The organism is Ruegeria sp. CK3, assembly GCF_056536565.1.
The window spans coordinates 1-55,338 of record NZ_JBQFPV010000018.1 but is presented as its reverse complement, the minus strand read 5'-3'; the positions used below and the strand labels follow the sequence as shown (position 1 = coordinate 55,338).

62 protein-coding genes, 1 tRNA gene and 1 pseudogene (1 of these 64 only partly in view) are annotated in these 55,338 nt (G+C 58.5%); 11 read left to right on the top strand and 53 right to left on the bottom strand.

Annotated features, from left to right (window positions below):
• On the top strand, positions 1–433 hold the 3' portion of the coding sequence (gene speB, locus ACR0C3_RS22395) for an agmatinase (protein ID WP_480760596.1). 410 nt of this gene lie to the left of the window's left edge; 433 of the gene's 843 nt are visible here — the last part of the coding sequence; its start codon lies beyond the left edge, outside the window; it ends in the stop codon at positions 431–433.
• On the opposite strand, the gene ACR0C3_RS22390 is transcribed toward speB, so the two are convergent.
• Positions 430–1,020, bottom strand: coding sequence for an HD domain-containing protein (locus ACR0C3_RS22390; protein WP_170556449.1), 591 nt, complete (start codon positions 1,018–1,020; stop codon positions 430–432). The two genes, speB and ACR0C3_RS22390, sit on opposite strands and share 4 nt — an antisense overlap.
• 97 nt (positions 1,021–1,117) lie before the next feature.
• Here ACR0C3_RS22390 and ACR0C3_RS22385 point away from each other — a divergent pair, with 97 nt between their 5' ends.
• On the top strand, positions 1,118–1,951 hold the full coding sequence (locus tag ACR0C3_RS22385; RefSeq protein ID WP_480760595.1) for a LysR family transcriptional regulator: 834 nt from the start codon (positions 1,118–1,120) through the stop codon (positions 1,949–1,951).
• Here ACR0C3_RS22385 and lptF read toward each other — a convergent pair.
• From lptF to ACR0C3_RS22370, 3 genes are all read right to left on the bottom strand, one after another.
• A complete protein-coding gene (lptF, locus tag ACR0C3_RS22380; RefSeq protein WP_480760594.1) occupies positions 1,948–3,072 on the bottom strand; it encodes an LPS export ABC transporter permease LptF in 1,125 nt (374 codons plus the stop codon). The genes ACR0C3_RS22385 and lptF overlap by 4 nt on opposite strands.
• A 99-nt stretch (positions 3,073–3,171) precedes the next feature.
• A complete protein-coding gene (locus ACR0C3_RS22375; RefSeq protein WP_480760593.1) occupies positions 3,172–4,017 on the bottom strand; it encodes an FkbM family methyltransferase in 846 nt (281 codons plus the stop codon).
• Between the two features lie 745 nt (positions 4,018–4,762).
• Positions 4,763–4,838, bottom strand: a tRNA-Trp gene (locus ACR0C3_RS22370).
• A gap of 142 nt (positions 4,839–4,980) precedes the next feature.
• Between ACR0C3_RS22370 and ACR0C3_RS22365 the strand changes: the two genes are divergently transcribed.
• Positions 4,981–5,688 (top strand): DUF374 domain-containing protein, encoded by a 708-nt coding sequence (locus ACR0C3_RS22365; protein WP_170693089.1) that lies wholly within the window; start codon positions 4,981–4,983, stop codon positions 5,686–5,688.
• Here the strand turns inward: ACR0C3_RS22365 and ACR0C3_RS22360 are convergent.
• The 5 genes from ACR0C3_RS22360 to ACR0C3_RS22340 form a co-directional block, all read right to left on the bottom strand.
• On the bottom strand, positions 5,685–5,930 hold the full coding sequence (locus ACR0C3_RS22360; protein ID WP_170380552.1) for a MoaD/ThiS family protein: 246 nt from the start codon (positions 5,928–5,930) through the stop codon (positions 5,685–5,687). The two genes, ACR0C3_RS22365 and ACR0C3_RS22360, sit on opposite strands and share 4 nt — an antisense overlap.
• Positions 5,923–8,178 (bottom strand): xanthine dehydrogenase family protein molybdopterin-binding subunit, encoded by a 2,256-nt coding sequence (locus ACR0C3_RS22355; protein WP_480760592.1) that lies wholly within the window; start codon positions 8,176–8,178, stop codon positions 5,923–5,925. Before ACR0C3_RS22355 ends, ACR0C3_RS22360 begins: the two co-directional genes overlap by 8 nt.
• Entirely contained in the window at positions 8,178–8,657 is a 480-nt protein-coding gene (locus ACR0C3_RS22350) for a (2Fe-2S)-binding protein (RefSeq protein WP_480760591.1), read from the bottom strand. Before ACR0C3_RS22350 ends, ACR0C3_RS22355 begins: the two co-directional genes overlap by 1 nt.
• Positions 8,654–9,520 carry an FAD binding domain-containing protein gene (locus ACR0C3_RS22345; RefSeq protein ID WP_480760590.1) on the bottom strand — a complete coding sequence of 289 codons (867 nt, stop codon included), beginning with the start codon at positions 9,518–9,520 and terminating at the stop codon, positions 8,654–8,656. Before ACR0C3_RS22345 ends, ACR0C3_RS22350 begins: the two co-directional genes overlap by 4 nt.
• Before the next feature lie 127 nt (positions 9,521–9,647).
• On the bottom strand, positions 9,648–12,860 hold the full coding sequence (locus ACR0C3_RS22340; RefSeq protein WP_480760588.1) for a 2Fe-2S iron-sulfur cluster-binding protein: 3,213 nt from the start codon (positions 12,858–12,860) through the stop codon (positions 9,648–9,650).
• A gap of 74 nt (positions 12,861–12,934) precedes the next feature.
• Here ACR0C3_RS22340 and ACR0C3_RS22335 point away from each other — a divergent pair, with 74 nt between their 5' ends.
• Positions 12,935–13,843 (top strand): LysR family transcriptional regulator, encoded by a 909-nt coding sequence (locus ACR0C3_RS22335; protein WP_480760587.1) that lies wholly within the window; start codon positions 12,935–12,937, stop codon positions 13,841–13,843.
• A gap of 8 nt (positions 13,844–13,851) precedes the next feature.
• Here ACR0C3_RS22335 and ACR0C3_RS22330 read toward each other — a convergent pair whose 3' ends face one another.
• Complete coding sequence (locus tag ACR0C3_RS22330) at positions 13,852–14,886, bottom strand: ACP S-malonyltransferase (RefSeq protein WP_480760586.1); 1,035 nt, start codon at positions 14,884–14,886, stop codon at positions 13,852–13,854.
• Complete coding sequence (locus tag ACR0C3_RS22325; protein WP_480760585.1) at positions 14,883–17,075, bottom strand: dehydrogenase E1 component subunit alpha/beta; 2,193 nt, start codon at positions 17,073–17,075, stop codon at positions 14,883–14,885. Before ACR0C3_RS22325 ends, ACR0C3_RS22330 begins: the two co-directional genes overlap by 4 nt.
• 144 nt (positions 17,076–17,219) lie before the next feature.
• Between ACR0C3_RS22325 and ACR0C3_RS22320 the strand changes: the two genes are divergently transcribed.
• Positions 17,220–18,116, top strand: coding sequence for a LysR substrate-binding domain-containing protein (locus ACR0C3_RS22320; RefSeq protein WP_170468547.1), 897 nt, complete (start codon positions 17,220–17,222; stop codon positions 18,114–18,116).
• A 156-nt stretch (positions 18,117–18,272) separates the two neighbouring features.
• On the opposite strand, the gene ACR0C3_RS22315 is transcribed toward ACR0C3_RS22320, so the two are convergent.
• The 3 genes from ACR0C3_RS22315 to ACR0C3_RS22305 form a co-directional block, all read right to left on the bottom strand.
• Complete coding sequence (locus ACR0C3_RS22315; RefSeq protein WP_480760584.1) at positions 18,273–19,430, bottom strand: acyl-CoA dehydrogenase family protein; 1,158 nt, start codon at positions 19,428–19,430, stop codon at positions 18,273–18,275.
• An 80-nt stretch (positions 19,431–19,510) separates the two neighbouring features.
• Positions 19,511–20,095 carry a TetR/AcrR family transcriptional regulator gene (locus ACR0C3_RS22310; protein ID WP_480760583.1) on the bottom strand — a complete coding sequence of 195 codons (585 nt, stop codon included), beginning with the start codon at positions 20,093–20,095 and terminating at the stop codon, positions 19,511–19,513.
• Between the two features lie 64 nt (positions 20,096–20,159).
• The gene (locus tag ACR0C3_RS22305; RefSeq protein ID WP_480760582.1) at positions 20,160–20,426 is read right to left on the bottom strand and encodes a hypothetical protein; all 267 of its coding nucleotides are present in this window, start codon (positions 20,424–20,426) and stop codon (positions 20,160–20,162) included.
• 208 nt (positions 20,427–20,634) lie between these two features.
• Here ACR0C3_RS22305 and ACR0C3_RS22300 point away from each other — a divergent pair, with 208 nt between their 5' ends.
• The 4 genes and pseudogenes from ACR0C3_RS22300 to ACR0C3_RS22285 all read left to right on the top strand — a co-directional run bounded on the left by ACR0C3_RS22300 (position 20,635) and on the right by ACR0C3_RS22285 (position 27,622).
• Positions 20,635–23,106 (top strand): heavy metal translocating P-type ATPase, encoded by a 2,472-nt coding sequence (locus ACR0C3_RS22300; RefSeq protein ID WP_480760581.1) that lies wholly within the window; start codon positions 20,635–20,637, stop codon positions 23,104–23,106.
• Entirely contained in the window at positions 23,103–23,492 is a 390-nt protein-coding gene (gene cueR / locus ACR0C3_RS22295) for a Cu(I)-responsive transcriptional regulator (RefSeq protein ID WP_480760580.1), read from the top strand. Before ACR0C3_RS22300 ends, cueR begins: the two co-directional genes overlap by 4 nt.
• Before the next feature lie 21 nt (positions 23,493–23,513).
• Positions 23,514–24,455, top strand: a pseudogene (locus ACR0C3_RS22290) (NAD(P)-dependent oxidoreductase); the annotation flags it as partial.
• Positions 24,456–24,556: 101 nt separating this feature from the next.
• Positions 24,557–27,622: an aminotransferase class III-fold pyridoxal phosphate-dependent enzyme gene (locus tag ACR0C3_RS22285; RefSeq protein WP_480760579.1), complete on the top strand. Its 3,066-nt coding sequence runs from the start codon at positions 24,557–24,559 to the stop codon at positions 27,620–27,622.
• A 40-nt stretch (positions 27,623–27,662) separates the two neighbouring features.
• On the opposite strand, the gene ACR0C3_RS22280 is transcribed toward ACR0C3_RS22285, so the two are convergent.
• Complete coding sequence (locus ACR0C3_RS22280) at positions 27,663–28,139, bottom strand: hypothetical protein (protein ID WP_480760578.1); 477 nt, start codon at positions 28,137–28,139, stop codon at positions 27,663–27,665.
• Positions 28,136–28,303, bottom strand: a complete 168-nt coding sequence (gene hemP, locus ACR0C3_RS22275; RefSeq protein WP_170484503.1) for a hemin uptake protein HemP — start codon at positions 28,301–28,303, stop codon at positions 28,136–28,138. The genes ACR0C3_RS22280 and hemP overlap by 4 nt, the downstream gene beginning before the upstream one ends.
• A 192-nt stretch (positions 28,304–28,495) precedes the next feature.
• Between hemP and gph the strand changes: the two genes are divergently transcribed.
• Entirely contained in the window at positions 28,496–29,197 is a 702-nt protein-coding gene (gene gph / locus ACR0C3_RS22270; protein ID WP_480760577.1) for a phosphoglycolate phosphatase, read from the top strand.
• Positions 29,198–29,448: 251 nt separating this feature from the next.
• Here gph and dld read toward each other — a convergent pair whose 3' ends face one another.
• The 4 genes from dld to ACR0C3_RS22250 form a co-directional block, all read right to left on the bottom strand.
• Complete coding sequence (gene dld, locus ACR0C3_RS22265) at positions 29,449–31,137, bottom strand: D-lactate dehydrogenase (protein WP_480760576.1); 1,689 nt, start codon at positions 31,135–31,137, stop codon at positions 29,449–29,451.
• Between the two features lie 16 nt (positions 31,138–31,153).
• The gene (locus ACR0C3_RS22260; RefSeq protein ID WP_480760574.1) at positions 31,154–32,305 is read right to left on the bottom strand and encodes an alpha-hydroxy acid oxidase; all 1,152 of its coding nucleotides are present in this window, start codon (positions 32,303–32,305) and stop codon (positions 31,154–31,156) included.
• Between the two features lie 12 nt (positions 32,306–32,317).
• Positions 32,318–34,381, bottom strand: coding sequence for a TRAP transporter large permease subunit (locus ACR0C3_RS22255; protein WP_170693127.1), 2,064 nt, complete (start codon positions 34,379–34,381; stop codon positions 32,318–32,320).
• 115 nt (positions 34,382–34,496) lie between these two features.
• On the bottom strand, positions 34,497–35,546 hold the full coding sequence (locus ACR0C3_RS22250; protein WP_170380531.1) for a TRAP transporter substrate-binding protein: 1,050 nt from the start codon (positions 35,544–35,546) through the stop codon (positions 34,497–34,499).
• Between the two features lie 313 nt (positions 35,547–35,859).
• Here ACR0C3_RS22250 and ACR0C3_RS22245 point away from each other — a divergent pair, with 313 nt between their 5' ends.
• Positions 35,860–36,633: a FadR/GntR family transcriptional regulator gene (locus tag ACR0C3_RS22245; protein WP_480760573.1), complete on the top strand. Its 774-nt coding sequence runs from the start codon at positions 35,860–35,862 to the stop codon at positions 36,631–36,633.
• Positions 36,634–36,702: 69 nt separating this feature from the next.
• Here the strand turns inward: ACR0C3_RS22245 and comE are convergent, their stop codons facing one another.
• The 33 genes from comE to ACR0C3_RS22080 all read right to left on the bottom strand — a co-directional run.
• The gene (gene comE, locus ACR0C3_RS22240; RefSeq protein WP_170468580.1) at positions 36,703–37,257 is read right to left on the bottom strand and encodes a sulfopyruvate decarboxylase subunit beta; all 555 of its coding nucleotides are present in this window, start codon (positions 37,255–37,257) and stop codon (positions 36,703–36,705) included.
• A complete protein-coding gene (locus ACR0C3_RS22235; protein WP_170468582.1) occupies positions 37,254–37,760 on the bottom strand; it encodes a sulfopyruvate decarboxylase subunit alpha in 507 nt (168 codons plus the stop codon). Before ACR0C3_RS22235 ends, comE begins: the two co-directional genes overlap by 4 nt.
• A 51-nt stretch (positions 37,761–37,811) precedes the next feature.
• Positions 37,812–38,219 (bottom strand): universal stress protein, encoded by a 408-nt coding sequence (locus ACR0C3_RS22230; protein ID WP_170380527.1) that lies wholly within the window; start codon positions 38,217–38,219, stop codon positions 37,812–37,814.
• Between the two features lie 100 nt (positions 38,220–38,319).
• Positions 38,320–39,627 (bottom strand): histidinol dehydrogenase, encoded by a 1,308-nt coding sequence (gene hisD / locus ACR0C3_RS22225; protein ID WP_480760571.1) that lies wholly within the window; start codon positions 39,625–39,627, stop codon positions 38,320–38,322.
• 325 nt (positions 39,628–39,952) lie between these two features.
• Entirely contained in the window at positions 39,953–40,141 is a 189-nt protein-coding gene (gene rpmD, locus ACR0C3_RS22220) for a 50S ribosomal protein L30 (protein ID WP_074736195.1), read from the bottom strand.
• A gap of 13 nt (positions 40,142–40,154) precedes the next feature.
• Positions 40,155–40,718, bottom strand: a complete 564-nt coding sequence (gene rpsE / locus ACR0C3_RS22215; RefSeq protein WP_170356677.1) for a 30S ribosomal protein S5 — start codon at positions 40,716–40,718, stop codon at positions 40,155–40,157.
• A 174-nt stretch (positions 40,719–40,892) separates the two neighbouring features.
• Positions 40,893–41,252: a 50S ribosomal protein L18 gene (rplR, locus tag ACR0C3_RS22210; RefSeq protein ID WP_039523386.1), complete on the bottom strand. Its 360-nt coding sequence runs from the start codon at positions 41,250–41,252 to the stop codon at positions 40,893–40,895.
• A gap of 11 nt (positions 41,253–41,263) precedes the next feature.
• A complete protein-coding gene (rplF, locus tag ACR0C3_RS22205; protein WP_170373361.1) occupies positions 41,264–41,797 on the bottom strand; it encodes a 50S ribosomal protein L6 in 534 nt (177 codons plus the stop codon).
• An 11-nt stretch (positions 41,798–41,808) separates the two neighbouring features.
• A complete protein-coding gene (gene rpsH, locus ACR0C3_RS22200) occupies positions 41,809–42,201 on the bottom strand; it encodes a 30S ribosomal protein S8 (protein WP_170373360.1) in 393 nt (130 codons plus the stop codon).
• Between the two features lie 13 nt (positions 42,202–42,214).
• Positions 42,215–42,520, bottom strand: coding sequence for a 30S ribosomal protein S14 (gene rpsN / locus ACR0C3_RS22195; protein ID WP_068340744.1), 306 nt, complete (start codon positions 42,518–42,520; stop codon positions 42,215–42,217).
• 19 nt (positions 42,521–42,539) lie between these two features.
• Positions 42,540–43,100 carry a 50S ribosomal protein L5 gene (rplE, locus tag ACR0C3_RS22190; protein WP_170356680.1) on the bottom strand — a complete coding sequence of 187 codons (561 nt, stop codon included), beginning with the start codon at positions 43,098–43,100 and terminating at the stop codon, positions 42,540–42,542.
• Entirely contained in the window at positions 43,093–43,404 is a 312-nt protein-coding gene (gene rplX / locus ACR0C3_RS22185) for a 50S ribosomal protein L24 (RefSeq protein ID WP_068340764.1), read from the bottom strand. The genes rplE and rplX overlap by 8 nt, the downstream gene beginning before the upstream one ends.
• A gap of 2 nt (positions 43,405–43,406) precedes the next feature.
• Positions 43,407–43,775 (bottom strand): 50S ribosomal protein L14, encoded by a 369-nt coding sequence (rplN, locus tag ACR0C3_RS22180; protein WP_008757934.1) that lies wholly within the window; start codon positions 43,773–43,775, stop codon positions 43,407–43,409.
• Between the two features lie 76 nt (positions 43,776–43,851).
• The gene (gene rpsQ / locus ACR0C3_RS22175) at positions 43,852–44,082 is read right to left on the bottom strand and encodes a 30S ribosomal protein S17 (RefSeq protein WP_152459158.1); all 231 of its coding nucleotides are present in this window, start codon (positions 44,080–44,082) and stop codon (positions 43,852–43,854) included.
• Between the two features lie 4 nt (positions 44,083–44,086).
• Positions 44,087–44,293, bottom strand: a complete 207-nt coding sequence (rpmC, locus tag ACR0C3_RS22170; protein ID WP_010437082.1) for a 50S ribosomal protein L29 — start codon at positions 44,291–44,293, stop codon at positions 44,087–44,089.
• A gap of 215 nt (positions 44,294–44,508) precedes the next feature.
• A complete protein-coding gene (locus ACR0C3_RS22165; RefSeq protein ID WP_480760569.1) occupies positions 44,509–45,117 on the bottom strand; it encodes a hypothetical protein in 609 nt (202 codons plus the stop codon).
• Between the two features lie 15 nt (positions 45,118–45,132).
• Positions 45,133–45,753 carry a 2OG-Fe(II) oxygenase family protein gene (locus ACR0C3_RS22160; protein WP_480760567.1) on the bottom strand — a complete coding sequence of 207 codons (621 nt, stop codon included), beginning with the start codon at positions 45,751–45,753 and terminating at the stop codon, positions 45,133–45,135.
• An 88-nt stretch (positions 45,754–45,841) separates the two neighbouring features.
• Positions 45,842–47,209 (bottom strand): ArsB/NhaD family transporter, encoded by a 1,368-nt coding sequence (locus ACR0C3_RS22155; RefSeq protein ID WP_170380523.1) that lies wholly within the window; start codon positions 47,207–47,209, stop codon positions 45,842–45,844.
• A 23-nt stretch (positions 47,210–47,232) separates the two neighbouring features.
• Positions 47,233–47,697 carry a CBS domain-containing protein gene (locus ACR0C3_RS22150; RefSeq protein ID WP_170380522.1) on the bottom strand — a complete coding sequence of 155 codons (465 nt, stop codon included), beginning with the start codon at positions 47,695–47,697 and terminating at the stop codon, positions 47,233–47,235.
• Positions 47,698–47,999: 302 nt separating this feature from the next.
• Entirely contained in the window at positions 48,000–48,413 is a 414-nt protein-coding gene (gene rplP / locus ACR0C3_RS22145; RefSeq protein ID WP_058283513.1) for a 50S ribosomal protein L16, read from the bottom strand.
• Positions 48,414–48,425: 12 nt separating this feature from the next.
• Complete coding sequence (rpsC, locus tag ACR0C3_RS22140; RefSeq protein WP_008758042.1) at positions 48,426–49,136, bottom strand: 30S ribosomal protein S3; 711 nt, start codon at positions 49,134–49,136, stop codon at positions 48,426–48,428.
• The gene (rplV, locus tag ACR0C3_RS22135) at positions 49,136–49,516 is read right to left on the bottom strand and encodes a 50S ribosomal protein L22 (protein ID WP_039538267.1); all 381 of its coding nucleotides are present in this window, start codon (positions 49,514–49,516) and stop codon (positions 49,136–49,138) included. The genes rpsC and rplV overlap by 1 nt, the downstream gene beginning before the upstream one ends.
• A gap of 3 nt (positions 49,517–49,519) precedes the next feature.
• Positions 49,520–49,798: a 30S ribosomal protein S19 gene (rpsS, locus tag ACR0C3_RS22130; RefSeq protein ID WP_005980699.1), complete on the bottom strand. Its 279-nt coding sequence runs from the start codon at positions 49,796–49,798 to the stop codon at positions 49,520–49,522.
• 3 nt (positions 49,799–49,801) lie between these two features.
• Positions 49,802–50,644 carry a 50S ribosomal protein L2 gene (gene rplB / locus ACR0C3_RS22125; RefSeq protein ID WP_120633917.1) on the bottom strand — a complete coding sequence of 281 codons (843 nt, stop codon included), beginning with the start codon at positions 50,642–50,644 and terminating at the stop codon, positions 49,802–49,804.
• Positions 50,645–50,881: 237 nt separating this feature from the next.
• The gene (locus tag ACR0C3_RS22120) at positions 50,882–51,550 is read right to left on the bottom strand and encodes a hypothetical protein (protein ID WP_480760565.1); all 669 of its coding nucleotides are present in this window, start codon (positions 51,548–51,550) and stop codon (positions 50,882–50,884) included.
• Positions 51,551–51,641: 91 nt separating this feature from the next.
• Complete coding sequence (locus ACR0C3_RS22115) at positions 51,642–51,791, bottom strand: hypothetical protein (RefSeq protein WP_480760564.1); 150 nt, start codon at positions 51,789–51,791, stop codon at positions 51,642–51,644.
• A 32-nt stretch (positions 51,792–51,823) separates the two neighbouring features.
• On the bottom strand, positions 51,824–52,456 hold the full coding sequence (locus tag ACR0C3_RS22110; protein WP_480542339.1) for a hypothetical protein: 633 nt from the start codon (positions 52,454–52,456) through the stop codon (positions 51,824–51,826).
• Positions 52,453–52,749, bottom strand: coding sequence for a 50S ribosomal protein L23 (locus tag ACR0C3_RS22105; protein ID WP_008757532.1), 297 nt, complete (start codon positions 52,747–52,749; stop codon positions 52,453–52,455). The genes ACR0C3_RS22110 and ACR0C3_RS22105 overlap by 4 nt, the downstream gene beginning before the upstream one ends.
• Positions 52,746–53,363 (bottom strand): 50S ribosomal protein L4, encoded by a 618-nt coding sequence (gene rplD / locus ACR0C3_RS22100; RefSeq protein WP_170463489.1) that lies wholly within the window; start codon positions 53,361–53,363, stop codon positions 52,746–52,748. The genes ACR0C3_RS22105 and rplD overlap by 4 nt, the downstream gene beginning before the upstream one ends.
• Positions 53,360–54,085: a 50S ribosomal protein L3 gene (rplC, locus tag ACR0C3_RS22095; RefSeq protein WP_008758167.1), complete on the bottom strand. Its 726-nt coding sequence runs from the start codon at positions 54,083–54,085 to the stop codon at positions 53,360–53,362. Before rplC ends, rplD begins: the two co-directional genes overlap by 4 nt.
• Positions 54,086–54,103: 18 nt before the next feature.
• Positions 54,104–54,418, bottom strand: a complete 315-nt coding sequence (gene rpsJ / locus ACR0C3_RS22090; RefSeq protein WP_008756422.1) for a 30S ribosomal protein S10 — start codon at positions 54,416–54,418, stop codon at positions 54,104–54,106.
• 378 nt (positions 54,419–54,796) lie between these two features.
• Positions 54,797–54,976, bottom strand: coding sequence for a hypothetical protein (locus ACR0C3_RS22085; protein ID WP_170642065.1), 180 nt, complete (start codon positions 54,974–54,976; stop codon positions 54,797–54,799).
• A 258-nt stretch (positions 54,977–55,234) separates the two neighbouring features.
• Positions 55,235–55,338, bottom strand: a 104-nt coding sequence (locus ACR0C3_RS22080; protein ID WP_480759078.1) for an EF-Tu C-terminal domain-related protein, incomplete at its 5' end; no start/stop codon positions are given.

Genomic DNA, 55,338 nt, shown 5'->3' with positions numbered 1-55,338 from the left:
GTATCAGGGCGAGAAACACTCCCACGCCTCGGTCATGCACCTGCTGACCGAAGAGGGCGTCCGTCTGGCGCAATTCGGCGTGCGTGCATTCTCAACCGAAGAGGCCCAAAGCCGTCTGAAAAACCATGTCTTCCACTTCGACGCCGAGGAACTGGTCACCGACAACATCCACGCCGTCGACCTGCCCGAAGACTTCCCGGAGCTGGTCTATGTCAGCTTTGACGTGGACGGTCTGGACCCGTCCCAAATGCCCGCCACCGGAACACCGGTGCCGGGCGGGTTGGGATACTATCAGGCGCTACGCCTGGTCGAACACGCCCTGATAGGCCGCAAATGCGTGGGCTTCGATGTGGTCGAACTGGCCCCCAACGGCAATGCCGCCTGGGATTTCACTGCAGCTCAGATCGTCTATCGCCTGATGGCGGCCTGTTAACTCTCTGAGGTTTCGTTCAGCTCCATGTGCCCTTCGCCCTTGTTCAACACGCGGCGTAGCATGGGCTCGAAGAACTCCAGCGGTTTGGTTGGATAGTTCGGGTCGAACGCCTTCTGATCGTATTCATGGCAGAAATAGCGGCAGTCCTCCCAATAGGGGCTGTCGCGATACTTGTCGCGCGCGTTGCGATCTCCGCCAAGATGATGGTTGTAGTAGTAGCCCTGAAACACACAGTGATGCTTGAGAATCCAATGGGTTTTCTCGCTGACATAGGGCTTCATCATCGCCGCTGAAAGCTCACCATGGTTGTATGGCGACAGGATATCGCCCGTGTCATGGATCAGCGCGGCGACCACAAGCTCCTCATCCGCGCCATCTTCATAGGCCCGCGTCGCGGCTTGCAAAGAGTGTTGATAGCGGTTCACAGGATACGGCGTCCACTCCTCATCCAAAGAACGGATCGCGTCCAGAATTCGGTCTGGCAGAGCGGCATTATAGGCCTCTTCATAGTCCATAACGGCGTCCCAGTCGGCTTTTGTGGCCTCTTCAAAACTGGTCCAGGTCGGCTTGTGGCTTTTGTCCAGCATGGCATGTCCTTTGTCCTGATCGGGAACAGGATATCTCGACTTATCTACTCTAAAAAATGAATTGATTTTATCATAATGATCAAAAAATACTGTCGCCATGCAGATCAAAGCCTTTGAAACTTTTCTATGCGTTGCTGAGACCGGAGGGTTTCACGCAGCAGCGCGCAAACTCAATGTGACCCAAACGGCTGTCAGCGCGCGCATAAGGCAGATCGAGGACGCCACCGGAAAGCCCCTTTTCACTCGCGGGGCCGGAGGCACGGCACTTACGGATTTCGGGCGCCAATTTCGCCCTTACGCAGAGCAGATGCTCTCACTCTGGTCTTTTGCTTCGACTGATTTGCCCACACAAAACCAGAATCGTCCGGCACTCAGGCTGGGGGCGCAGCTCAGTGTTTGGGATCCCTTGCTGGTCGATCTTGCCATACGTTTTGAACAACATCTTGGCCAATTGCTGCTGACGCTGAACTACGATCATGATCTGGATATGGTGGATGCGGTCGCAACACATGTGTTGGACGCCGCGCTGACCCACGAAAAGCCCTCAGACAGGCGGGTGATGTTTGAAACCCTGCCACCAGAGCGATTGGTTCTGGTCGAAACCGCGGAGGCTTTGGTCGACAACTCGGTATTCGTCAATCTCGAACTTGGCGCCGCTTATCAGGACCATGTACGGACTACGGCCCGCAAGGCAGAGGGGCAGACGGTCTTTCTGGGCAATTGCATGATGGCCCTGCGCTATGTCCTCAAACGAGGGGGGCGTGGGTTTTTTCCCGCCTATTTGGCCGCAGAGCATATTCGCTCTGGCGCGCTGGTGCAGGTTGAGTCGAGTCCAGACCTAATGTTGCCGCTCTATCTCGTAACCCGCCCCGACAGCTCTGCGTTCGAGGATATCCTAGACTGCCTGCAGGGTTTGCGAGACCCTGCCTAGACAGCGACCTCGGCCCTGGAACGGCGCCAGATTGGGCGTCCCGCAACCGCCAAGAACAGGCACGAGATCAGGATACCAATGACCGCCGGTGCATAGAGAACGATCCAAAGACCCGGCTCATCTATCACGACCGGAGAAACAAACCCCCGAACGCCTTCCAGCAGAACCAGAATGGTAAACGCCCCCAGAATCTGCGGCCATAACCCGAACCGCGAGAAACTGCCCAGCATCAGGGTGGCATATCCGACCAGCCCAACTGCCACGCAAATCGCGATCCACGAGAATCGCTGGTGCAACTCGTCCGTCAGTTCACCCAGGCTGAACCCTTCGGCGCTGGCGATAGCCTCGCGGTTTCGAATCAATTCCATCGTAGGGATTGCTTCAAGGCTGCGGGTACTCATACCGCCGGTACTGGTCAGCGCCGAGATATCGTATGAGGCGTCCTGAAACAGGGTCGATGACAGGGTGCGCCCGTCTTTGTCCAGACGCAGCGCCACCCCATCCAGCATGACAAGGTTGATGCCCGCCGCATTGTTCACCAGATACGCCGTTGAACTTGAATAGCTGACAGAATTAGCTGGGTCTCGCCGGTCTGAGACAAAGACCTCGTGCAAAGTCCCGTCCAGATCAATCCGACCGATATAGACCGTGACACCGTCGGCGGGATGCAGAAACTCACCTTCGTTCAGCAATTGGGCGGTGACATCACCCGCAACCTCGGCCTGTCGGATCTCGAGCTGCTCGACCGAGGCAGGGCGCAGGAAAACGCTGATCGCCGCCATCATCATCCCTGTGACAAGACCGAACAGCACCACAGCCCGTGCGAGGCGCCAAGGGCTAGAGCCGGTCGCCAGCATGACCGTCATCTCACTTTCCCGGCTGAGGCGGTTCGTGGCGTAAACGGCCGCAGCAAACACGGCCATCGGCATCACTGTCCGGATCAGGGTCGGCAGCGTCAGAGCGGTGAACTCGAGGAACACAATCGCCGACTGGCCGCCACTGATCACCCGATCAAACAGGCTGACAGACCGCGTGATCCAGAAAACACCGACCAGAACCAGAGTGAAAAAGCCGAACAGCACCAGCAACTGCCGCAGGAAATAACCATCGAAACGCGACATGTACCCTCATTTCTGGTGTCTGCGATTTGCGGGGACTTTAGGCTATCCCGCAGGCAGAGGAAAGACGGTCGCCGCCCTGCTTTGAGATCGGGTGGGGTTTCAGATGGCCAGAAGATCGACCTGATGTTTGATCTGCGCGAACGCTTCACGTGACACGGGATGAAAGCCCCCAGCATGACGATAAACGCTCTGGTAGTTGTCAAATAGCAGGTCACACAGCTCTTGCTGGGTGCTGTGCTGTCCGTCCGGGGTGAATTCCAAAAATATCGGTAGCCTGTAATCTGCAATGAGTTGCTTCATCCCCTTCAGGGCGGATAGCTCATGGCCCTCAACATCCATCCAGACCAGCCCAATTTGATCAGCCTGAAGGGTGCCTGACTGCACCAGGTCGTCAATCCGAACGATCTCGACTGAAAAACTCTCTCGGGTCTTGCCGCTTTTTCGCCTGGCGCCCAGACGCGAGCCGCCCCGGTTGAACAGATTACGGGTAAATTCAGCCGTTCCATTCGTGTCCGAAGCTGCGACACCCAAGATCGTCACTTTTTCTGTCAGCCCGTCCAACGCAAGATTGTGACGCAACAGGTTCATGTTGTCCGGGTCCGGCTCGATCGACACCACGGCGTCACACTGCAGGTCTAGGAAGAAATAGACGGTTTGGGTGCCAATATTGGCTCCAACTTCCAGAACAGACATTCCGGGTTTAAAGGCATTGTTCTGTTCAAGAAACGCCCGCAGATTCGTGACCGAGCCGCGGGCGAATTCACCGTTCTGGCAAAGGGAACGTCCGATTGCATCCGTTGGAAAGAAGGCAAAAGCATGATCGCCCAAGTCCCTAAACAACAAAATATCCTGATCAAGCAGCTGATTCATGACCGCGCGCAGGGTTTTGCCGTTGCCAAGAACACGTGAGGCAATCTTTTCGGCAATCAGGCTTCGCAATCCCATTCAACACCCTTGAATGCAAATCAAATATTGCCTTTAGTGCATATCTCTGCGTTCGCCGTTCAGCAACGCAGGCATCGATTTGATACAAAACATGGTGCATTTGCGCCCTATCGGGCTAGGCAGCTTCACAGCACGCTTACATTCGGCACGTGTCAGAGCCTTCATCGTGTGTTTGCGGCTGTTTCATTTCCAACAATGTCGTTTGAAACAGGCTCCGGAACTCGGCTTCTTTCACGGTGGGTTCGCTTGTTTCTTCATCCGCGGCGCGAAGCTCTTCGGGCCGAGGCCGCGTCTGCCGTGCTGCTTGCCAACGGTGGTCGCGAAAGATCGACAAAAAGCTCTGTATCAAATTCCTTCCCTCCCAACGAACTTTGCAAACCTTGTCACTGCGGGGCCGATCCGAACCTCAGTGGTTGGCCGAGGCTCAAGGATCACAGTCCGTGAGTGGCACCCCGCAGCGACGAGGTGCATTTAGGGATTTCATTTTGAGACGTAAGGGGGAAGAAAACGCCGGTTTTCGTCACTTTTGTGCATGCAAAACAAAAAATCGAGCAACAGCTTACGTTTACGTCAACTACGCCGACGCGGAAGAAATTTCGGGACGCTACGTCAAATCCTGACCCACTGCACCATATAGTCGCCGCTATAACGGCGCCTGAGGAACTTCGAATGGAAATTCGCGCGGCAAGTCTGGGATTCGACGTAGCCGCGAAAGCAAACGTTCAAGTTTTAGGAAGTCTTTTAATGGCAGGGGCAGCAGGGTTCGAACCCGCGACCTACGGTTTTGGAGACCGTCGCTCTACCAACTGAGCTATACCCCTAGGCTGAGCCTCAGATATGCCAGCCGCGCGGCGGACTCAAGAGGCTTTTTCAGTTTCTCGACCACTTCTCGACAAGACAAACAAGTTGCACGCGGCGTTGAGTTCTATAAGACACGTTTTGGTCAGTATGAGGGACCCATCCGTGAGTATCCGCAAAAAGATCGCCGACAGCGAAGCCGTGTTAAACTGGGCGGCGCGCCGTATTGCGAGCTATATTCGGATGGTCAACCGCAACACCAAATGGCAGCGCATCGGCTATGAAGAACTGGACCAGCTTGCCGAACAAGGTGAACCGGTCATCGTTGTTCTGTGGCATCAGCGGCTGGCGCAGTCACCCTATTTCTTCCCGCTGGACAAGGCACAGATCTGCTCGATCACGTCCTCGGCGCGGGCAGGCAGCATGGTGGGTCGCGTGCAAAAGCTGTTCGGCATGGACACGATCGCCATGGCCAGCAAACACAAAAGCAACGTCGCCGTGTCGCGTGAAGTTCTGGGCAAAATGAAGCAGGGGATATCCATTGGTATTGCCGCCGACGGACCCCGCGGACCGGAACGGGTGCTGTCGACTGTGCCTCTGGTCTGGGCGCGCACATCCGGCAAACGGGTGTTCGGAATTACCTTTTCGACCCGTCATGGCAGAGAGGCCGGTACATGGGACCGCTTGTTGATGCCCCGCCCCTGGCGCAACGAAGGTGTACTTTTATGCCGCGAATGGACCGAGACTGTCCCACGCAAAGCCAGTGAAGAGCAGATCGAAACCCTGCGCCAAAACCTTGAGCAGCACATGAACGACATCACGGCCGAGGCCGACCGGATGGTCGGGCGCGAACCGTGGTCGCCTAAACCTTAACCGCCGCGCAGCCTCTGCATTAGATAGATTTCGCTACCTTCCGGGATTGGTTCCGTCAGGCCCGTTGCAATCACGCGCCCGTCGATCGCGATTGAGACGCCCGCATCAATAGGGGCCTGCAATTGCGGATGCGCGCGCACCAGGGCACGCAGCAACTCTCCGGTTGTTTTAGCCTCGACCTCGACGACGGCCAAGCCCCCGGTCAAAGACCGGAGGCCGGACCAGAGGTGAACCTCAACCATTGCCTTTGAGCGCGGCCAGAATGCGCGGAGGCGACATCGGCAGTTGCTTCATCCGCACACCCGCCGCGTTGGAAACCGCGTTGGCGATGGCGGCAAGAGGCGGCACGATGCCGGTCTCGCCCACACCGCGCACCCCAAACGGGTGGCCGGGGTTGGGTACTTCGACAATCACCGTGTCGATCATTGGCAGGTCACTGGCAACGGGAATCCGGTAGTCGAGGAAGATCGAGTTCTGCAACCGCCCGTCCTCGCCGTAGATATATTCCTCGTTCAGCGCCCAGCCGATGCCTTGCGCAGCACCGCCCTGGAACTGGCCTTCCACGTAGGTCGGGTGGATCGCCTTGCCGGCGTCCTGAATGACCGTGTAGCGAGTCACGCTGGTCTTGCCGGTTTCCGGGTCGACCTCGGCATCGACGATATGGGTGCCAAAGGATACGCCTGCGCCTTCCGGAGTTGCCTCGAAATGGCCCGAGATCGGGCCACCGGTGCGCCCCATATCTGCCGTGATGTCGGACAGCGCCAGTGGGTCGAAGTCGCCTGCGTTGGGGCCTGAGGGCACCGCGCAGCCGTCCTCCCACTTCACCGCCTCAACCGGGATACCCCACTTGGCTGCTGCGCGTTCGCACAGTTTCTCAACCGCGTGTTTGGCCGCCTTGATGGTCGCCAGACCCGACGCGTAGGTCACGCGCGAGCCGTGTGAGACGTCGTTATAGCCCAGCGTTGCGGTATCCGCGATGGTAACGCGGATGTTCTCGTATGGGATGCCCAGAACCTCGGCCGCCATCAGCGCCATCGACGCGCGAGAGCCGCCGATATCCGGCGTTCCCACCATCAGCTGGGCCGAGCCGTCCTCCGACAGGGCCAGGGATACTGAAGTCTCACCGCCGTGGTTAAACCAGAAGCCACAGGAAATCCCGCGACCCTGCCCTGGCTTCAGCGGTGCCGAATAGTGCGGGTGTGCCTTGGCAGCCTCCAGCGTTTCGACCAGACCAATGCGTTCGTAGGTCGGGCCATAGCTGGCCTTGGTCCCTGCATGAGCGGCGTTCTTCAGGCGCACATCAACGGGGTCGAGGCCCAGCTTGTTACACAGCTCATCAATCACGGACTCAACCGCAAAGGCACCCATGGGTGCGCCCGGCGCGCGGTAAGCGGCCTGTTTCGGACGGTTCGACATCACGTCATAGCCGATCTGCTTGACGTTGGTCAGGTTGTACGGCGCGAAGGCGCACATGGCGGTCATGTCACCCGGCGCACCGGGGAACGCCCCGCCCTGCAAACGGAATACGCCCTGCGCTGCTGAGATGGTCCCGTCCTTTTTCATGCCGATCTTGACGTCCATCGACGCTGAGGCCGTCGGCCCCGTCGCCCTGAACACCTCGGACCGGGTCATAACGATCTTGACCGGACGGTTGGCTTTGCGGCTCAGCGCCAATGCAACGGGTTCGATGAAGACAGTGGTCTTGCCGCCGAAGCCGCCGCCAATCTCGGACGCGGTGACGCGAAGTTGCGAGGTCTCAATGCCAAGCAGCGCGGCGCAGGTCTTTTGCGCGATCCAGTGGCCTTGCGTGGTGCACCACAGCTCACCCTTGCCGTCATTGCCCAGCATGCCCAGACAGGCGTGCGGTTCGATATAGCCCTGATGGGTCGCCTCAGTAACAAAGCTGTCTTCGATGACCAGATCCGCTTCGGCAAACCCGGCCTCGACATCTCCGTGACCGCTTTCGTGGTAACGAACGACGTTCGGGTGCAGACCTTCGGGCACCGAATAGTCCGCCGCGCCTTCCCGAATGACCGGCGCATCCGAAGCCATGGCCTTGTCCACATCTGTGACGTGCGGCAGAACTTCGTATTCGACCTCGATCAGTTTGAGCGCATCCCGCGCTGCTAGGGCCGACGTGGCTGCAACCGCAGCGACAGCGTGACCATCATAGAGCGCCTTCTCGCCCGCCATGACGTTTTCCAGCACGTTCCAGAACTCACCCTCAAGACCGGGTTTGAACGGGACATCGGCAAAATCCGCGCGGGTGACGACAGCTTTGACGTCCTTATGCGCCTCGGCTTTCGAGGTGTCGATCTTCACGATCCGCGCGTGGGCATGGGGTGAGCGCAGAACCGCTCCGTGCAACATGCCGGGCGCATAGGCATCAGCCCCGAATTTGGCGCGGCCCGTGACCTTGTCTAACCCATCCGGGCGATCCGGCCGCGTGCCAACGAAAGTGAATACAGATTTGCGATCGTCGAGTGCCATTACGAAGCCTCCCGCAGCTCTTCCGCCGTTTCCATCACGGCGCGAATGATCTTGTCATAGCCGGTGCAGCGGCAGAGATTGCCTGCCAGCCAGTACCGGGTTTCCTCTTCGGTCGGGTTGGGGTTCTTTTCCAGCAGCGACTTGGCCGCCACCAGAATGCCCGGCGTGCATATGCCGCACTGAAGCGCCGCGTGTTCGATGAACTTCTTCTGCAGCGGGTGCAGAACGTCACCATCGGCGATGCCTTCTACGGTTTCAATGGCCTTGCCCTCGGCCTCAACACCCAGCATCAGGCAGGAACAGACCAGACGGCCATCGACAGTGACGGAACATGCGCCGCAATCGCCGGTGCCGCAACCTTCTTTCGCGCCGGTCAGGTTCAGCTTGTCGCGCAGACAGTCCAACAGCGTTTCGCGCGGGTCGCAGAGGTATTCGACGGTGTCCCCGTTCACGGTGGTGGATACGTGGAGCTTGCTCATGCGTTTTCTCCCTTCGCGCGGGCATAGGCGATCTTCGCGGCGCGTTTGGCGAGCACGCCCGCGACCTCGGTGCGGAATTCGATTGTACCGCGTTTGTCGTCAATCGGGTTGCAGGCGGCCGAAGCGGCCGCGGCCAACGCGTCGAGGGCGGTGTCGTCCAGTGTGCTGCCGACGATGGCTTTCGCACAGTCTTCAACCAGCAAAACGGTCGGAGCGACAGCGCCCAAGGAAACCCGCGCCTCGGTGATCACGTCGCCGTCCAGACGCAGGCTTACACCCACGCCGACCACGGCGATGTCCATTTCGGTGCGCGGAATGAAGCGCAGATAGGCGTCGCCAGCGTTGTCGCCACGTGCTGGGATATTGATGGCCGAGATCACTTCACCCTTCGCCAGCGAGGTCTTGCCCGGTCCGGTGGGGATGTCCTCAACAGCAACTTCGCGCGCGCCATCCGGGCCGGTCACGGTGACCGTCACGCCCGCCGCAACCATCGCAGGCACCGAATCCGCCGCCGGAGACCCGTTGCACAGGTTGCCCGTCAACGTCGCGCGGCCCTGCACCTGAGTCGATCCGATCAGATCCATCGCCTCGACCACACCGGGCCAGTCGCGGCCCAGCTCGGGATGCTCGCTCATTTCTGCGCCGGTGACAGCGACGCCAAGCGTCCAGCTGCCATCGGCGTTTTTCGTGATCTGATCCACACCGTTGATTTTCTTGATGTCGATCAACGTATCGGGCGTCACCAATTCCGAGCGCAGCTGCACCAACACATCGGTGCCGCCTGCCAGAAACCGTGTCGTACCCGTCGCGTTTGCAGCCAGAGCCGACGCCTCGGCAAAGCTGGCGGGGCTGTGATAATCCATGAAAATACCTCGCACCTGTCAATCAGGATTCACTGGGTTCTGGGGGAAGGTAATGCAGTGCCTCAGCGGCGTCCATGGCCGGAGCGACCAATTTTTCCACAACTTCATGTCGTTTTTCGACCTTGGGTCAGAGGTCGATCTCGATCACGCCATCCGGTTGCGCGGCGCGGCTTTGGCACAATATGATTGCGCTCTCGCGTTGTTTGTTGGACAGGACAAAATCGCGATGTTCGATTTCGCCCGAAACAACACCGCATTTGCACACGCCGCAGATGCCATCGGCGCATTTCACATCCACGTGAATACCTGCCTCGTTCAGCACCTGCGCGGCGTCCTTGTCTTCCGGCACGGTCAGTGCCTGGCCTGATTTCGCTAGCTTCAAGGTGAACGGAAAGTTTTCGTACTCCGGTTGCTCGGGGACCGAGAAATACTCCAGATGCCGCGCTTCGTCCGGGAAGCCCTGCCGCTCCGCCGCTTGCATGACACGGTCCATGAAGCGATCGGGTCCGCAGGCATAGACGTGCCAGCCGTCCTGATAGCCTGTGAGGATCGCATTTAGATCGGCCCGCGTGCCTTCATCCGAAAAATGGTAATGCGCTTTTTCTGCCCACGGCGTCGCGGCCAGATCTTTCAGATACCCGGCTCCGGCGCGCGTACTGGCCGAGTAGTGCAGCTCGAACGGTTTGCCCAGCGCGTGCAAACGATGGGCGAAGGCGATCATCGGGGTGATGCCTATTCCGCCCCCCATCAGGAAAGTTTTGGTCGCGGTCTCATTCAGCTCGAAGTGATTGATCGGTTTCGAGATGAAAACCTTGCGGCCTTCGTTGAAGATGCGATGCAGTAGGGCGGAACCACCGCGCCCCTCATCCTCGCGCAAGACACCGATCTGATAGCTCGCCCGATCCGAGGGGTCACCGGACATAGAATACTGGCGCAAAAACCCGGGCGCGACCAAAACGTCCAGATGCGCGCCCGCTGTCCATTCGGGTAAAGGAGAGCCGTCCAGCGTCGAGAATTCGTACTTGGTCACATCGGCCGTCATCTTGTCGACCTTGGTCAATTCGACCCGCATGACGGGCGCATCGCCGGCGATCTCGTAGCGATGGACAACCGACATATCGCCAGCCGCCTTGCGTGCCTTGTATTCCTCGGCGCTGACCATCGCCTCATATGCTGCAATCCCCGCCTCGCGGTCCATGGCAAAGGGATAGGGCCACGGATGTGGGGCCAGATAGGCGGGATAAACGGCCAGTGTCTGATCTTCGTATTTCAGATCCAGATCAGGCTGCAGGTCGCGCCTGTTCAGCGGATGCACCGAGGGGCGATAGGCTCCATCCGACTGCAGCTCGATATCCCACCACCATTTTTTAACGTCATTCAGGCCACCATTGCCCACCGCGTCATCCAGTTTCGCCAATGCCGGGGCGGCCTGAGGGATATTCATCGCGGCCCAACGGAAGGGGCGTTCTTTGAAAATCCCCTCAAGGTTCCACGGGCAGGTCTTCATGCAGCGCCCGCACATCGACCCTCCGGGCGTTGTCACGCGATAGGTGGCGCATTTCTGGCTGTCGGATTTCCAGATTTCATAGCCGTTGAACATCAGCTTTGGCCCTGCGGTGATCGCCCCCGAAGGGCATTCGCGGGCACATTTGTTGCAGCTTTCGCAGAAACTCTGCAGGCCGAAGTCGATCGGCTTATCATGGGTTATCGGCATATCAGACGTCACCGCCCCGGATTTCAGACGTGGGCCGAGATAGGGGTTCAGGATGACCTCACCGATCCGGCTGACCTCGCCCAGCCCCGACAACAGCAAAAGCGGTGGCTGCAGCACCTCACCATCCATCACCGTATGGGCCTTGGCTTTGTAGCCGAGGTTGCGGATCTGCTGCGCGATTACGCCACCCAACAGTGAAAACCGCAGATAGGCGCGCATGGATTGTGCAACGCTGATCCAGTCATCACCGCTTGCGCCCTCCATCGTCTCATAGCCCTGGTCGACGATCATGCTGATGGCCTGATCATGCGGCGGCGTGATCTCTTCCCCAGTCGCATCGTGGGAATACCACGCCCAGTCCGGGCAACGGCTGAGGCCGACCGCATCGACCCCAAGGAAGTAACTGGCGGCCTTGATATTGGCGGCATTGCGCTCGGCATCGGTCGGCGGCGAGACCTTTGCGCTTTCGCCATCCTGCAACAGAACAAACGCGCCCAGCGCCCGGCGCTGCGCGAAGCTGGGGGCCGATTTGCGCACATAATATCCGCCCTTGGCCGCGTCCTGCAGGTGTTTGCCCATATCGCCGAACTGCGCCCGCGCGAACATGTCAGCGCGCTTGGGGACGCGCGCAACGTTGGCCTCATCAATATAAGTGGTGGGTGTCTCGACGCGCTTGAGCCGCTCAAACGGGTGCGCCCCATCCATATAGCGGCGTTTGGAATAGGCGTCGCGGTTCAGAGCGTTCTTAGCGAACCCGGTACCTAGCCACCACGCAGGGCCTTGGGTCCGGAACCACGGTTGTTGCGCCATCGGTTGAAGCGGCCGATCGTGGGCAATCTCCATCTCGGTCGTGACAGCGGCCAGACCAAATCGGCGTCCCAGCCAAGGGGCAACAAGCGTGCCCTCTTCGACCGAGGCCAAACCCGCCGCGACTGCCAGCTTGCCCAGATCCACTTCGGTCGACATGGCCGTGTGCGCCCGCGCATCGAATCCCAGCAGCCGGATGTAGTTGGCGATCACGACAGCATTCTCGGTCGCCAGCAGACAGGCCCGGTGGTCCTGCGCATCCATGATCCACTCGGACCCCGGCTCGTCCGGGTTCGGATCGCGGTTATGTTCATACAGGAACACCAGAACATGACGATGCGAGGCCATCGGACGCGGCGCGGCCTCCATGCTTTCCTTGAGGTCGGCCATGATAACGTCGATCCCCGAGGCCAGCGTTTTGGTCTGTCGGGTTTTCAGCGCATGGGCCAGACGGTCGATATCGGGGTTGCGCCGTGGCTGGTCCAACAGCGCCTCGGGCGGAAGAGGCCCGCAGCCCATCATCGAGGCATCGTTGAAATAGCCAAACGCCTTGAGGTGATCTGCCCGCGCCTGCGGGTCCTGCGGGATGTCCGAGGCGACGGGGTTCACCAGCCCATCCCGGATCGTGTCCAGCATGGCCTGAAACTCGCCCATTGCATTCACGATGCTCTCGGGCCGGTCAGGCCGATGAAAGCTAAGCTCGGGCATCGGGGGCAGTTGGGACAGGTCGGGCATCGCCTGCTGACGCGCCAGACGCTCCAACGGGTACGACCCCATATGAACCGGTCGGTTCTTGTCCGAGAAAAAGCGAAGTCCCATATGCGTGCCCCTTGTTTGCGCCTGAATTAGCGCCCTCTCGACAGCAAAACCATTCATACTTAATCATAGATTGTATGAGCAAAATCGATTTCACTGATCTGGACGGCAAGGTCCTGCGCATCTTTCTGACGATACTTGAGGAAAGCTCGGTCTCGAAAGCGGCGGATCGGCTGGGGGTCACACAGTCGGCCATCAGCCACACATTGGCCAAGCTAAGGCAGGTGCTGGGCGATCCGCTATTCGTACGATCCGGCCAGGGCCTGACAGCGACCGAGCGTGCTCTGGCCCTGCAAGAGCCGGTCCGCAGCGTTCTGGACGGCATGCGCGCCCTGACGGATGAACGCCCCTTCGATCCCCTGTCAGAGCAGATGGAAATCCGCATCGCCACCAACGATATGCCGCGAGAGCTGATCTTTCCCGACCTTCTGCGCGTAACCCGTGCCGAGGGGATCAGGCTGCAATTGGAGTTCATCTCATCCGGCGTACCGGGGCCGGACCTGCTGCGCAGCGACCGGTGCCAATTGATGCTGACGCCGCTGCCTCCGGACGGGCCGGACATCCTTCAGAAACGGCTAATCTCAAGCCCTTTGATGGTGTTTTACGACAGCAGCCAACGCACCGCGCCCGAGACGTGGGAGGCCTACTGTCAGAGCGAACATGTCGAAGTTCGCTTTCCCGACGGCCGGAATGCGCGCGCTGTGATGCGCGGCGTGGATCAAAGCCAGATCCGCCCGCCAACCGTCGTACTGCCGCATTTCAACGCCATCCCGTCTTTCATCGCGGGCAGCTCCCTGATTTCCACCGACACGGCGCTGATGAAAAACGGACCACTTGCCGCGCTGGATTGGGCGCCCTTGCCGTTCGACTGCGAGCCGGTCTCGATCTACATGGTCTGGCACCAGCGCTCGGCCAATGACCCGGCCCATCGCTGGCTGCGCAATCGGATCGAAACCATCGCCAACGCTATTCAGGCCAAAACCTGAAGCAGTGCCTAGCCCGTCGCCAGAGCCCTTTGATCCTCACGCCCCATGGCCACCAGAATAGGTGAGTCCTCTTGTCGCGCGATGAATGAGGCCTTGTCAGCCATGCCGCTCCACTCCGCCGTGGTCAGAGACTGCGCCACCGCACCGCCCAGTGTCGCCCCCGGCCCCGTCACGATGAACAGGTCGGGTGCGAACTCTCGCGCGGCGGTTTGAATGGCGTGGGTGAAATCGTAGGGCTCTGTCACCTGATGGCCCAGCGTATAGTCCCATAGCGCCTCGGTATCGGTGGCGCCCGGCCACCAGATCTTGCCACGCCCGTCGATCATCGGGTGACGGGGTTGGCCAAACAGATTGGCCTTCAGCCGCGTCCGACCTTCAGCGGCAATCGGGGCCTGCAGAGAGGTGTGGAACGCCGCATGGTTCGGCAGCCGCATGGGAAAGCGGTCCTGAACGGTGGGATGAGACGCCTCAAATGCGGCCAGACCGGCCTCATTCCCGGCCAGCACCAGCATACCGCCCAGCTCAATCGACAGCGCCAGATCCTGCCCCTCGACCGCGTTGATGTCAAAGACGTCATGCAACAACGCCTGTTTCTGGTTCGCGCTGTCGATCCAGCTGTCATCGGTGAAGGGATAAACCAACTGTCCCCCGATCAGATGTTCCTGCATCAGAGTGCCCATGGTGTTCACCACGCGGAACCCGTTCTCAGCGCTCAGTGCACCAGCGGCGGCTAGTGCGATATACCAACCCATCGAGTTGCCCGTCACGGCCACCACCTCGATATCATCCGCCAGCGACTGCGCATCCGCCAGCGCGGCGGCATAGATCAGGGGTGAGGCCACATCGCCGCGCGAATAGGTACTGACCGCAAAGCGCGCGGCCCCGTCTAGCGCTATTACCCCCTCTTGCCCGGCCTCGGCGCGCAGGGCATCAAAGCGCTGTAACATCGGCATCTTGTCCGCGTGGTGACGGTGCAGATAGCCCAGCTCGGGCTTGTTGTAGGTGCCCCGACCGGGGCAGATCACGACAGCTGTTCGGGTCATTTCCGCACTCCGGTCAGGGTCAGGGCCGCAGCGACGATACCGTCCTTGGACGGCAGGGGTGCGGCATAGGCCGGGCCAGTCGCGATAAAGCAATCCTCAGCCACAACGCGGGCGACCCGCGTCTGGGCGCTTTCTTCGCGGAAGAGGGTCATCAGCCCCTCGGACTGGCTGCCTGTGCGGCGACATTCATCCACGATCAGAACTTTCTTGCAGTCTTTGGTCGCGTTCAGCAGCGCCTCGGCCGGTAGTGGGGCCAACCAGCGCAGATCGACGATACGAGCGTTCACCCCGGCCGCCTGCAACTCAGGCAACGCCTGACGCGACAGGTAGTGGCCGTTGCCGTAGGTCACGATGGCCAGATCGGTGCCGTCGCCATGCACCCCAATCTCGCCCAACGCAATCCGGCGGTCGGGCGAGGGGTAGGTTGTCATCCAACCCCCGTCCTGTGCCACATTCAGATCCCGTGTGGGATAGAGCGCGATCGGCTCAATAAACACAACAACCCGCTGCTCTTCCCGTGCCAGCCGCACGCATTCGCGCAGCATCTGTGCCGCGTCTTCCCCGGTCGAGGGGCAGGCAATGATCACACCCGGAATGTCGCGCAAAACGGCCAGAGAGTTGTCGTTGTGGAAATGCCCTCCAAAGCCTTTCTGATACCCCAGCCCGGCAATTCGCAGAACCATCGGGTTAGTGAATTGCCCATTCGAGAAGAAGGGCAATGTGGCAGCCTCACCGCGGATCTGATCCTCGGCGTTGTGCAGATAGGCGAGGAACTGGATTTCGGGGATAGGCACAAACCCGTTGTGGCCCATGCCGATGGCGAGGCCGAGGATGGATTGTTCGTCCAACAGAGTGTCGATCACGCGGTCCTGTCCGAACCGCTGCTGCAGTTTCTGCGTCACGCCATAAACGCCACCTTTGCGGCCCACATCCTCGCCCATGCAGACGATCTCGCCATGTTCCAGCATCAGATCGGTCAGCGCCCAGTTGATCAGGCGGCTCATGGGCTGCGGGTCGGACATCGCGCGCATGTCGCCCCCAAACGCCTTTGCCCGCGCATCCGCGCTGGGGCCGTTCGTCGGCTTGCAGGCGCGTTTGGGCGGGATCAGGCTGGCCATGACATCCTGCGCGGTCGACAAATGCGGGCGCGTGGCAGCCTCGGCAGCAACACGATCCGTACGGGCGCAGCTGTCCTGGTAGATTTTCAACGCCTCATCCGGAGCCAATGCCCCCGCGTGATCCAACAGGCGAACGGAATGGAGAAGCGGATCGTTTGCCTCATCCGCCTCAACCTCGGCCTTGCTGAGATATGTGGTCGGCACATCCGCCCCCGCATGGCCATAGAGGCGTACGGTCCGCAGGTGCAGGAAGGCGGGCTTGCGGCGCGTGCGGACATAATGCGCGGCTTCCTGAGCCACGGCGTAGGTCTCATAGATGTCCAACCCATTGGCCTGAAAATACTTGATGCCTGGACGATGCGCCATCGACGCCGCGATCCAGCCTTTGGGTGTCTTCACCGATATCCCGATACCGTTGTCTTCGCATACGAACAGCAAGGGCAGCGGCGTGGATTGGACACTTGTCCAACCCGCCGTGTTGATCGCCCCTTGCGCGGTCGAATGGTTGGCCGAGGCGTCTCCGAAAGAACACATGGCGATGCCATCTTCGGGCAGCACCCGATGCTCGGGGTCATGCCGCCGGGCGGCCCCCAACGCATAGGCCGCGCCGACAGCCTTGGGCAGGTGGCTGGCAATGGTCGAGGTCTGAGGCGGGATCATCAGAGCCTTCGAGCCAAGCACCTTATGACGCCCGCCCGAGGTCGGGTCCTCTTTCGAACACGCAAAGCTCAGCAGCATATCCCAGGCGATCTGTTGGCCCGGGACCTGCTCGGCCCGGGCAATCTGGAACGCCGCATCGCGGTAGTGCAGAAAGGCGATATCTGTTGGGCGCAAAGCGTGGGCCACGGCAGCCATGCCCTCATGACCCGATGAGCCGATGGTATAGAACCCCTGCCCCGCCTTCTGCATCGCCCGGCTGGTGCGATCCAGCGTCCGGCTGAGGACCTGCGAGCGGTAAAGTGACACCGCATCTTCATGGCTCAACCCGCCAACCGGGGGCGCACCTTCGGGAAAATCCCGGTTTGCCACGCGGGACAGGAAATTCTCATGGACGATCTGCGCGCGATCCATAGCTCGGCCTTCTCAAATGTTGCGGGGCTGTCCGCGGGTCTTGTTTTCGAACGGCGCGGGCGCGCACGTTGCAGGGCACTATATCCGGCTGGTGCCCGCAAAAAGCCAGTGATAATCAAACCCAAAGGTATGAGGAAATGTAATATGATCGCGCCCCGCCGCTTTCTTCCGTCGATTTCATCCCTGCTCGCGCTTGAGGCTGTGGACAGGTTGGGCAGCGCCTCGGCTGCGGCCGAGGAGCTATCGCTGACCCAAAGCGCCATCAGCCGCCAGCTGAAAACGATGGAGGAACAGCTGGGCATCGAACTGATCCAACGCACCCAGATGCGGCTGCACCTGACCCCGGCCGCGCAGGAGTATGTCCAGACGGCCCGCACAGCCCTGCATCAACTGGCGCAGGCCTCGCTGAAACTGAAGGCCAACCCAACCGGCGGCTCCCTTAACCTTTCCATTCTGCCGGCATTCGGGATGCATTGGTTGGCCCCGCGCCTTCAGGACTTCGCCCGCAATCATCCCGAGGTGACGGTTAACCTGAATACAAGGCTGCGACCCTTCGATTTCGAGACCGAAACCTTCGACGCGGGTTTTCACTTTGGTCGCCAGAACTGGAGCGGCGTGAACTACCTAAAGATCATGACAGAGTATGTCGTACCCGTCTGCGCACCTGACCTTCTGCCCGACCAGAGTGATCAAATGGACTGGCTGGAGCAGGCACCCCTTTTGCACATGGAAACGCGCCCCGACGGATGGGAGCGCTGGTTTACCGCTCAGGGCCATCCGGTTAGCGGGTCGCGTGGTATGCTGTTCGATCAGTTTTCAACGATGATACAGGCCACGATCCATGGGTTGGGCGTTGGCTTGTTCCCCAGCTATTTGGTCGAAGAACATCTTAAAACCGGCCGCCTCGCCTTGGCGTGGGATGGGCCAGCAGTCAGCTTGGGCGCGTACTATCTTGTATGGCCTAAGAACAGGATTGAGTCTGAACCGTTGAAGTCATTTCGAGCATGGCTCGAACGGCAGCTGGACTCGGAAATCACATAGAGATCCGAACAACCCGCCAACCGAAAAACTGCACGGCCTAAGGTCTTGCGTCCTGCGGAGGGCAGGGGGCCGGGCAGGCGCGGGCTGCACCCGCGCCTGCCCGGCCCAACGGGAGGAGATGTTCTGAAAGGAACTTCGACGACGGGCGGGAAGACCTCAGACGTCTATTGAACGAGCTATGAGTTCCTTCATGACCTCATTGGTGCCGCCATAGATCATCTGCACGCGCGCATCGGCGTAAAGGCGGGCGATCGGGTATTCCATCATGAAGCCATAGCCGCCAAAAAGCTGCAGGCATTCATGCATGATCTCGTTCTGGACCTCAGAGCCCCAGTATTTGACCATCGACGCGGTGGCGGCATCCAACTCACCCGCCTCCAGCTTGCCAATGCAATCGTTGACGAAACTACGCAGCACTTCCGCCTTGGTTTTGCACTCGGCCAGTTTGAACCGCGTGTTCTGGAAATCCATGACGCGCTGTCCAAAGGCCTTGCGCTCCTGCACGTATTTCACAGTCTCAGTGATGGCGAAATCAATCGCGCCCAGCGCCATGATGCCGATGGTCAAACGCTCCCACGGAAGCTGTTTCATCAACTGGTAGAAACCTTGCCCCTCATCCGGGCCGAGCAGATTGGTCATCGGCACTTTGACATCTTCAAAGAACAGCTCGGCGGTGTCATTGCCCTTCATTCCCAGCTTCTTGAGGTTGCGCCCGCGCCGGAAACCCTCGGCCCCGTCCGTCTCAACCACAATCAAAGACACGCCCTTGGCACCCAAGGTCTTGTCTGTCTTGGCGGCAACGATGATCAGATCGGCGCTCTGACCGTTGGTGATGAAGATCTTCGACCCGTTCAGGCGATAGGAGTTGCCGTCTTTCTCAGCCGACGTCCGCACCGCCTGCACATCCGAGCCCGTTCCCGGCTCGGTCATGGCCAAAGCCCCGACCATCTCGCCCGAGGCCAGCTTGGGCAACCAGCGCTGCTTTTGGTCTTCACTGCCATAGGCGGTGATGTAGTGCGTCACGATCGACTGGATCCCATATCCCCATCCGGCATCCCCACGCGCCGTCTGCTCGTACAGAGTGACAGAGTCAAACCCCATATCTCCGCCGACACCGCCATATTCCTCCGGGATCGCACCGGCCATCAGGCCGGTTTCCCCGGCTTTGTGCCAGAATGCACGATCTACGATCCCGTTCGCGGCCCAGGTTTCGGCATTGGGAACCAACTCATCATCCAGAAACCGCCCTGCCATTTCGGCAAACATCCGGTGTTCGTCAGTGACCCAGGCTGCGGTCGAGGTAAAAAGCGACATGTGGTATTCTCCGATCAGGTGTTACCTGAAAGGCTATCGCGGCACCGTAGATAGGCCAATCCACGTAACGCCGCGTTCCGTCAATGCAACGCAGCGTTCTTTCGGGTCAGCGCAGCATCCAGTAGCAATTGCGCCGCAACCTTGGCGTCTTCAGCCGGATTCCCGTTTTTCAACAGAACGGCCGAGACGATCGCGCCCTCTTGCAGCAAAACAATCTGACGGGCCAGAAGCTCTGGCGCATGCGCGCCGGATTGGCGCGCCAATGAGGTCAGGTGTTCCAACATAACCCGTTTATGTTCTGCTGCCTGCACATGGATCGGATGGCTGGCATCCTGATACTCGGCAGCGGCTTTCAGGAACATGCATCCGCGGAAATCGTCCTCTTCGAACCACTCTTTCAACGCATCAAAAGTAGCAATCAATTGCTCAGCCGGTGTATCCGCCAGCTGCTCAACCCGTCGCAGGATCCGATTGCGGAAACTCTCATCCCGTAGGCGCAGAACGGCCAGAATCAGATCCTCCTTGGTGCGGAAGTGTTTGTACATCGAGGTCTTGGACACACCGGTTTCCACCACCAGTTTATCCATGCCGGTCGCGTGGAACCCGTCTCGGTAGAAGACCTCCATCGCCTTTCGCACCAGTTCATCGCGTTTGTTTGGACGCATCAGAAAGCACCTGAGTGTACCGGGCTGTACATTTTTATCCCACTTCCATTACGGTTTCTTCACGTCACTGAACGTCGTGAACCCAAAGCATCACAACGACTTCACTTTTTTGCAACGCGAGCTCTTGCAAATCATAGCCAGTGAGAACATTTTTTAAAGAGTTACCGATCTGTACACCCAGGGATCTGACGATGAAACGCCACTCCAGCTTTGTTGCCACGCAATATGTCCCAATCACTTTGGTGCTCGCTTTATTGACTGCGACGGTGGCCACGTGAAAAGGCGGTAGTATGATACGCTCAGCTTTGCAGATCGCCTCGGCCTTGATCATCGGATCTGCCTTTTTGTTGCTTGTAGTACTGTTTGGCTTTTTTGCCTCACCGAATGCGGTGCGGTCGGCCCCCGAGAGCCCCAATGCCCAATCCTTGCTTGAAAGCCTATTTCAGCGCGAGGGCCGCTAAAAACCACACAACACCTCTTGACCTTCCCGTCACTGGAACCCCCATGTGGATAGCAAGAAGTCTGTCAGGATGAGTCGCATGACACAGGGCACTCAATTGAAAATCACGGGCATGAGTTGTGCCTCATGCGTTGGGCGCGCCGAGGCTGCATTGCAGGCTGTGCCCGGCGTGCAGGACGCATCGGTCAATTTTGCGACACAGACGGCTCAGGTCACGTTTGACGGCCCAGTCTCCGACCTCAGCGATGCACTACAGGCCGCTGGCTATCCGGCGGCAACGCATCAGACCTTTTTGCAGATCACCGGGATGAATTGCGCGTCTTGTGTGGCGAAGATCGAACGTACTCTACAGGCCAGCCCTGGCGTTCTTGAGGCAAGCGTGAACCTCGCCAACCAAAGCGCATCGGTCACCTACATCGAGGGCGCGACCACGCCGCAGGCGCTGGCACAGATCACAACTCAGCTTGGGTTTCCCGCGCAGCTCAAGATGTCTCCGGGGTCGGAAACGCGGTCCGGTAAAACGACGGATGAGGCACGCGACCTGAAACGCGCGACAGTGCTGGCCGCCATTTTGGCCCTGCCCGTATTTGTTCTGGAGATGGGCGGGCATATGCTTCCCCCATTCCACCATTGGGTTCACGCAACTCTCGGACAGCACACCAGCTATCTGATCCAGTTTGCCCTGACAACGGCCCTGTTGATTGGCCCGGGACGCGTGTTCTACGCCAAGGGCATTCCGTCCCTGCTGCGCGGGGTGCCGGACATGAATGCTCTGGTCGCTTTGGGGACGGGGGCGGCCTATCTGTTCTCCATCATCTCGACTTTCGCGCCCGGCCTGCTGCCGCAGGGTACAGCGAATGTGTATTTTGAAGCCGCAGCGGTGATCATTGTTCTGATCCTGCTGGGCCGCATGATGGAGGCGCGCGCCAAGGGCAAAACCGGCGCGGCCATCCGCGCGCTGATCGGGCTACAGCCCAAAACCGCGCGCGTTGAACGAAACGGAGCAACAGAGGACCGCCCCATTGCTGAAATAGCGGTGGGCGACGTGCTGCAAATCCGTCCCGGAGAACGCGTTCCGGTGGATGGAGATATCCTCGACGGAACCTCTTACGTCGATGAAAGCATGATTACGGGAGAGCCGGTGCCGGTTGGCAAATCTACTGGCGACCCGGTGGTGGGCGGCACCGTAAACGGAACCGGCGCGCTGCGTGTGCAGGCGACCCGCGTTGGGGCGGATACGGTTCTGGCCCAGGTCATCTCAATGGTGGAACAAGCGCAGGGGGCCAAGCTGCCCATCCAAAGCCTGGTCGACCGGCTGACCTACCGCTTTGTTCCAGCGGTGATGCTGGTTGCGGCTTTGACGATCACTGCTTGGCTGATCTTCGGGCCTTCGCCCTCACTGCCGCTGGCGCTGGTGGCCGGGGTATCGGTCCTGATCATCGCCTGCCCCTGCGCCATGGGTCTGGCCACGCCGACTTCAATCATGGTGGGGACGGGCCGCGCAGCGGAGTTGGGTGTTTTGTTCCGCAAGGGAGATGCGCTGCAACACTTACAGCAGACCAAGGTCATCGCCTTCGACAAAACCGGCACGCTGACCCTCGGGCGCCCCGAACTTGACCACGTGACAACCACCAACGGCTTTGAGCGGGATCAGGTCCTGCGGCTCGCCGCCGCGATCGAATCCCGCTCGGAACACCCTATTGCCACTGCGATCACCCGCGCCGGACCCTTTGATCTGCCCGAGGTTTCTCAGGTTCAGTCCCTCACCGGTCTTGGCCTTCAGGGCCGCGCAGAGGGGCATGATCTGCTGATTGGCTCATACAAATTGATGCATCAGAAAGGCGTAGACATCTTGGATCTGAAATCAGACGCCGATGCACGGGCCGCGCAAGGGGCTACCCCACTGTTCTTGGCCATTGATGGGGTGGCTGCGGCCAGTCTGGCTGTCTCGGACCCTGTGAAGCCGGGCACGGCCGAGGCGCTGGCCAAGTTACACAATATGGGCCTGACGCTTGCCATGGTGACCGGAGACAACGCGCAGACGGCGCAAGCGATGGCCGACAGGCTTGGCCTTGATCACGTGGCCGCCGACTTGCTGCCGGGTGACAAACAGAAAACGCTAGAGGGCTTGCGCAGTAAATTCGGCGCGCTCGCCTTTGTGGGCGATGGGATAAACGACGCACCGGCACTGGCGGCAGCTGATGTCGGCGTCGCTATCGGCACCGGAACGGATGTCGCGATTGAGGCCGCAGATGTGGTTCTGATGTCCGGCGATTTGCGCAGCGTCGTGAACGCAATCGACATCAGCCACCGGACCATGCGTAACATCCGCCAGAACCTCGGATGGGCATTTGGCTATAACACATTGCTGATCCCGGTGGCTGCCGGAGTGCTGTACCCCTTTGGCGGGCCATTGTTGTCTCCGGTGCTTGCAGCGGGCGCGATGGCCTTGTCCAGCGTCTTTGTCGTCACCAATGCGCTGCGTCTGCGATGGGTCCGCCCCAACGTCGCGGAAGGTGCGCGGAAAGCAGCGAAGGAGGCCCACGCATGAATATCGGTGATGTCTCAACCCGGACCGGACTGCCCGCGAAAACGATCCGCTACTATGAGGATATCGCGCTGATTAAACCTCTGCGCGATGACAACGGCTATCGCCGGTTTCGCGAACAGGACATCCACAAACTGACTTTTCTAGGCCGCGCCCGCGCCTTGGGGTTTACCATCGAAGACTGCCGCACACTGCTGGCGCTCTATGAAGATGAAAGCCGGGCGAGCGCGGATGTAAAGCAAGTTGCACGGGATCATCTGGCGCAGATTGACGCAAAAATCGTCGACCTCAAGGCGATGCGCGACACGCTGAGCCATTTGATCGAAGCCTGCGCCGGAGACGACCGACCTGACTGCCCGATCCTGAAGGATCTGGGCGGGAACAGCTAACACGGGGTTGCCCTTTCGCGCAGGCTTTGCTTTGTCAGTGCCAAATACTCCGGCAATCAAGCAATGCCGGTCAGCGGAGAGGATCATCCCATGGCAAAAGTCGCGTTTCTTGGTTTGGGTGTTATGGGTTATCCCATGGCTGGGCACCTTCAGGCTGCAGGGCATCAGGTCACCGTTTACAATCGGACCGCCTCCAAGGCCGAGGCCTGGGTGGCCGAACATGGCGGCGCAAAGGCGACGACCCCCAAAGGTGCTGCGGAGGGGGCCGAATTCGTCATGTCCTGCGTTGGCAATGATGACGACCTGCGGATGGTCTGCACCGGCGCGGATGGCGCTTTTGCCGGGATGTCGGATGGCGCGATCTTTGTGGATCACACCACCGTTTCCGCCAAGGTGACGCGTGAGCTTTATGAGGCGGCCAAAGGGCAAGGAATCTCATTTGTCGACGCGCCGATCTCGGGCGGGCAAGCCGGGGCCGAGAATGGCGTTCTGTCGATCATGTGCGGCGGCGATCAGGCGGTGTTTGATGCGGCCGAGCCGATCATGCAGGTCTATTCAAAGATCTGCCGGCGGATTGGCGAAAGCGGTGCCGGTCAGATGACCAAGATGTGCAACCAGATCGCGATTTCCGGTCTGGTTCAGGGCCTCAGCGAAGCGCTGCATTTTGCTGAAAAGGCCGGTCTGGACGGGCGCTCAGTGGTTGAGGTGATCAGCCAGGGTGCGGCGGGCAGCTGGCAGATGGCGAACCGGTACGAGACCATGCTGGACGACCATTTCGACCACGGCTTTGCGGTAGACTGGATGCGCAAGGATCTGGGCATCTGCCTGGACACAGCCAATGAGACGGGCGCGTCCTTGCCTGTCACCGCGCTGGTCGATCAATTCTACAAGGATGTGCAAAAACTTGGCGGTGGACGGTGGGATACCTCGTCGCTGATCAAGCGGTTGCGGGCGATGGATTAAGGGGGCTGTCTGCCCCCTCTTGGCCCTGTGGGCCAATTCACCCCCGAGGATTTTTTTAGCCAGATGATAAGATCCGCGTTGCGCGGCGGATAAGGATGGGAATGAAAGACATGAGTGATTTCTGGGCAGATGCCCTGCGCAAGTATTGGGGGCTGGACGCCCGTCTGACACGGCTGGACGGAGAGTATGACCTGAACTTTCTGGTCGAAGCGAAGAACGGTCAGGATTATGTCCTGAAAATCATGCGCGAAGGGTGCGAGCCAGAGTTTGTAGACCTTCAAGTTAAAGCGCTGGAACATATCGCGTCTGAGGCTCCGGGCCTGCCCTTCCCCAAGGTATTCCCTTCGCTGGATGGTGCTGTCCTGCCCCAGATCGAAGATCAGGACGGTCGACCGCGCCTGGCTTGGTTGTTGGAGCGTCTTCCGGGTCAGTGCTACGCCAAAGTTGAGCCAAAATCCGAAGACTTGATCCTGAAACTCGGACGCGTTCTTGGCGCAACCGATCGGGCTCTGGCCGGGTTTGCGCATGACAGCCTGCAGCGGGACGATTTCAAATGGGACCTAATGCAAGGCGACTGGATCGCGGATCAACTGGACGCGGTCAGCGACCCGACCCGCCGCGCGCTGCTGGACGAAATTGTGCAGGGTTTCACTGCGATCTCAGATGCGCTGAACAGCCTGCCCACGCAAGCCATTCACAACGACGCCAATGACTACAACATTCTCGTCGAAGGAGAGCTGAGCGAACGTCGTACCGTATCCGGCCTGATCGACCTGGGCGATATGTGCGCCGCGCCGCGTGTGTGCGAGGTGGCCATTGCCGGGGCCTATATCGTTATGGATCACCCGAAACCCGAACGCGCGCTGACCGCTCTGGTCCGAGGCTATCACGCCGCCAATCGGCTGAGCACTAAGGAGGTCGATCTGATTTGGCCCCTGTTGCGGATGCGGCTGGCGGTGTCCGTGGTGAACTCGACCCTGATGGCGGCGGAAAACCCTGACGACCCTTATGTGACCATCAGTCAGGCCCCGGCATGGCGGTTCCTTGAGAACGAGGCCGTCAATGGCGGCCTGATGTCCGCCCGCTTGCGCAGCGCTTGCGGCTTGCCGGTGGTCGATGGGGCCGAGCGCATTCATGCTTACCTCTCCGACCATCGCGGCCACTTTGCCGAGATGTTTGGCCAGGACCTGAGCGATGTGCCAATGGGGTCTCTTTCTGTCGAGAATTCCACATGGCCGCAGAACCCGTTCCATATGCCGCTCGAAGAAGCCGCGCGGGTGGGTGAGGAATTCGGCGAGGGCCTTTGGCTGGGTTACTACAACGAACCCCGTCTGATCTATGCCGAGCCCGGGTTCCGCAAGGGGCCGTGGAAAGCCTCGGACCGGCGCACGGTTCATTTAGCCGTGGACGTCTTTGCGCCTGCTGGCACGGTTTTGCACGCGCCGATGAGTGGCCGGGTCGAAGTGGTCGAGAACCGCGACAGCCATCTCGACTATGGCGGCGTGGTGATCCTCCATCATGAAACGCCCGAGGGGGATCCGTTCTATACGCTCTACGGTCATCTGGACCCAGAGGTTTGCGATCGTCTGAAACCGGGCGATCCAGTGGCACAGGGCGCTGCGTTCGTGCGGCTTGGGGATGCCTCGCAAAACGGTGGATGGGCCCCGCATGTGCATTTCCAGCTTGCCCTGACAACCGAGGGCATGGAGGCCGACTGGCCCGGCGTCGCCGACCCGGATGAGCTGGAGCTGTGGAACGCGGTCTGTCCGAACCCGGCGACCTTGCTGAACCTCGCCGATGACAAGGTTTGCTATCAGCCGACTAACAAACAGGCAGTTCTGCAAGGGCGGCACGACCATTTCGGCGGCAATCTGAGCCTGACCTACAATGACCCGGTCATGTTGGTGCGCGGTTGGAAACACCACCTGTTCGACGAATGGGGTCGCCCCTATCTGGACGCCTATAACAACGTTCCTCATGTGGGACATGCCCACCCGCGCATTCAAGCCGTCGCGGCGGATCAGCTGAAGCGGATGAACTCCAACACCCGATATCTGCACCCGGCGCAGACCGCATTTGCCGACAAGGTGTTGTCGAAGCTGCCGGATCACTTTGAGGTCTGTTTCTTCGTCAATTCAGGCACCGAAGCCAACGAATTGGCCCTGCGTCTGGCCCGCGCCCATACCGGCGCCAAGGGGATCGTGACCCCCGATCACGGCTATCACGGCAACACGAACGCGGCTGTGGCGATCTCGGCCTACAAGTTCAACAAACCCGGCGGGATCGGTCAGGCTGATTGGGTCGAGCTGGTCGAGGTCGCGGATGACTACCGAGGCTCGTTCAAACGTGACGACGCCGACCGCGCGCAAAAATACGCAGATCTCGTGGACCCGGCGATAGCTGCTCTGCAGGCAAAGGGTCAGAGCGTGGCCGGTTTCATCGCCGAGACCTTCCCCTCGGTCGGTGGGCAGATCATTCCGCCGAAAGGCTATCTACCTGCAGTGTATGAGAAAATCCGTGCGGCTGGCGGTGTCTGTATCGCGGATGAGGTCCAGACCGGGCTTGGACGGCTGGGCGAATACTATTTCGGTTTCGAACACCAAGGCGCGTTGCCCGATATCGTTGTCATGGGCAAACCGATCGGCAACGGTCATCCGCTGGGCGTGCTGGTCACTTCCAAGGAAATCGCCCAGAGCTTTGACAACGGGATCGAGTTCTTCTCGACCTTCGGCGGCTCGACCTTGTCCTGCCGCATCGGGAAAGAGGTTCTGGACATCGTCGATGACGAAGGCCTGCAGGACAATGCCCGCGCCATGGGCGACCGTCTGATGGCGGGTCTGCGTCAGATCGAATCCGAGTTCGGCTGCGTTGGCGACGTGCGCGGGATGGGTCTGTTTCTGGGGGTTGAACTGATCAATCCGGATGGATCGGAAGGGACCGAGATCTGCAGTTTTGTGAAAAACCGGATGCGCGATCATCGTATCCTGATCGGCAGTGAAGGCCCGAAAGACAACATACTGAAAATCCGCCCGCCCCTGACCATTGAGGTCGAGGATGTGGATATGATCCTATGGGCGTTGCGCGATGTTCTGAAAGGCGTCGGCGACTATTCCCCTGCCCCGGTTTGCGACCACGATCACCATCACGCGGGATGTGGCTGCTGCTAGGTAGAAACCCCGGCGCGACCGCCGGGGTTTCATTTGCCGATCAATGCAACACGGCCGAGGGGGTCTGATGACCGGTTGTCGGTATTGGAACGGCGGCTGTCATGCGCCGCAAGGCCATCCCCAGCTCTTCTGACAAAGAGGCAAGCGCCGGCGCGAAATCCGGACGCACGATCAGTGAGGCCATCATCATCGCGTCTTCCCGCGCGCCCTCAGATGCGGCCGCTATCATCTGGGCAAAACAGTTCTCATCCGCGCCCAGACAGGCGCATCCTAATCCATGCCGGATCAATGGACGGCGGCCGTGGCTGGCGCAAAGCGAGCATAGACGATCCAAGGTTAGCATCGCGGCTCGCCCTTGATCTGCGCCCAGGGCAATGTCGAAATCACTGGCAGCATCTGCGCGGCCTCTCGCGCCTTCGCTCCAGAGGCGCAGATACATCACCGCGCCTGCTTCGATTGGGGCAAGATCTGTCAGGCGGCCAACCGCTGCGCCGCCACGAGACGACGGGCTGCTCATTTTGTCAGGATCAGTTTGCCGGCACGGGTGATGCGCAGCGTATAAAGCTGATCGCCCAGTTCGATATGGGCGAGATTGCCGCCTTTGGTCAGCTCTTCGGCCTTATGCGAAGGCAGCATGGATACGGCAAAGGACTGGGTGGCGATAGGGGTCTGCGCGTTCATTTGACAACTCCGGGGTATCTCAGGCAAAGGCCTGAACTGTTCGCTTTTTCAATGACCTGGCTGACCCGAGTCCGGGATGGCTGGCGGCTCTTGTCTTTATTCTGATTATTTTAGTAAGGATTGTCAAGCCGCGCATTTGCGCTTGCAGAAAGTTGCCGTGTTGCGCCTTCTTGACGGGCAGGTTAGGCCTGAATGCATAGGCAAAACACCGAGGTTACAATGGGCGCGGCAATTGTATTTGATCTGGACGGAACTCTGGTCGACAGCCTGGGAGACATCGTAGCAGCCGCAAACCAGACACTGAGCGATCTCGACCTGCCCCCTCTGCCGCGCGAGGTGATCGGGCGATTCGTCGGCAATGGTCTGCCCAAGCTGGTCGAGCGTATGATCCGGCACTGCGAATTGCCCTTGGACCGTCACGAAGAGCTGACGAAAGTGACGCTCGCGCATTACACGGCAGGGGCCAGCAGAACGACGGTGCCCTATCCCGGCATTCCTCAGGCGTTGGCCAGCTTGCAATCGCAGGGGCACATACTGGGCGTCTGCACCAACAAGCCCGAGACCCCTGCCCGGCACATTCTCGACGTACTGGACCTATCGCAATATTTCGATGCGGTTCTGGGTGGCGATAGCCTGACCACTAGGAAACCCGACCCTCAGCATCTGTTTGCGAGCTTCGACGCGTTGCCAGCTCATGGGTCGCGTGTGTTCGTTGGTGACAGCGAGGTGGACGCAGAAACAGCCGAGCGCGCCAAGATCCCCTTTCTCCTGTTCACGCAAGGCTATCGAAAGTCGCCCGTGACAGATATTACGCACGACGTTGCCTATGACAACGCAGAGGAGATTCCACCCCTGGTCGCGCAGATTGTGCAGATGTCTGCTCAGGTGAAATAGATCGCAGCGCACACCCAGAAAATTATTGAGGGGCCGGCCGAGGGGGTATGGACCAGCCCCTCATCGGGGAAACTCTGTATGGCCCTCTCGGGCCAGTTGTTGTCACCTGTTTAACGGGACGCGACGGGTGGCGAAATTGGGGGATTCCCGTAGGGCTGGGTTTTTTTGCCTCAATGCAGCAGAGAAACCTGCGCTTGACCTCAGGTTTGCAGGGCGATCAGCGCCCTGACTATAGGCACCATGCGTCCGGGTTATTCGGGCTCGGCGTAGTTTCGAGCTTTGGACATTTTACCAATCCCCGGATTGAAGGAATTGGTCGGGTCGCAGCATTTGTAGTGGGTGGCCAGATCGGGCTTGGCCTTGTACAGGTGCCCCACATTGTGTTCGGCGGGGTACTCCGCGCCGCGTCTGTCAAACAACTCCAACATCGCGGCTTTCAAAGCCTTAGGATCGGCGCCTTTTTTGACCACGTAGTCCTGATGCATCACGTGGCACATGAAATGACCGTAGTAGAGCTTGTGGACCAGTTGGTCCTCAATCTCGGGCGGAAGCGTCTCAAGCCAGTCCTGATCGTTTCGCCGTAAAGCCACGTCGAGCGCAATGATGTCTTCCGCCTCATTGCCGTGCAGCGCCATGTACCTGACGGCAGCTCCGGCGGCGGCGAAGCGGTGCAAGCCCGCGATCTTGGCCTCGCGTGGGGTGCACTCAAAAGCATCGCCGTCACGATCTTTCAGGAATATGGGCAGCCATTCGGCAGCCTCGGCAATCCCTTCGTTCTTCATCTTCAGGATCAGATGGTGTTCGTAACGGTCGCGAAACTCGACCATCCGTTTCGGCAAGACACGCGGCCAGATTGAGACCGCCATCTGCATGAAGCGGTCGGTGAAGTTGCGCAGGAACGGAATACGACGCAGGCGGGCATCGACTGCGCCTTTGAGCGCAAAAAACATCGGCAGCCGGTCAGTGCCCAGCTTGTCGATCATCACCACCGTATCCTTGCCGTATCGCGCCGTGATGTCGAACACCTCGCGCTGCATGTATTCGGCGGACACCGGCAACGACTTGAATTCGGATAGGATATGACGGCGCAGGGCGGCCAGATCATCGGAGCTGTTTGTTCCGATGTAAAAGACCTTTTCGGCCTCGTTTTTGGGGAACGTATCAAGCCGTACGGCAAAGACGGCCAGCTTGCCAGCCGAGCCAGCGGATTCGAACAATTTGGCCTTATCTGCGTTGAACCGCGCAGGCGTTTCGGCGTCGACATCGCGCACGATCTGCGCGTAGTCGCTGGCCGAGGCGCGCTTGTTCGTGGCCCCCGGGTTCCGGTCGAACGTGCCTGCGTCGAGATTTGCCAGGATCTCTTTAGGCGTGTCGCCCAGATCAATTCCCAGATGGTTGACCAGCTCCAACTCGCCCTTCTCGGATATCCGCGCGTGGACGGAGAGTTCGGTGTAAACGGGGCCACGTTCCACCAGCGACCCGCCCGAATTGTTGCAGACCCCACCCACAATCGACGCGCCAATGCACGAGGAGCCGATCACCGAGTGCGGCTCTCGCCCCATGGGAGCCAATAGTTTTTCCAGCGCAAACAGGGTGGCGCCGGGAAAGCTGACGATCTGCTCGCCGTCGTTCAGTGGCACCAGAGTGTCCATGCGGCGCGTGTTGATCAGTACCACGTCCCGGTCATAACTGCCCGAGGGGGTCGAGCCCTCGGTCAGGCCGGTATTGGCAGCCTGCATGATGACAATCTTATCGGCTGCAACGCAGGCCTTCAGGACCTTCCACTGCTCCAAAAGGCTGCCGGGCTGAATGACGCACAGCGCCTCGCCCTCGCCCGAACGGAAACCACGCCGAAACCGTTCCGTCGCGCGTTCGCCAGTCAGGACATGCCGCGCACCAACGACAGAGCGGAAATGTTCAATCAACGCGTCATTGGTCATGGCATCCCTCGTGTCTTTATGCGGCGCGGAAACGGATATTCTCGCGGCTAAGTTGGTCGATTCTGGTCACTCCCATCAGCTTCATGTCGCGTTCGATCTCGGCCCGCATAAGGCCCAGCGCTCGTTCGACACCCGGCTGACCAGCGGCGGCCAGAGGATACAGATACTGACGTCCAACACCGACCGCTTTGGCCCCAATCGAAAGCGCCTTCAGCACATGGGTACCGCGCTGAATGCCACTGTCCATGATCACGTCCAGCTTGTCGCCGACCGCATCCACGATCTCGGCCAGTTGATCGAACGGCGTGCGTGAGCCATCCAGCTGCCGCCCGCCATGGTTCGACAGAATGATCCCCGTACAGCCAATCTCAGCCGCGCGTTTGGCATCTTCGACGGTCATGATCCCCTTGAGGCAGAACTGACCATCCCAATCCCGCACCATCTGCGCGACGTCATCCCAATTCATCGACGGGTCCAGCATCTCGGTGAAATAGCCGCCGATCGAGCTGGCACCGCCGCCCATATCCACATGCTCTTCCAATTGCGGCAGGCGGAATTTTTCGTGGGTAACATAGTTGACCCCCCACATCGGCTTGATTGCAAACTGGATCATGCCGCCCAATGTCAGGCGGAACGGGATCGAGAAACCGGTGCGCAGGTCACGTTCTCGGTTGCCGCCGGTGATGCTGTCGACAGTCAGCATCATGACCTCAACCCCGGCCTCTTTCGCGCGCTGCATCATGGCCGCGTTCAGGCCGCGATCCTTGTGGAAGTAGAACTGATAGACCTGCGGGTTCTTGTGTTTCTTGCGCAGTTCTTCAAGCGACACTGTGCCCAGCGAAGACACACCGAACATGGTGCCATATTTCTCGGCCGCGGCGGCCACGGCCCGTTCGCCCTGATGGTGAAACAGTCGCTGCAGCGCGGTGGGCGAGCAGTAGAACGGCATGTCCAGCTTCTGGCCCATCACGGTGACGGACATGTCTACGTCCTTCACCCCGCGCAGAACCGAGGGCAGCAGATCGCAGCGGTCGAAAGCGGCGGTGTTCTGGCGATAGGTCACCTCATCATCCGCACCGCCATCGATATAGTTGAAGATCGGCCCCGGCAGGCGGCGCTTGGCCAGCTGCCGGAAGTCGTGAAAGTTGTGGCAATGCTTGAGACGCATAGCGTGATCTCCTTAGTACGCCACAGAGGGCAGCCAGGTGGCGAGTGTCGGCCATAGGAAGACAAGCGCCAATCCGGTCAGTTGTAGCAGCACAAAGGGGATGATGCCTTTGTAGATATGCATCAGCTTGATCTCGGGCGGGCAGACGCCTTTCAGGTAGAAAAGCGCGAACCCAACCGGCGGAGTCAGGAAGCTGGTTTGCAGCGTCACCGCCACCAAGATCACGAACCAGACCAGCGCGGGTTCATCCAGCACTCCGAAGCCCGGAATGTCGATGCCCAAGCCGTTCACGATCGGACGCATCAGAGGCAGCACGATTAAGGTAATCTCGATCCAATCCAACACAAAACCCAGCAGGAATACGATGAACAGGATGAACAGGACCGTGCCATTGGCACCGAAGCCGGTGGATTGGACCACATGTTCGATCAGTTCATCGCCGCCAAGTTCGCGCAGAACATAGGAGAATACCGTCGCGCCAAGGAAGATCGCGAAGATATAGGCGGTGGTGTTGAAGGTCGAAACCAGCACGTTCCACAGTTTCGCAAAGGTCAGCTTGCGATATCCCAGCGCCAGCAGCGTCGCGCCCAATGCACCGATGCCCGAGGCCTCGGTCGGGGTGGTCAGACCTCCGAAGATCGAGCCCAGAACCGCAAGGATCAGCAGCAGCGTTGGAATGACCGCGATCAGAACGTCTTTGACAGCATCCCAGTCGGGCGCTTTTGCACCTTCGGGAACGGGAGCCGCGTCGCGCTTCACCTGTGCGAGGATGAAGATATAGGTAAGGTATAGCCCCCCGATGATCACACCGGGAAAGACAGCGGCCATGAACAGGTCTCCGACGGACAGAGCCATCTGGTCGGCCATGATCACCAGCATGATCGAGGGCGGGATCAGGATACCAAGCGTGCCCGAGGCAGAGACTACGCCCGCTGCCAGCGTCGGCTGATATTTCTGCTGCATCATCGACGGCAAAGACAGCACGCCCAGCAGCACTACGGAGGCCCCAATAATACCGGTCGAGGCCGCCAGAATGATCCCGATAAGGGTCACGGTGATGGCAAGGCCGCCCCTTACGGTGCCGAACAGGCGCTGCATCGAGGTCATCAGACGTTCGGCCACACCGGATTCGTCCAGCATCAGCCCCATGAAAATGAACATCGGGAGCGCGACCAGAACCGCGTTGGACATGGTCGCATAGACCCGGTTCACCACCGCACCCAGGGTCAGGTAGTCGAGCCCGGTAAAGGTGCTTTCCAACCCGGTCCACAGCATCAGGTCGTTGTCGAACAGATAGGCGAGACCACAGTAGGCGACGCCCACACCCGCCAGCACCCAAGCCACCGGATAACCGGTAAAGAGCAGCGCGATGAAGGTCAGGAACATCGCGATGACCAGCTTTTCCTCGGTCGTTTCGACCAGGAAGGTCAAGCCCACACAGACGGCGGCAAACACAGCCAGCACCAGCAGGATACGGCGCAGCGGAGCGCCCTCGCGTTCTGAGGCCGGCCCGTACATCAGTGCGTGCCCGTCGTGGATCAGCCGCGCCAGAGCAGCCAGCGCCAACAGAACAAAGCTGATCGGAATGACGGCTTTGAACGCCCAACGCGCAGGCAGACCGGTGGGGCTGTCCGAGCGTTCGTTGACGCGGAAGCTTTCGTAGAAATAGTCATAGCCCTGATCGATCATCAGATAGATGAACGGGGTCAGCAGGGTCAGAATGCCGATCACCTCAATGATCCGCTGCGCCCGTCGGGACAACTGCATATGCAGTACGTCGACGCGCACGTGGCTGTCCGTGATCAAGGCATATGAGATGCCGATCATCGTGACGATGCCGTAGAAGTGCCACTGGATCTCATCCAGTTTGGGGTAGTTCTGGCTGAGCAGATAGCGCAACGCGACCTGCGAGAAGATTGCCGCCATCAGCAGAACATTCGCCCACATGACCACATGGCCAACGGCTTTGACGCTGGTATCAATGGCTACTGCGATCTTTTGGCGGTCGGTATCGGGATGCTCCAGGATGCCTTCATAGGCCTCAACCGGATCTTTGGTGGTATTTGGATTGCTCATGGTCATTCCTCGCCCGGCAGCCCTGTGCAAGGGCGGTGAAAGTTTGGAAAAATCCGAAGATCAGAAATCGACTGGGGCAGCAGTGTCCGCTGCCCCAGAGACGTCAGTGAGGAAGTTACTGACGTGGGAGGAAGGCGTTGGTCTTCCAGAGGTTGTAGCCGTCACGGAACTCGGTCATGTCGGCCAGAACCTTGGCAAAGAAGGCGTCATTTGCGGCCTCTTCGGCGGCGACCTCTTCCCAAGTGCTGCGGAAGGTATCCAGCATCTCGGGCGACCACTGCTTGAGGGTGACACCGTTGTTTTCAACGTTGTCGATCAGAGCCGCGTGCTGGATCGCTTCACCTTCGGCAAAGCTGTCGGCCATCGAAGCCTTACAGGCGTTTTCGATGATCGCCTTGTGCTGCTCGCTGGTTTCCGCCCAGACGTCTTTGTTGATCATCAATTCGAACACGGTCGCTTGCTGGTGCCAGCCGGGGAAGTAGTTAAACTTGACCAGCTTGTGGAAGCCCAGACGCGCGTCGATGGCGGGCATCGAGAATTCGGTCGCGTCGATCGCACCTTTTTCCAGCGCCGGGAAGATCTCACCACCGGGCAGCAGCGAAGTCGCAACACCCAGCTTCTGCATCACCTTGCCGCCCAGACCGAAGAAACGCATCTTCAGGCCGCTCAGGTCTTCGGGTGAGTTGATTTCAGTCGCGAACCAGCCCGAGGTCTCGGGGGCGATGACTGCGCAAGGGATCACGTGGACGTTGTAGCCCGCCTGATCATACATCTCTTGGTACAGCGTCATGCCGTTGCCGTAGTAGAGCCACGCCATGTATTCGCCCGCCTCAGGGCCGAAAGGAACGGCCGAGAACAGCGGAGCAGCCGGGATTTTACCCGCCCAGTAACCAGCGGTGGTGTAGCCCGAGTTGATCTTGCCAGTCGAAACCGCGTCTAGAATTTCGAACGGTGGAACCAGTTTGCCTGGCTCATATACCTTCATCTTCAGCGTACCACCCGACATCAGGTCCAACTGCTCGGCAACGCGCGGGATTGGCGAACCAAGACCAGGCAGTTCGGTCGAGAACGCAATCGGGGTTTTCAACAGCAGCTTATCTTTAGCAACCGCAGGTGCGGCCATCAGGCTGGCGGCTACGGCAAGGCTCGTCAGGGTCTTTTTCATAATGTCTCCTCCTGGGTGGGTCGGGCATCTGCCTCAAACACAAACGCAGACCCTTGCGGGTTTGCATTAGTGGTTCACTAACTTTACCAGTGCCGCTCAGTCAATAATTTTGTTTACCACTGGATCTGCAGAAATGTCCCTTACTGAGCGCAATCAGTTTCGATGAATTACTGCATATTTTCGGAAATTTTTATTTTATTGAACGCGTTAAGTTGCATTTCCATGCTGGAACTGAACGCTTGAAAAACGCACCAATATGGTTACATTTATTTACCAATATATCTCACCTCGGCATCTTACTTAGGTATATCCCATGAACACCAAGGCGATTTTTGAACCGGTCGGACACGAATCGCTGGCCGACGCCGTGGTGGCGCAGATCGAAGACCTCATCGCGTCGGGCATTCTGAAACAGGGCCGCAAGCTGCCGTCCGAGAGGGATCTGGCCGAGATGCTTCGGGTCTCACGGCCGAAGCTGCGCGAAGCACTGGCCGTACTGGAAGAGCGCGGGCTGGTCACCACTCAGCATGGTGAGGGGACCTTTGTCGCCGCCCTGACCGGGCAAGCGATGTTGCCGGCCCTTCTGGCGCTCTACGAACGACACGAGCCTGCCTTTTTCGACCACCTGGAATACCGCCGAGAACAAGAAGGCTTTGCCGCCCGCCTTGCCGCCCGCAGGTCCACCAAGGCCGACAAGGAGAGGATCGCCGAAATCCTCGACGAGAATGTTCGAGCGTGGGAGGCGAACGATGCGCAAGCCTCACGCGAAGCAGATTTCGCCCTGCATGCGGCCATCGTCGACGCCAGCCAGAACGCCACTTTGATCCATATGATGGCCTCGATCTACGAACTGACCAAGCGAGGCGTTTTCTATAACCGCAGTTTTCTGAAATCGATTGACGGTTCGGGCAAACAGCTGCTGGATCAGCACCTTGCCCTGGGTCAAGCGGTGATTGAAGGAGACGAAAAGCGCGCCGAACAGGCCGCGCTGGACCATATCGACTTTGTCGAGCGCTCGTTCAGGACGGGGATAGAACAGCAGCGCCGCGAGGTTATGGCCGAGAAACGGCGTCTTCTGTCGCGCTAGACATTTAGTGCCAAAGCCGCCCGCAAAGGACGGCTTTGATCAGTGCATTCGGCAAAACCGAAGAGGTGTTCAGGCCTGTACGGCCTTCATAAACCGATCTCGGATCACCACTGGGTCCATCGTGATCGGCGGCATCTTGGCGTTGCCGCTTTCGCATTTGCTGACGATGATGGTCATCTGCCGGGCGTCCAACGCCTCCTGTAACACGCGACCTGTGTCCTCGGCGGCGCATTCAATCACGTGCTCACATCCTGCCGCAGCCGCCATTTTCGCCAATGACGTCTTCAACCCCGCATAGGTCGGCTGATCCCCGGTGGACCCGTATGAGCCATTATCAACGATCAGCAGGATGTAGTTGTCAGCCACGTTGTTCGCGATGGTCGGCAGCGTTCCCAGATTGGTCAGAACGGAGCCGTCCCCGTCGATCACGATCACCGGCTTGGGCTGGGACAGGGCCAACCCCAGACCTATGGATGAAGCCAACCCCATCGTGCCCAGCATGTAGAAATTCGTTGGCTGGTCATCAATCGCATGAAGCTCTTGGCTGGGAATGCCGATGTTACAAACCACCAGTTGATCCCGCAGGATCGGAGCGATTTCTTTCAGGATTTCGGAACGGATCATTGGTCGCCATAGCCTCCCCAGAAGTTGGCGTCGGTCAGAATGGCAACCGGCTTGTTGCACATGAACGTGTATTTCAGGATCGCATCCAACTCGGCCACATCCGCCTGATGGTGAAAATGGTAAGTCGGGATATTAAGCTGCGCCAGCAACGCTTTGGTGTGAACCGCCATCTCGACTTGGCAGGCAATCGGCTCGCGCAGCTCACCCCGGTACGAGATCAGCATCGGCAGTGGCATCCGGTAGTACTGGATCAGAGTCGCCAATGTGTTGATCGTCACCCCGATCGCTGTGTTCTGCATGATAATGGCCGGACGCTTACCACCCATCCATGCCCCCGCGCATAGGCCCATCCCCTCGTCCTCTTTGTTTGACGGGATGTGATAGATGCCTTCGCGCTGGTCGATCTCATCAATGACTCCAGCCAATTGTTTGCAGGGGACGGTGGTCACGAAGGAAATGTCGTTCGCCACCAGATCGTCAGTGATCTTCTTGTCTATGTTCATCTTCCGGCTGTCAGTCCTGTTGTTGTTGCCCAAGGGCGTGATTGACGGTTGTCACCTGCGGTACACATGCACCGCGCAAGGGGCATGACGCACCACGCGCGACGCTGTGGAGCCCAGGAAATAGTCGCTGAGGTCGGGCTTGTGAGACCCGATGACGATGCAATCGACGCCGTTCTCTGCCGCATAATCTATGATCGTACGCGCCGTGTGGCCCTTCACGAGTTCGGAACTTACCCCTTCCAGCCCTTCGACTTTGCGCGACAGTTCCAGTCGGGCGCGGCGATATCCTTCTGCCACCAGATCCTTGTCCAGAAACGCACTGACCGAGCCCTGAGGCATTTCATAAACATGCAGAGCGATGATCTCTCCGCCTCCCTGCGACAAGGCACGCGCCACTTCCAGAGTGTGTTGCGAGATATCGTGATCCAGCGCCATTGGAACGAGAACTTTCTTGTACATGTCAAACTCCTTTCAGCCCGGTCGGCCCTATCATGCCAAGGATAGTACCCAGTGCGGTATCAAGGCCAGAGAACAGTTTGGCAGGTGGTGGTTGGACCGATCATCCGTCGGCTCGCAGATCAAATTCTTCATCCGGGAAGTACTTGGCGAGACGGACATCAGCCGCCCTTGCATGCCCCTCCATCCCTTCCACGCGCGAAATTCTGGCTGTGGCCAGAGCAATGGGTTTTGAGCCTTCCCGGGTCGCCCGCTGCCATGTCACGATCTTCATGTATTTGTGGACGCTCAGGCCGCCCGTGTAGCTGGCGGCACCCGAGGTCGGCAGAACGTGGTTGGTGCCCGTTGCCTTGTCCCCATAGGATACAGTGGTCTCCTCCCCCAGAAACAAAGAGCCATAGCAGGTCAGACGATCCAGCCACCATTCCAAGTCCTCGGCCTGAACGGTCAGGTGTTCCGGCGCGTATTCATCGGAACAGTCGGCCATCTCTTCGCGATCCGAACAAACGATGACCTCGGCATAGTCGCGCCATGCAGCAGCCGCGTTTTCTCGGTTCAGGTCAGGAAGATCTGCGATCAGTTCGGGCACCAGTGTCATGACATTCTGCGCAAGCGCCCGGTCATCTGTCACCAGCCAGACAGGAGAGTTATACCCGTGTTCCGCCTGACTCACGAGATCGGTGGCCACAACAAGCGGGTCCGCACTGCTGTCGGCAAGGACTAGACTATCGGTCGGTCCTGCGATCATGTCGATGCCAACCTCACCGTAGAGGATGCGCTTGGCCTCCGCGACGAACTGGTTTCCCGGCCCCACAAGGATATTTGCGCGCGGCAGGCCGAATAGGCCGTATCGCATCGCGGCGACACCCTGCACCCCTCCCATCGCCAGAATACTGTCGGCCCCACAGATATGGGCCGCGTAGACAACTGCAGGCGCAACGCCATCATCCGGTTTCGGAGGTGAGCACGCGATGATGTGGCGGCATCCGGCAACTTTGGCTGTCGTCACGGTCATGATTGCACTGGCGATATGGCTGTACCGGCCGCCGGGCACATAGCAGCCCGCCGCATCCACAGGGATCGCCTTTTGACCAGCGATCACGCCGGGCACGATCTCGGTCTGTACGTCGGTCATCGTGGCCTTCTGCGCCTCGGCAAAATTGCGGACGTTGTTATGGGCGAAACGGATATCCGCCTTAAGCTTTTCAGGCACAAGCGTAATGGCGGCGTCAATCTCGTCCTGCGTCATCAGAACGTTGCCGTCGAACCTGTCGAACTTGGCTGCATATTCCAGCGCCTTCGCGTCGCCGCCGGCTTCAATCTCGGCCAGGATGGTCTTGACCGTATCGTGAACCTCGGGCGCATCAGATTGCGCCGTTAGCATCGCCTTTTTGAGATAGTCGCGCGCCATAGTCAGCCCCTGTTCCCGGTTCCTGCGCGGCCACTCTGTCAGAGGCGAAATCGCCTTTGCAAGCGTTTGTGGAGTCGAAAACGAAACTCTTTTCGATCTTCTAAGCCCATTTAAGAAATGACAAATTTCGGGATTGGGAAAGCTGAAACTCGGCCTCGTAAGAGGACCTCGGCGCTGTTGTTGCCTACGGATTCAGCGGCATGCTCGACCATCTTCAAGGCATGAGGCAAGCGGTCGAACGAGGCGATTCGCAGATGCACTCGGGCAAAAGAAAACGCCCCTGACATAAGTCAGAGGCGGTTCCAAAAGCATTTTCAGAGGGCGGTTAGCCGCGCTCTTCGATGATCTCAACCAGATGCGGGATCTTGTTGACCATGCCGCGAACCGAAGGCGTATCCTCCAGCTCACGGGTGCGGTGCATCTTGTTCAGGCCCAGGCCGATCAGGGTTGCGCGCTGTTCGGCGGGGCGACGGATCGGAGAACCGATCTGCTTGACGACGATGGTTTTTGCCATTGCTCGCTACTCCTTACGCTTCGGCTTCAGCCGGTGCTTCGTCCCGCTTGGGCAGGATGTCGGCAACTTTTTTACCACGACGTGCGGCAACCGAACGCGGGCTCTGCTCTTTCTGCAGGCCGTTGATGGTAGCGCGGATCATGTTGTACGGGTTCTGCGAGCCCAGCGACTTGGAAACAACGTCCTTAACACCCAGCATTTCAAACACGGCACGCATCGGACCACCGGCGATGATACCAGTACCTTCAGGTGCGGTGCGCATAACCACTTTACCAGCGCCGTGACGGCCTTCGATGTCGTGGTGCAGAGTACGACCTTCGCGCAGTTGCACGCGGATCATCTGACGCTTGGCTTGCTCAGTCGCCTTACGGATGGCTTCAGGTACTTCTTTCGCTTTACCTTTGCCAAAGCCGACGCGGCCTTTCTGATCGCCGACAACCACCAGAGCGGCGAAGCCAAAGCGCTTACCACCTTTTACGGTTTTCGACACGCGGTTGATTGCGACCAGACGATCTGCAAATTCCGGTGCTTCTTCACGGTCGCGGCCACGGCCCCGACGGTTTTCACGTTCTGCCATTTGGCATCCCTTTTCTCATGTGGCGCATACGGCGCCGTTTGCTTCAATCCAAGTGAGCCCCGACTGTTGCCGAGGCCCCCGGATCATCGGGGCGGATCGAAACCCGCCCACAATCTTTAGTATCGCGCATCTTGATCCGAAAACCGGTTCCCACTTTTCGGGATGCGCTTGGTCTTAGATCTTCAGACCACCTTCACGCGCGGCGTCGGCAACTGCCTTCACCTTGCCGTGGAACAGGAAGCCACCACGATCGAAATAGGCCTCTTCGACGCCTGCCTTCTTGGCACGCTCGGCGATGGCCGCGCCCACCTTGGTGGCCGCTTCGACGTTGTTCTTGCCAACAACACCCAGATCTTTTTCCAGGGTCGAGGCCGATGCCAGGGTCACGCCACGAACGTCGTCGATCAGCTGAACGCTGATGTTCTTGTTCGAACGGTGAACCGACAGGCGTACACGGCCGGCGTTGACTTTGCGAAGTTTGTTCCGAACGCGCAGGCGGCGCTTCAGAAACAGGGTTCTTTTGCTGTTTGCCATTGTTTGCGTCCTTACTTCTTCTTGCCTTCCTTGCGGAAGATGAACTCGCCCTTGTAGCGGATGCCCTTGCCTTTGTACGGCTCGGGACGGCGCCATTCGCGGATTTTGGCCGCGACTTCGCCCACCTGCTGTTGGTCGATACCTTCCACAACGATCTCGGTCTGCTTCGGCGCGGTGATGGTGACACCTTCCGGAGCAGTGAAATCAACATCGTGGCTGTAGCCCAGGTTCAGCTTCAGGGTGTTGCCCTGCATCTGAGCCCGGTAACCAACACCCTGGATCTCCAGCTCTTTTTTGAAGCCTTCGGTCACACCGGTTACCAGGTTGGCAACCATGGTGCGGCTCATGCCCCACTGCTGGCGGGCACGCTTGGACATGCCACGGGGGTCGATCTTGACCACGTTGTCTTCAACCGACAGCGTCACGTCGTCGGTGGCGGTGAAGCTGCGGGTGCCTTTCGGACCTTTAACTTCGATGGTCTGGCCAGACACAGAGGCGGTAACGCCGCTGGGCAGCTCGACCGGTTTTTTACCAATACGAGACATTGCAGACCTCCTTAGAAGACGGTGCAGAGCACTTCGCCGCCAACATTGTTGGAGCGAGCGTTTGCGTCCGACATCACACCTTTCGGAGTGCTGACAATCGACACGCCCAGACCCTGACGGACCTGCGGGATGTCATTGACGCCCATGTAGACGCGACGACCGGGTTTCGAAACCCGCTTCAGTTCGCGAATAACAGGGGTGCCTTCGTAGTATTTCAGGCTGATTTCGATGGCCGGATGACCGTTTGCACCGGTCGTCTTTTCATAGCCACGGATGTAGCCTTCATCCGCCAGCACGTCCAGAACCCAACCGCGCAGCTTGGAAGCCGGGGTGGAAACTGTGGACTTGCCGCGCATTTGCGCGTTGCGGATACGGGTGAGCATATCGCCGATAGGATCATTCATATCTATGTCTCCCTTACCAGCTCGATTTCACCATGCCGGGGATCTGACCAGCAGAACCCAGCTCGCGCAGCGCGATACGGCTGACCTTCAGCTTACGGTAGTAAGCGTGGGGACGACCGGTCAGCTGACAACGGTTGTGCAGACGGGTAGCCGAGCTGTTGCGCGGCAGTTTCGCCAGTTTCAGACGCGCTTTGAAACGCTCTTCCATCGGGCGGCTCTCGTCATTCGCGATTTCTTTCAACTCGGCACGCTTTGCGGCATATTTGGCCACCAGGCGTTCGCGCTTCTTTTCGCGTTCGATCATTGCTTTCTTAGCCATGTCTCAATCCTCCCGGCGCTTACGCGTTGAACGGCATGTTGAATGCTTTCAACAGGCTCTTCGCTTCAGCGTCGGTTTTCGCTGTGGTGGCAATTACGATATCCAGGCCCCAGACCTCGTCGACCTTGTCGAAATCGATTTCCGGGAACACGATGTGCTCTTTCATGCCCATGGCAAAGTTGCCCTGACCATCGAAAGACGGCTTAACACCGCGGAAGTCACGAACGCGCGGCAGCGCGATGGTGATCAGGCGATCCAGGAATTCGTACATCCGGTCACCGCGCAGGGTCACTTTCGCGCCCAGCGGCATGTCTTCACGGACGCGGAAACCCGCGATCGACTTCTTCGCCTTGGTTGCAACGGCCTTTTGACCAGCAATCGCAGTCAGATCTTCGACAGCAGCTTTCGCTTTCTTCGAGTCTTTGACCGCCTCAGCACCACAACCGATGTTCAGAACGATTTTGTCCAGCTTGGGCAGCTGCATGTCGTTCTTGTAGCCGAACTCTTCTTTCAGAGCGGCACGGATGGTTTCAACGTACTGAGCTTTCAGACGCGGGGTGTAGGTTGCGGAATCAAGCATCGATCACGTCCCCTGTGGTCTTGGCGAAGCGAACCTTCTTGTCACCTTCCATGCGGAAGCCAACGCGGGTTGCTTTGCCGTTCTTGTCCAGCAGCGCCAGGTTCGACAATTCAATCGGGTTTGCCTGAGGCAGGCGACCACCTTGCGAAGTTTGCGACTGACGGGTGTGACGGATGGCAATGTTGATGCCTTCGACAACAGCTTTACCGGCTTTGGGGTCAACCGAGGAAATGGTTCCCTCTTTGCCCTTGTCCTTGCCGGCCAGCACGACGACCTTGTCGCCTTTGCGGAGTTTAGCAGCCATGATTACAGCACCTCCGGAGCCAGCGAGATGATTTTCATGAAGTTCTTGCCGCGCAGTTCACGAACAACGGGGCCAAAGATACGGGTACCGACTGGCTCGTTGTTGTTGTTCAGGATGACGGCGGCGTTGCGATCGAAGCGGATCGCTGTGCCGTCTTCGCGACGGACTTCCTTGGCGGTGCGTACGACAACGGCCTTACGGACGTCACCTTTCTTTACGCGGCCGCGCGGGATGGCTTCCTTCACCGAGACGACAATGATGTCGCCAACGGAGGCGTATTTACGCTTGGAACCACCCAGGACCTTGATGCACTGAACTCGGCGTGCGCCGGAGTTGTCAGCGACATCCAGATTGGTCTGCATCTGGATCATGTGGTTTCTCCCGACCTGTGGGGGCTGGTCTCGTTAGATCCCCCAGGGTTTCGACAAATGGGAAAATCCCGGAGGCTTACGCTTCCAGAACTTCCCAACGTTTCGTCTTCGATTTCGGCGCGCATTCGATGATGCGTACGGTGTCGCCGACCTTGAAGGCGTTCTTTTCGTCGTGAGCCCGGTATTTCTTGGACTTACGAACGGTTTTGTGCAGCAGCGGGTGCTTGAAACGACGCTCAACCGAAACGGTTACGGTTTGCTCGTTGGCGTCGCTGGTTACTACTCCGGACAGTATACGCTTGGGCATAGGATTACTCCTCCGATGCCGCAGCAGCGGCCTTTTCGTTCAGAATGGTTTTGACGCGGGCAGCGTTGCGGCGAGCCGCTTTGATGCCAGCAGTGTTTTCCAGCTGACCGGTTGCCTGTTGAAAGCGCAGGTTAAAGCTTTCTTTCTTCAGGTTGGCCAGTTCCTCGCGGAGCTGGTCCGGGGTCTTGTCACGCAGTTCTTGGGCGTTCATCGCCTTTTTCCTTTGCTCAAAACACCAGAAGGCCCCTGAAAGGGTCACCTTGGACCTGGTGGATGAATGATAGACATGCGAATCCCCCGACTCGGCCGGGGGACTTGCAGGATGCCGCCGTATAAGGGTTTAAGCGGTGGGTGGCAAGAGGAAGTTTTAGGGTGCGAATTGGACAGAAAAACCGTGTCTCACCGACGCCGGGTTGAAGCTACGGCCTATGAATTGTCTTCTTTGATTTGCAATTGGTGAAATCCGCTGTCCAATACAGGTAAAGAGTCACCAGCAGCCACGCCTCTTCTCAGCACCATTTGCAGCTCAGGGGCATATAACATCCGCTCAGTAAACGCGTGGGAACCCTCAACACTCTCTTTGAGCAAGACATCCCAAACTCGATACTTGCAGGCCCCAACCCTTTCAATCCGGTATCTTTGAAACTCGACCTCAATTGAACCCGACTGGGCATTGTCGGTGTTGGGATAGTCGACGAAGTCTGAGGTCCACTTCTTTTGACTGTCCAGGATATCTAGCGAGTCCAATTTTCGCTCATAACTTCGGAACCATTTTGTGTCGGGCAACCCTTGGGGCGGCAAAATTGGATGGGCAAAATAGACTTCTCGCCGAGCTTCATTTGCCCCCGGGTCGACGGTACTCGCAAGAATACCCCCCGCATGAGAGACGTATTCGATGTCATCCAGATTTTTGCCAGGCTCGCGAACAAGGACAATGCCGGTATCAACGTGTTCTTTACTGGGACACTCCGCGCCAACCGAAGACGCTAGCAACGCTACTAGAAAAGAACTGCCTAAAAAAAATTTAATCAACATTGAGGGTTTTCGCTCTCATTCCCACTTATAGTTGAAACTGACGCTGATCCGATCATCCTCGGCCATATTCATCGGAACTTCGTGGCGCAGCCAACTTTCCCAAAGTAGCACATCCCCCACTTGAGGCTGAACATAAATGAAAGGTTGCAAGTCCTTTCGCCCAAATTTTAGGCGCGTCGGCGCGGCCATCATGCGACCTGAACGCGGATCCTCCAGCTTCAACGCGCTCGCCGCTTCAGGCATGGCAACGTAGGTCGTGCCCGAGATCACACTGTGTGGGTGCAGGTGGCTGGAGTGCATGCCGCCCTCGGGCAGGATGTTGATCCACAGGTCCTCCAGCTTCAGCTCTCCCTCGCCCAGATCGAACTCCAAATCTTTCGCAAAGGCGGCGACGTGCTGATCCAGCGCCTTCACCAGATCGGCGAAGATCGGGAAGCGCCAAGGCAAATCGGTGAGCGAGGCGTAGCTGGTATAGCCGGGATAGCCATTCTCTTCACACCATTCCTGCCCGGCCTCATCATCCTCAGCAATAACAAGGCAGGAATTTTCCAGCTCGCCCGCGTCGATCTTGGGATCGAACTCGGACAAAGCAGCGCGATAGAGACGGGTAACGAAGAGTGATTCAATCTGTGCCATGCCCCGGCTATATCCCAGCCGAGGCACAAGGGCGAGAGCAGCCGCCTCAGAAAAGCGGCTGCTCGGGTGCGACCTTTCGTTTGGCGCTCTAGTAGAAGTAGCGCAGCCAGAGGTAGACGTTGGCGATCATCAGGGTCAGGATCATGATCGGGAACGCCATGAGCGCGAATTTGACAAAGCCAATCGGCTGCTTGGCCTTTTCGGCAAAGGCCGCGACCGTCAGGTTGGCGCTTGCGCCCAGCAAGGTCCCGTTGCCGCCCAGACAGGCGCCCAGAGCCAGCGACCACCACAGAGGCTCGATCGCATCGGGCCCGCCAAACGTGTCAGCCGTGGACTCGATCAGAGGGATCATCGTCGCCACAAAAGGGATGTTATCCAGAATGGCCGACAAGATACCCGAGGCCCAGAAGATGAAGAACGCGGTCCACATCATGTCGCCTTCGGTCAGCTCCAGCACTTTCTCACCGAAGAACTCAAGCAGGCCGACATGCTCGACACCTGCAACGATGACGAACAAACCGCCGAAGAAGAAAATGGTGATCCACTCAACCTCGCCAAAAATGTGGTGAACGGACTCGGACTGTTCTTCTCCGTGCTGGTGTCCGTAGGCTAGCAGCATCAGCAGCGCAGCACCGGCCAGCGCCGAGGTGCCCGGCTGGATGCCGTAGCCATGGCCAAGCGTGAAGCCAAGAAGGGTCAGCGCCAGAACCGACAGGGATTTGATCATCAGGCCGACATCGGTGATCGCTTCGTTTTCGTTGAAACGCATGATCTTTTCGCAGGCCGATTTGGGGATGGCGGCCAGCGTGCGGCGGTTCATCAAATAAATTATACCGGTCAGCACCACCAGACAGATGGCCGAGATCGGCGCAAGATTGACCACAAAGTCATTGAAGCTAAGGCCCGCAGCCGAGCCGATAATGATGTTCGGCGGGTCACCAATCAAAGTGGCCGTACCGCCCACATTCGAGGCCAGAATCTCGGCGAAGAAGAACGGGTAAACCCGCGTTTCCAGTGCGTCCGTAATCAGCAAGGTAATCGGTGCGATCAACAGAACAGTGGTCACGTTGTCGAGCAGAGCCGAGAACACCGCCGTGATCAGCGTCAGCATGATCAGGATGCCGGTCGGATTGGCCTTAACCACCTTTGCGGCCTTGATGGCGACGAATTGGAACAACCCGCACTTGCTGGTGATCCCGACGATCACCATCATGCCAATCAGCAGGGCCAATGTGTTGGCATCAACGCCCGCGACGGCCTGTTCCTGGTTGATGATGCCGAACAGCACCATCAGCGATGCCCCCAGCATGGCCAGAATGGCGCGGTTTACTTTTTCGGTTACCAGGACGGCATAAACAGCAATCAGGATACCGGTGGCGACCCACAGAGGGTCAATCCCCAACAGCTGAGGAACGGAGAACGCGTGTTCTCCATGCGAAACGGAATGGTCGGTCAATGGTCTGATCCGGTCTTTAGGGGTTAGCTCAGCGCGTGATCAATCAACGAGTTCGGGCTGACAGAGCCGACGAAGCGATTGGTCTCGGGTTCCACGAGGAAAACGTGGCGTTTGAATTTGTGGATCAGGAAAATGCCTTCCATCACCGGCGTGTCGGGTGCGAGAACCGGGATGTTGGCCGGGTTCGACATGTGATCTCCGACTCGCTCTTCGTGCAGGCGCTTGATCTGTTCGCTGATGTCTTCCTTGGTCAAATCCATAAAGCTGAGATGGCTGATCGCAACGCGCGAAGTCTCATCGCTGACACCAATACGGGCCGCACGCGGCAGGATCATCTTGATCAACGTGGGCGCGGTGAAAACGCCTTGGAAGCTCCCGTCATCCCCCACCACCGGCAAGAACCGGGCGCGGCTGTCGCGGATGATCTCAAACGCCTTGGCGACTGTATCATCGGGATGAATTGTCTTCTGTTTTTCGGGGGGGACCATGACGTCCCGGCAAGTAAGGCCCATACGTGTCCTCGGTCTTTCAGCGGGGTTTCAGAGCCAAGGCACGGTTCGTGCTCAAGCCGTATCGGAGTAAGATCGACCCAAGCTCTGATTGGGAAGGTATTGCGAGCGCTTCTTTTCACCAGATGAGAGAATATGCCACCCCTGAGCCCCATCTTTTTTGCAATGCCGGTATTGAATCTCGGAATTGGGCGCCTAGCGGGTTTGCGAGAGGCCAGAAACAAAAAAGCCCCCACCGATTTCTCGGTGGGGGCAATGCTGTTCGGGTTTCCCCAGACTGTTTACCAGTCTTCGCGAACCACGACGCGGGTCTTGATCGGCAGCTTCATCGCAGCCAGGCGCAGGGCCTCGCGGGCGATGTCGTCATTGACGCCGTCGATCTCGAACATCACGCGGCCAGGCTTGACTTTGCATGCCCAGCGGTCGACCGAACCTTTGCCTTTACCCATACGAACTTCGATCGGCTTTGCAGTGACCGGAGTGTCGGGGAAGATGCGGATCCAGACGCGGCCCTGACGCTTCATGTGGCGCGTCATGGCACGACGTGCAGCTTCGATCTGGCGTGCAGTTACACGCTCAGGCTCAAGAGCTTTCAGGCCGTAGGTGCCAAAGTTCAGATCAGAGCCGCCCTTGGCGAGACCCTTGATCCGGCCTTTGTGCATCTTGCGGAATTTAGTACGCTTTGGTTGAAGCATATCTTTCCCTCCTTAGCGACGACCGCCACCAGCACCACGAGGTGCAGGGCCGTCCTGGAGTTCCTGTGCTTTACGGTCACGTGCCTGCGGATCGTGCTCCATGATCTCACCTTTGAAGATCCAGACCTTGATCCCGATGATCCCGTAAGGAGTCATCGCTTCGGCATGTGCGTAATCGATGTCGGCACGCAGGGTGTGCAGAGGCACGCGGCCTTCGCGGTACCACTCGGTCCGTGCGATTTCGGCGCCGCCCAGACGACCCGCGACGTTCACCCGGATACCCAGGGCGCCCATGCGCATGGCGTTCTGAACCGACCGCTTCATGGCGCGACGGAACGAAACACGACGTTCCAGCTGCTGAGCGATGGACTCGGCAACCAGCTGCGCGTCAAGCTCGGGCTTGCGCACTTCGACGATGTTCAGGTGCAGTTCGCTGTCGGTCATACGAGCAAGCTTTTTGCGCAGAACTTCGATGTCTGCACCTTTCTTGCCGATGATGACACCGGGACGTGCTGTGTGGATCGTAACGCGGCACTTCTTGTGCGGACGTTCGATGATCACACGGGCAACACCGGCCTGCTTGCACTCTTTGTTGATGAACTCACGGATCTTGAGGTCTTCCAGCAGAAGATCACCGTAGTCCTTGGTGTCGGCGTACCAGCGGCTGTCCCACGTGCGGTTGACCTGCAGGCGCATGCCGATCGGATTTACTTTATGACCCATTAGGCTTGCTCCTCAACTTGACGCACCTTGATGGTGATCTCCGAGAACGGCTTCATGATCTTGCCGAAACGGCCACGGGCACGCGGACGACCACGCTTCATGACCAGGTTCTTGCCAACCCATGCTTCGGCGACGATCAGCTCGTCAACGTCCAGGTTGTGGTTGTTTTCGGCATTCGCGATTGCGGACTGCAGGCACTTCTTGACGTCCTGCGCGACACGCTTGTTCGAGAAAGTCAGGTCGGTCAGAGCCTTCTCAACTTTCTTGCCGCGGATCATTTGCGCAACCAGGTTCAGTTTCTGCGGGCTGGTGCGAAGCATGCGGGTTTTCGCCATTGCTTCGTTTTCAGCCACGCGGCGGGGGTTCTTTTCCTTGCCCATGACTTACTTCCGCTTCGCTTTTTTGTCTGCGGCGTGGCCATAATAGGTGCGCGTCGGCGAGTATTCACCGAACTTCTGACCGATCATGTCTTCCGAGACGTTGACGGGAATGTGCTTCTGGCCGTTGTACACACCAAATGTCAGACCCACGAACTGGGGCAGAATGGTGGAACGACGCGACCAGATTTTGATGACTTCGTTGCGGCCCGACTCGCGCGCTGCTTCGGCTTTTTTCAGCACGTAAGCATCGACGAAAGGACCCTTCCAAACAGAGCGAGACATGGATTAACGTCCCTTCTTCTTGGCGTGCCGCGAGCGGATGATCAGCTTCTGGGACGCTTTGTTCTTGTTGCGGGTACGCTTACCCTTGGTGTCCTTACCCCACGGCGTAACCGGTGTACGGCCACCCGAGGTACGACCTTCACCACCACCGTGCGGGTGATCGATCGGGTTCATTGCAACACCACGAACCGACGGACGAACGCCCTTGTGGCGCATACGACCGGCTTTACCGAGGTTTTGGTTCGAGTTGTCGGGGTTGGACACGGCACCGATGGTGGCCATGCATTCCTGACGGACCATGCGCAGCTCGCCCGAGCTCAGACGGATCTGAGCGTAGCCGCCATCGCGACCAACGAACTGAGCGTAAGTACCGGCCGCACGTGCGATCTGACCGCCTTTACCAGGCTTCATCTCGATGTTGTGGACGATGGTACCGATGGGCATACCCGAGAACGGCATTGCGTTGCCCGGCTTGATGTCGGCCTTGGCGGATGCCACGACTTTGTCCCCAACAGCCAGACGCTGCGGAGCCAGGATATATGCCTGCTCGCCGTCTTCGTATTTTACCAGTGCGATGAATGCGGTCCGGTTCGGGTCATATTCGATCCGCTCGACGGTTGCCGCGACATCAAATTTGTTCCGTTTGAAGTCAACGATCCGGTAGAGACGCTTTGCGCCACCGCCGCGGCGGCGTGAAGTGATCCGTCCGGTGTTGTTCCGGCCGCCCGATTTGGTCAAACCCTCTGTGAGAGACTTGACCGGACGTCCTTTCCAAAGCTCCGAACGGTCGATCAGCACCAGCCCGCGCTGGCCCGGCGTCGTCGGCTTGTACGACTTGAGTGCCATGCTTTCTGTCTTCCGTTTAGCAAGTGCAGGGAGTTTCCCCGCTATGTGATAGGCCCCCGTAGGTGCCAAGGGTATAGGGCCCCGAAGGTCCCCGGTTACAAATATCAGAGGCCCCGGAACGAATCCGAGGCCGCAAGATTGGGTGCAAATAGCAGTGTTGGGGGTGGGTGTCTATAGGGGAAACAACTATCCTTATTCAGCATTGTTAATCCTCCGAGTGAGACAAGCCCAACTCACCTAATCACCCTCGTCCTCTTCGGATATGAGAAGCTTCACGTGTTTCTTGAGCTGTCCGATAGCTTTTTCCATAAAGAAGTGAAAGCGCATCTCTCTCTGTTCGTCCTTGGTGGAGCTTTCAAACTCCCAGAGCATTGCCTTGATCTTCAGGTATTTCTCATCGCCTGCCTTAGTCCGCCGAGTAAACGAATAAGGAACAGACCCGAGCACCGCCATAGAAACTCCGGCCACGCTAATCAAAAACGGATCAACAATTAGGCCATTTGCTTCCAAATCTCGCAACTCAGAAGACAAACGCTTTTCTGCATCTGAAATCTGCAACTTCTTAACCGGAGAGCCGAAATTCTTCCTCAAAGCTTGGAACGAACCCGGTTTCGATCGCACATATTGGCTGCCAGCATTTGAGAAATCCACGGGATTAGCTTTAAGAAACTCTTCAAAGTGGCGGCCAATGTACTCATCTATTCTCTTAATCTCACTGGGGAAGGTCAGCTCCTTGCGACTTTCCAAGTGCCAAGCATATGCAGCGAAAATCAATGGCCAAACATAGTCTGACTTGCCAGTGACCAAGCGCGAGAACTCGTCACATTCATCTTGGTTCGGCCAATCGTTCGGGTTGGTTAAGGACAATATTCCGTAAGAAAATGGACTAATATCTGGTGCCTGCATAAAAGAATTTCACTGTACAATTTAGCAAACCACTACTCCAACAACCCAAAACGTTCCAGACCTGAGTTTCCTTGATCCAGAACGTAAACATTTACAAATCCAAGCGCGGGACAAGGCCGAAGGCCGCCGCGCCAGCGACTGCCCGTCCCGGCGGGCTGGCGCTTTGGGGACGTTTCGCCTCGGTATGAGGTCGGATGTATTTGGCATCATAAAGCGCACTGATCAGACGTGACAGCGCCATCCCACGGGCAGTCGCTGGCGCGGCTTGCGCGCTTACCCGAGGGACCGCCTGCGGCACAGTGGCTCGGCCTCCACCGCGATCCTCTGCTTGAGCTTGATATGGCCCAAGACCTCGCGAAAAGCGCGGTGTTTGGGTTTGCCTTCCAGATAATCCGCAAGTTTGAGCAGGTTGATTGGGTGTTTCGCAATCAACCCCTCGATCCGCTGCACGGCATCGTCCAACTCATAGTGATCCACGTACTGACAGGCCACCTGCGTCGGCGTCAGCAGGCAGTAATCCTGCGGGCGTTTCTCGGTGTAGCGCGCGATATCGAAAGGTGACGCACCGAGGGCATGGAACTTGGGGATGTGCACGCGCATATCGGCCTCGGCATGCTCCAGCACCGTGCCGGAGGTCTGGCGGAACCCCAACGGGCCAAGCTTGCCGACCACATGCTTGCGCATCGCCGGAGAGATCATGTCCACATCTGCGCGGTCGTATTTCAGATCATCGAAAACCGACAACAGCCCCAGCTTCTCATCGGCAATCTGAAAATAAGGCTCGGCACTGAACGCCCGCATCTGCTCCAGCACCTGCGCACGCACGGTTTCAGGGTCTGAAACGAAATCGGCCCCGGCGGGTTGAACCGCCGAGGCCGTGAATAGTCGCAGTAAGCGTCGGATCAAAGACCAGTGCTCACGTCGATGGTGTTCCCCTCTTCCAGGGTCACATATGCTTTTTTGACGTCTTTCCGACGGCCCAGCTGGCCGCGGAACCGCTTGACCTTGCCTTTGGTCACGGTGGTGTTCACCGCTTTGACCTTCACACCAAACAGCGCCTCAACGGCCTCTTTGATCTGCGGCTTGTTGCTGTCGATCGCCACTTCAAAGACAACCGCGCCATTTTCGGACGCCATGGTCGATTTTTCGGTGATGATCGGCTTGCGGATCACGTCGTAGTGTTCTGCCTTAGCGCTCATTTCAGACGAGCCTCCAATGCTTCGACAGCCGCTTTGGTGAGCACTAGGGTGTCACGCTTGAGGATGTCATAGACGTTTGCGCCCATCGTCGGCAGGATATCCAGACCTTCGATGTTCTTGGACGCTTTCAGGAACCCTTCGTTCACGGTCGCGCCGTCGATGACCAGAGCACGTTTCCAGCCCAGGTTTGCAACCTGTTTGGCCAGAGCGGCGGTCTTGCCTTCGGCTTCGGCGTTTTCGATCACAACCAGTTCACCTGCCTTGGCTTTGGCCGACAGAGCGTGGCGCAGGCCAAGCTTGCGGAACTTCTTGGGCAGGTCGTGGCCGTGCGAACGCACGACAGGGCCTTTGTAGATACCACCACCACGGAAGATCGGCGCGTTACGGTCACCATGGCGTGCGCCACCGGTGCCCTTCTGGCGATAGATCTTCTTGGTCGAGTAGCTGGTTTCCGAGCGGGTTTTCACCTTGTGGGTGCCGGCCTGCGCGTTGTTGCGCTGCCAACGGACCACACGGTGCAGGATGTCCGCGCGCGGCTCGAGGCCGAACAGATCGGCGTTCAGCTCGATGTCGCCGGCTTTGCCGCCGTCCAGTTTGATTACATCAAGTTTCATGCTTCACCACCTTCCGCGGGAGCTTCTTCCGCAGGTGCTTCGGTTGCAGCCGACTTCACAGCAGCCGGGAAAGGCAGGCCTTCCGGTGCTTTCTTCTTCACGGCGTCCTTGACGGTGACCCAGCCCGATTTCGGTCCGGGAACGGCGCCTTTGATAAAGACCAGGTTCCGGTCGGCGTCGGTTTTGACGACTTCCAGGTTCTGGGTGGTAACACGGGCAGCACCCATGTGACCGGCCATCTTCTTGCCTTTGAAAACCTTGCCTGGGTCCTGACACTGACCGGTCGAACCGTGCGAACGGTGGCTGATCGAAACACCGTGCGAGGCGCGCAGACCACCAAAGTTCCAGCGCTTCATCGCACCGGCAAAGCCTTTACCGATCGAGGTACCCGAAACGTCAACTTTCTGACCTTCCAGGAAGTGTTCTGCCGAAATCTCGGCGCCTACATCAATCAGGCCATCTTCGGAGACGCGGAACTCGGCCAGCTTACGCTTGGGCTCGACCTTGGCAGCGGCATAGTGACCGCGCATGGCTTTCGAGGTGCGTTTTGCCTTGGCAGCGCCGGCGCCCAGCTGAACGGCGGTGTAGCCGTCTTTGTCAGCCGTACGCTGTGCAACGACCTGCAGGTTGTCCAGGTGAAGAACGGTCACAGGGATCTGCTTGCCGTCTTCCATGAACAGGCGGGTCATGCCGACTTTTTTTGCGATAATACCAGAGCGCATAATCTATACCCTCCGATCTTACGACTGCAGCTTGATCTCGACGTCCACACCAGCAGCGAGGTCGAGCTTCATCAGCGCGTCAACGGTCTGGGGGGTCGGATCAACGATGTCGAGCAGACGCTTGTGCGTACGGATCTCGAACTGGTCGCGGGATTTCTTGTCAACGTGAGGGCCACGGAGAACCGTGAACTTCTCAATCTTGTTCGGTAGCGGGATAGGGCCGCGCACGTTCGCGCCGGTCCGCTTGGCAGTGTTGACGATCTCTTGCGTGCTGGCATCCAGAACGCGATAGTCAAATGCCTTCAGCCGAATACGGATATTTTGGCTTTGCATATTAACAGCCTTTTTTAGGCGTTGAGGTTGAGAGGAGGACAGACGCGCATCGCCAACCCTCTTCGAACCCAAAAGGCGGGAATCACCCCGCCTTGACGTTCTTATCGAGAACTCGCGCGTATTAGTGGGGTTGGTGGGGTTTGGCAAGGGGTTTGTTGGCTTTGTCCCACCTCAAATAGCGACACGACCTAGCACTAAGAACTGATCTTCAGGACCAACTTCGCAACAAGAACGCGCTAAAGAACTATGGGCGAGGTGTAAAGCCTACACGCGACAATTGAGCATTCAGAGAAAACCGACTTGGTCTGGAAGGTTTTCACCCCACGCTACAGTGAATACGCTGGTTGACGACACAGTTTCTGGACGTGCTTTAGCGCTTCAGATTCTGTTAGGCTGCTCGGCAAGCCGGACGTCGAACCGCTTACGCTCGCGGCTAAACTCACTGATATCACAGTCGACTTCCTGGTCGTCGTCACTAAGGATCGCAGCACGCATGTCCTCCAGATCCTTGCTGTGAAGGATTTGCGTTCCATAGTTCAAGAATTCAAAACCTAACATGATTTCCTCCTGATAGCGTCAGCGGATCGGCCTGCGCACGCCCCGCTTTTTCTTTCAGATCACATGTGGGTTTCCTGTCTTTGGGTGAGGTGGAGTTTGGATTAAGAAACCACAATCCGTTTTGCCCTTAACGACGGCGAGCTTTCCAAGCGTCATCTCGGTTCGAACACGTTTAGGCCCACCTCGGAAACGTATAGCTCAAACGAAAAAGGGCGTCCCGAGGGACGCCCTTTCCATCTGATCATTCGCTTGCGCGACTTATTCAGTGATTTTCGACACAACGCCGGCGCCGACGGTGCGGCCGCCTTCGCGGATCGCGAAGCGCAGGCCCTGCTCCATCGCGATCGGCGCGATCAGCTCAA

Coding starts and splice junctions, on each gene's coding strand:
- ACR0C3_RS22390 (WP_170556449.1), bottom strand. CDS start 1,020: ATGCTGGACAAAAGCCACAAGCCGACCTGGACCAGTTTTGAAGAGGCC.
- ACR0C3_RS22385 (WP_480760595.1), top strand. CDS start 1,118: ATGCAGATCAAAGCCTTTGAAACTTTTCTATGCGTTGCTGAGACCGGA.
- lptF (WP_480760594.1), bottom strand. CDS start 3,072: ATGTCGCGTTTCGATGGTTATTTCCTGCGGCAGTTGCTGGTGCTGTTC.
- ACR0C3_RS22375 (WP_480760593.1), bottom strand. CDS start 4,017: ATGGGATTGCGAAGCCTGATTGCCGAAAAGATTGCCTCACGTGTTCTT.
- ACR0C3_RS22360 (WP_170380552.1), bottom strand. CDS start 5,930: ATGGTTGAGGTTCACCTCTGGTCCGGCCTCCGGTCTTTGACCGGGGGC.
- ACR0C3_RS22355 (WP_480760592.1), bottom strand. CDS start 8,178: ATGGCACTCGACGATCGCAAATCTGTATTCACTTTCGTTGGCACGCGG.
- ACR0C3_RS22350 (WP_480760591.1), bottom strand. CDS start 8,657: ATGAGCAAGCTCCACGTATCCACCACCGTGAACGGGGACACCGTCGAA.
- ACR0C3_RS22345 (WP_480760590.1), bottom strand. CDS start 9,520: ATGGATTATCACAGCCCCGCCAGCTTTGCCGAGGCGTCGGCTCTGGCT.
- ACR0C3_RS22340 (WP_480760588.1), bottom strand. CDS start 12,860: ATGGGACTTCGCTTTTTCTCGGACAAGAACCGACCGGTTCATATGGGG.
- ACR0C3_RS22335 (WP_480760587.1), top strand. CDS start 12,935: ATGAGCAAAATCGATTTCACTGATCTGGACGGCAAGGTCCTGCGCATC.
- ACR0C3_RS22330 (WP_480760586.1), bottom strand. CDS start 14,886: ATGACCCGAACAGCTGTCGTGATCTGCCCCGGTCGGGGCACCTACAAC.
- ACR0C3_RS22325 (WP_480760585.1), bottom strand. CDS start 17,075: ATGGATCGCGCGCAGATCGTCCATGAGAATTTCCTGTCCCGCGTGGCA.
- ACR0C3_RS22320 (WP_170468547.1), top strand. CDS start 17,220: ATGATCGCGCCCCGCCGCTTTCTTCCGTCGATTTCATCCCTGCTCGCG.
- ACR0C3_RS22315 (WP_480760584.1), bottom strand. CDS start 19,430: ATGTCGCTTTTTACCTCGACCGCAGCCTGGGTCACTGACGAACACCGG.
- ACR0C3_RS22310 (WP_480760583.1), bottom strand. CDS start 20,095: ATGCGTCCAAACAAACGCGATGAACTGGTGCGAAAGGCGATGGAGGTC.
- ACR0C3_RS22305 (WP_480760582.1), bottom strand. CDS start 20,426: ATGATCAAGGCCGAGGCGATCTGCAAAGCTGAGCGTATCATACTACCG.
- ACR0C3_RS22300 (WP_480760581.1), top strand. CDS start 20,635: ATGACACAGGGCACTCAATTGAAAATCACGGGCATGAGTTGTGCCTCA.
- cueR (WP_480760580.1), top strand. CDS start 23,103: ATGAATATCGGTGATGTCTCAACCCGGACCGGACTGCCCGCGAAAACG.
- ACR0C3_RS22285 (WP_480760579.1), top strand. CDS start 24,557: ATGAAAGACATGAGTGATTTCTGGGCAGATGCCCTGCGCAAGTATTGG.
- ACR0C3_RS22280 (WP_480760578.1), bottom strand. CDS start 28,139: ATGAGCAGCCCGTCGTCTCGTGGCGGCGCAGCGGTTGGCCGCCTGACA.
- hemP (WP_170484503.1), bottom strand. CDS start 28,303: ATGAACGCGCAGACCCCTATCGCCACCCAGTCCTTTGCCGTATCCATG.
- gph (WP_480760577.1), top strand. CDS start 28,496: ATGCATAGGCAAAACACCGAGGTTACAATGGGCGCGGCAATTGTATTT.
- dld (WP_480760576.1), bottom strand. CDS start 31,137: ATGACCAATGACGCGTTGATTGAACATTTCCGCTCTGTCGTTGGTGCG.
- ACR0C3_RS22260 (WP_480760574.1), bottom strand. CDS start 32,305: ATGCGTCTCAAGCATTGCCACAACTTTCACGACTTCCGGCAGCTGGCC.
- ACR0C3_RS22255 (WP_170693127.1), bottom strand. CDS start 34,381: ATGAGCAATCCAAATACCACCAAAGATCCGGTTGAGGCCTATGAAGGC.
- ACR0C3_RS22250 (WP_170380531.1), bottom strand. CDS start 35,546: ATGAAAAAGACCCTGACGAGCCTTGCCGTAGCCGCCAGCCTGATGGCC.
- ACR0C3_RS22245 (WP_480760573.1), top strand. CDS start 35,860: ATGAACACCAAGGCGATTTTTGAACCGGTCGGACACGAATCGCTGGCC.
- comE (WP_170468580.1), bottom strand. CDS start 37,257: ATGATCCGTTCCGAAATCCTGAAAGAAATCGCTCCGATCCTGCGGGAT.
- ACR0C3_RS22235 (WP_170468582.1), bottom strand. CDS start 37,760: ATGAACATAGACAAGAAGATCACTGACGATCTGGTGGCGAACGACATT.
- ACR0C3_RS22230 (WP_170380527.1), bottom strand. CDS start 38,219: ATGTACAAGAAAGTTCTCGTTCCAATGGCGCTGGATCACGATATCTCG.
- hisD (WP_480760571.1), bottom strand. CDS start 39,627: ATGGCGCGCGACTATCTCAAAAAGGCGATGCTAACGGCGCAATCTGAT.
- rpmD (WP_074736195.1), bottom strand. CDS start 40,141: ATGGCAAAAACCATCGTCGTCAAGCAGATCGGTTCTCCGATCCGTCGC.
- rpsE (WP_170356677.1), bottom strand. CDS start 40,718: ATGGCAGAACGTGAAAACCGTCGGGGCCGTGGCCGCGACCGTGAAGAA.
- rplR (WP_039523386.1), bottom strand. CDS start 41,252: ATGGCAAACAGCAAAAGAACCCTGTTTCTGAAGCGCCGCCTGCGCGTT.
- rplF (WP_170373361.1), bottom strand. CDS start 41,797: ATGTCTCGTATTGGTAAAAAACCGGTCGAGCTGCCCAGCGGCGTTACC.
- rpsH (WP_170373360.1), bottom strand. CDS start 42,201: ATGAATGATCCTATCGGCGATATGCTCACCCGTATCCGCAACGCGCAA.
- rpsN (WP_068340744.1), bottom strand. CDS start 42,520: ATGGCTAAGAAAGCAATGATCGAACGCGAAAAGAAGCGCGAACGCCTG.
- rplE (WP_170356680.1), bottom strand. CDS start 43,100: ATGCTTGATTCCGCAACCTACACCCCGCGTCTGAAAGCTCAGTACGTT.
- rplX (WP_068340764.1), bottom strand. CDS start 43,404: ATGGCTGCTAAACTCCGCAAAGGCGACAAGGTCGTCGTGCTGGCCGGC.
- rplN (WP_008757934.1), bottom strand. CDS start 43,775: ATGATCCAGATGCAGACCAATCTGGATGTCGCTGACAACTCCGGCGCA.
- rpsQ (WP_152459158.1), bottom strand. CDS start 44,082: ATGCCCAAGCGTATACTGTCCGGAGTAGTAACCAGCGACGCCAACGAG.
- rpmC (WP_010437082.1), bottom strand. CDS start 44,293: ATGAACGCCCAAGAACTGCGTGACAAGACCCCGGACCAGCTCCGCGAG.
- ACR0C3_RS22165 (WP_480760569.1), bottom strand. CDS start 45,117: ATGTTGATTAAATTTTTTTTAGGCAGTTCTTTTCTAGTAGCGTTGCTA.
- ACR0C3_RS22160 (WP_480760567.1), bottom strand. CDS start 45,753: ATGGCACAGATTGAATCACTCTTCGTTACCCGTCTCTATCGCGCTGCT.
- ACR0C3_RS22150 (WP_170380522.1), bottom strand. CDS start 47,697: ATGGTCCCCCCCGAAAAACAGAAGACAATTCATCCCGATGATACAGTC.
- rplP (WP_058283513.1), bottom strand. CDS start 48,413: ATGCTTCAACCAAAGCGTACTAAATTCCGCAAGATGCACAAAGGCCGG.
- rpsC (WP_008758042.1), bottom strand. CDS start 49,136: ATGGGTCATAAAGTAAATCCGATCGGCATGCGCCTGCAGGTCAACCGC.
- rplV (WP_039538267.1), bottom strand. CDS start 49,516: ATGGGCAAGGAAAAGAACCCCCGCCGCGTGGCTGAAAACGAAGCAATG.
- rpsS (WP_005980699.1), bottom strand. CDS start 49,798: ATGTCTCGCTCTGTTTGGAAGGGTCCTTTCGTCGATGCTTACGTGCTG.
- rplB (WP_120633917.1), bottom strand. CDS start 50,644: ATGGCACTCAAGTCGTACAAGCCGACGACGCCGGGCCAGCGCGGGCTG.
- ACR0C3_RS22120 (WP_480760565.1), bottom strand. CDS start 51,550: ATGCAGGCACCAGATATTAGTCCATTTTCTTACGGAATATTGTCCTTA.
- ACR0C3_RS22115 (WP_480760564.1), bottom strand. CDS start 51,791: ATGGCGCTGTCACGTCTGATCAGTGCGCTTTATGATGCCAAATACATC.
- ACR0C3_RS22105 (WP_008757532.1), bottom strand. CDS start 52,749: ATGAGCGCTAAGGCAGAACACTACGACGTGATCCGCAAGCCGATCATC.
- rplD (WP_170463489.1), bottom strand. CDS start 53,363: ATGAAACTTGATGTAATCAAACTGGACGGCGGCAAAGCCGGCGACATC.
- rplC (WP_008758167.1), bottom strand. CDS start 54,085: ATGCGCTCTGGTATTATCGCAAAAAAAGTCGGCATGACCCGCCTGTTC.
- rpsJ (WP_008756422.1), bottom strand. CDS start 54,418: ATGCAAAGCCAAAATATCCGTATTCGGCTGAAGGCATTTGACTATCGC.
- ACR0C3_RS22085 (WP_170642065.1), bottom strand. CDS start 54,976: ATGTTAGGTTTTGAATTCTTGAACTATGGAACGCAAATCCTTCACAGC.